Below are 57,015 nucleotides of genomic sequence, written 5' to 3'. Positions count from 1 at the left end.
GCGGCCCGATCAGGATGCCCAGCTGGTAGAAGGCGTTGAAGGCGGCGAAGGCCTCGACCTTGCGGGGCCCGGCCTCGGCGGCGAGGTAGGTGCGCACCGCCGGGTTGAACAACGCGCCCGCCAGCCCGACCAACCCCGAGGCGACCAGCAGCACCGGCAGGGAGTCGGCGACCCCCAGCAGGGCGAAGGCCACGGTGCGCAGGGCGCAACCGGCGACGATCAGGGGTTTGCAGCCCAGCCGGTCGGCCAGCGTTCCGCCGAGGAGGAACAGGCCCTGCTGGCTGAGGTTGCGCACACCCAGGATCAGACCGACCAGCGCGGTGGGCAGGGCCAGGGTGGTCGACAGGTGCCCGGCGAGGTACGGCATCAGCATGTAGAAGCCGATGTTGATGGTGAGCTGGTTGACCAGCAGCAGCCGTATGGGACGCTCGAAGGAGCGGGTCAGGGCCAGGGTGCTCTTCACCTGCGGCCTCCCGAAACGGAACCTCCCGGCGCGGGGTCCCCCAGCGTGGGACTTCCCGGCTCAGGACCTTCCGGTGTGGGGCTTCCCGGCGGAAGGCCGCCCGGCGCGGGACCTCCCGGGACGGGGGCTTCCTGCGTGACGCCTCCCCGCGCGGAGTTCCCCCGCGCGGCGTCTCCCTGTACGGCGGGCACGACGCTCCCCTGTACGGCGGGCAGGCCCACGGGGTCGAGCACGTTCGCGCACCGGGTCCAGCGCGTCACCTCCCGCTCGGTCGGATGGCCGATCCGGTCGGGGTCGGCCGCCGGGGTACCGCACAGGCCGTGGGCCGCGCAGTAGTCGTCGTTGAAGACGGTCTCGGCGTAGCGGTGGGGACCGTCGGGGAAGACGGCCGCGATCCGGGTGTGGCCGGGTGAGGTACGCGCCAGCCAGGAGGCCACCAGGGCCACCGCGCCGACGCTCCAGCCTCCGGTCGCGTACCGCATCGCGGCCAGGCGACGGCAGGCCCACACCGCCTCGGCCGGGGCGACCCAGTGGACCTCGCTGAAGGCCGCGTAGTCGACGTTGCGTGGATGGATGCTGCTGCCCAGGCCGCGCATGAAGCGGTGGCGGGCGGGCTGGCCGAAGATGGTCGAGCCGACGGAGTCGACGCCGACCAGGCGCAGGTCAGGGTGGAAACGCCGCAGCGCGCGGAAGGTTCCCGCGCTGTGGCCGCCGGTGCCGACCGCGCAGACCAGGACGTCGATCCGGCCAAGCTGCCCGGCCAGTTCGGTGGCCAGCGAGGTGTAGGCGGCGACGTTGTCGGGGTTGGCGTACTGGTCGGGACAGTAGGCGCCGGGAGACTCGGCCAGCAGTTCCCCGACCCGCAGGCGGCGGGCCTGCTGCCAGCCGCCCACCGGGTGGGGCTCGGTGACGGTGACCACGCGGGCGCCGTAGGCGGCCAGCAGGTGCCGCATCGGCGCCTCCAGGCCCGGGTCGCTGACCAGGGTGACCGGGTGGCCGTGGACGATGCCCGCCAGGGCGAGTCCCAGCCCGAAGGTTCCGCTGGTGGATTCGACGATGGGCGCGCCGGGAGCCAGGTGCCCGCGCTCGCGGGCGCGCTCGACGATGTACAGGGCGGAGCGGTCCTTGATGCCGCCGGGGTTGCCTCCCTCCAGCTTGGCCCAGAATCCGCGGTCGGTGCCCGCGGCGATGTCCGGGATCCACAGGGTCGGCGTGTTACCGACCACGTGTTCGAGGGTGTGGCAGGTGCCGCCGGTGACCAACCGGCTGAGGACGGGGGTGATGGTCCGCGCTTCGCTGAGTGTGTCTGTCATGATCCGTTTCCCGTGGACGTGAGATGGTCGGCTGGTTCTCGGGCACGCCGAAGCCACGGCTCGGACCGGAAGGTGAGTCGTCGAAGGGCGCGCCCGCACGGGACGGCCTATATGCGGAAGACGGATTTGGAGATCAGCACGGTGGTTCCGGGCAGGGCGTGGACCGGTCGTGCGCGCCGCGTCGTCGGCGCCGGTGCGGCCTGCGGCGACGCCATGACCGGCAGGCCGGTGAAGGGACCGGACGACAGCGGGCGCGCCTCGGTGGCGGGCGCCACCGTCGCCGCCCCGCACAGGCTGTGGTCGTGCTCCGGCGGATCGGGGGCGGGGCAGCGCTCCGGCACCCGTTCCCGCGGCGAACCGGCCACGGTGACGGAAATGCCCGACTGCCCCGGGCCGGGTCCGTGATGGTGATGCGCCACCTGGGTGTGGGCGGCGGAGAGGATCAGATGCGCGAGCAGGGCCGCCGCGAGCGCGGCCAGGCACAGCACGAGGGAGAGGCCCGCGCGCTGTACGGCTCGTCGCATCGGTGCGATCACCCCACAACCGTACATCACCCTTCGTCATCGATTTATGACAGAGAGTAGCCAGTCGGGCCTGGGGTCAGCGTGGCGGTTGCCAATGCGACATCGGACGGCAAGATGGGACATGTGCCGCCCTTACCGATGACGTTGCGCCTGCTACGGGCGTTGGCGTTCACCACCGCCTGCCTGGCGGTCTCGGCGGGCGGGCACGCCTTCAGCGCGGGGGCCTCGCTTTCCGTCGCGGCCCTCGCGGCCGGCGCGGCGGGCCTCCTGGTCGTGGTGTTGCCGCTCGTCGGCCGTGAGCACCCACCGGCGGCGGTGGTCGGCACCACGATCGGCGCCCAGGTGCTGCTGCACGAGCTGTTCGCCCGCACCTCCGGCGGGTTCGCCGCCCAGGACGGGCACGGGCACCAGGCGGTCGGCATGGCGCTGGTCCACCTCGCGGTCGGGGCGATGAGCGGCTGGTGGCTACACCGGGGCGAGAGCGCCTTCTGGCTCATGCTGCGCCTGCTGCGGCCCTCGTGGCCCCTACTGCTCCGGCCGCCGTCCGCCGCCTCCGACGACCCGCCGACGCCTCGGCCCGTCGCCCCCGCGTCGTGGCCCTCCTCCGGCCTCGCCCGGCGGTGGCCCACCTCCACGATCCACCGCCGTGGACCTCCCGCGGACGACGCCGCCCCCTCCGGGGAGCGGCGCACCCGTGTCATCGACGCCCGCACGCTCGGGCGTCGCCTTCGCCCCGGCCATCGCCGGGCCGTCTTCGGGAGTCCCCACCTTGTCATTCCTGACCTCGGCGGCATCGCCGCGCCGAACCGTCGGCACCGTCCTGGCAGCCGCCGTCGGCTGCCTGCTGGTGCTGATCGGCACCGCCTCACCGGCGTTCGCCCATGACCGTCTCAAGAGCAGTTCACCGGCCGCCAACGCCAAGGTGACCAGCCCCGAGACCGTCACCCTGGAGTTCTCCTCCCGTATGCGCTTCGCCAAGGTCGTCCTGACCGGCCCCGGCGACGAGACGACCAAGCTCGACGCGCCGGACGAGGGGAGCACGATCCGCGCCAAGGTGCCCGACCAGCTGGCCCCGGGTCGTTACCAGATCGCCTGGCACGTGGCCTCCTCCGACGGTCACCCCATCAGCGGTCAGATCCCCTTCACCGTGATCGCCGACCCCGACAGCCCCTCTCCCACCCCGGAGTCCCCGTCGCCGTCGGTCTCCACACCGGCGAGTACGGCGGAGGCCTCCGCCGACCCCTCCGAGGCCGTCCCTCCCCCGGCCGCCACCGCATCCTCCGCCGCCGCGTCCGAGCCGAGCGGCACCTCCGGCCTGCCCGGGTGGGTGTGGCCGGTCGGCGCGGTCGTCGTACTCGCCGGGGCGGGCGCGTGGCTGATCACGCGCCGCAAGGGGACCCAGGGGTAGGTCCCCCGCGCCCTCGGACACCCCGGCGTCATCGTGGGCATGGCGGCGAGGCCGGGTGATCCCGGGTGAGAGAGCGGCGGTGGCGCACCACGGCGTGCGCCACCGTCCGCGGCGTGCGCCGTACCGACCGGGCGGACCAGCCGTACCGACCAACAGGGACCAGCCGTACCGGCCAACGCGGACCGGCCGTACCGACCAGCACGGGTCAGCCGACCCGGCCGCCGCGGACCCGCCGGACCGGCCCGGCCGACGCGGGCCGGTTGACAGCCCGGTGACCCCACTCGCTAATCTGCTCATATGAATACCTATTCAGATGTTCCATCGATTGACGGATGTGTCGTCAGGAAGGTCGATCCCGACCGGGTCGCCGACGTGCGGGAGCGCATGCCCGCCCCCCGTGATCTCTCCGACGTGGCCGACGTCTTCGGCCTGTTGTCGGACGCCAACCGGTTGAGACTGCTGGTCGCCCTGCTTGAGGGGGAGATGTGCGTGTGCGACCTGGCCGCGGTGACCGGGCAGAGCGAGTCGGCCGCCTCGCACGCGTTGCGGCTGCTGCGCGCCCACCGTGTCGTGACCAGCCGCCGCGCGGGCCGGATGGTCTACTACCGGCTGGCGGACCCGCACGTGCGGATGCTCCTCGACGTGGCGTTGGTCCACATCGAGCACACCGAGCTTCTGCACCCCGAGCGCGACGGAGAGAGCTGAGATGGGAACCGGACACGGCCACGGGCACGTCCAGGGACACGCGGGAGGCCGTCACCGCAGGCGGCTGGCCCTGTCCTTCGTGCTGATCGGCGCCTTCTTCGTCGTCGAACTCGGCTACGGACTGGTCTCCGGCTCGCTGGCGCTGCTCTCCGACGCCGGGCACATGGCCGCCGACGTGGTCACCCTCGGCGCGGCGCTGGTGGCCACGAAGATCGCCACCCGGCCCGACACCACCGGCAGGCGCAGCTACGGCTCCTACCGGGCCGAGGTGTTCGCCTCCCTGCTGGCCGTGATGCTGATGCTGGGCGTCGCGGTGTACGTGGTGGTCGAGGCCGTCGGCCGTATCGGTCAGACCGCCGAGGTCTCCTCCGGCCCGATGCTCGTCGTCGGCGCCATCGGCCTGCTCGTCAACCTGGTCGCGTTGCTGCTGCTGCGTTCCGGCGCCGGTGAGAGCCTCAACGTCAGGGGCGCCTACCTGGAGGTCGTCGCGGACACCGCGGGATCGGTCGGCGTCATCATCGCCGGTTGGCTGGTCGCGGCCACCGGCCAGGTGCTGTGGGACACCGTCGTGGCGCTGGCCATCGGCGTCTTCGTCGCGGTGCGTGCCCTGTCGCTGGGCCGCCAGGTCTTCGCCGTCCTGGGCCAGCACGTGCCCGAGGGCATGGACGCCGCCGCGGTGGCCGCGGACCTGGCCGCCATCGACGGGGTACGCGACGTGCACGACCTGCACCTGTGGACGCTGACCTCCGGCATGAACGTGGCCACCGCCCACCTGGTCGCCACCGACTTCGCCGACGGCCACGCCGTACTGGACCGCGCGCGTCACCTGCTGCGCACCCGCCACGGCGTCGAGCACGCCACCCTGCAGATCGAGCCGGCCGACCACCGGGGCTGCGACGAACTCGGCTGGTAGCCGCGCCGGGACCATCGGCGCCGGTCGCGGGACCAATGGCCCTCTTTCGTACGGACTCGGCGGAGGAAGGCTGAAGGTACCTCTCGGGAAGGGGACCGACGATGATGTGGGGTTACGGAATCGGCTCCTGGCTGGTCATGGGCATAACGACGATCCTGCTGTGGGTGTTGATCATCGCCGGGATCGTCGCGCTGCTCCACTACGTCAGCGGCGGGCGGCGGACAGGCTGGCTCGCGGCGGGCGGGCGGGTCCCTCCGGAAGAGGTGCTGGCCGAACGGCTGGCCCGGGGAGAGGTCGACGCCGAGGAGTACCGGCAACGCCTTGAGGTGCTGCGAAACCGACGGTGACCGCCCGCTAAATCCCGTTGCGGGGCTTACACACGGCTCACCATGCTCGGGGACATGACCATCCCCTATCGCCAGATCCGCGCGGCCTTCACCGAGGAGGCCATCACCGTCTACCAGGCCTACGACCCCGCCATCGCGGACCCGGCCGTCGCCGCCCAGCGGTTCGTGCCGCCCTTCAAGCGCGAACGGATGACCTGGATCAAACCCTCCTTTCTCTGGATGATGTACCGCTGCGGCTATGCCACCAAGCCCGGTCAGACCAGGGTCCTGGCCGTCGACATCAGCCGGGAGGGCTTCGAGTGGGCACTCCGGCACTCCTGCCTCAGCCACCCCGGCGACGGCGTCGATCCCGAAGTCTGGCGTCGGCGCCTGCGGGAGAGCCCGGTGCGTGTCCAGTGGGACCCGGAACGCGGCCCGCGCCACAATCCCCTGTCATACCGGTCGATCCAGATCGGCCTCTCCGGCGACGCCGTGACCCGCTATCTCGACCGGTGGACACTGCGGATCACCGACCTGACCGGCCGGGTCCACGACATCCGTCAGGCACTGCGCGACGGCCATGACATCACGGACATGCTGCCCGTGGAACGCCCCTATCCCCTGCCGGACGAACTCGCCCGGATCACGGGGGCCTCCGAGCGTGCCGTCCCGGCAGGCCGGTGACGCCGACCATGCCGCCTACGGGCGGCCCTCGCCGTACTCGGGGACCGGCACCCGCGTCTTCCTGTGCGCCCGGTTGCGCACCTGCTGCGGGAGCCGTATCCGGGGGGAGCGCGGTGCGCCGTCGCCGCCGGGGTGCGCCGGAAGGCGGATGGTGAACGTGGCACCGGCGCCCGGCCGTCCGTCCACGCCGACCGTGCCGCCGTGGGCGTCCACCACCTCGCTCACGAGGGCGAGACCGATGCCCAGGCCTCCCTGGTGGGGCTTGCCGACATGTCTGGCGAACAGGTGCTCACCGTCACGCGGGTCCAGTCCGACGCCGTCGTCCCGCACGCTGAGCTGGACCCATTCGGGACCCGAGCGGAGGGTCATCCAGATGTCGCCGCCCTCGCGGGCGTGCCGCAGCGCGTTGTCGAGCAGCGCCGAGATCACCCGGCGCAGCGCGGACCGCGCTCCGCGCACGACGTGCTCGCCGGGACCCTTCCTCACCTCGATCGTCACCCCGCGCTGCTCGGCGCGGCCCGCCTCCGCCGTGGCGAGTTCCTCGGTCAGCGCGGCCAGGTCGACCGGGCCGAACGGCTGGAGCCGCCGTCGGAGCTGGGTGGACAGCAGCAGGTCCTCGATCACCTCGCCGAGTTGCCCGATGCCCGCGGCCAGCTGGTCGACGTCGCCGACGGCCAGGAGCGGTTCCGACCCCCGGCGCAGGTGCCGGGCGGTGAGCTGGGCGCGGACGTGCAGCCGGGTCAGCGGGGTGCGCAGTTCGTGGCTGACGTCGGCGGTGAAGCGCCGCTGCCGGTCGAGGGCCTCGCCCAGCGGCGCGATCGCCCGGCCCGCGAGGACCTGGCCGATCAGCAGCGCCGCCAGCAGCCCGGCGAGTTCGGCGGCGCCGAGGGTGCTCAGCAGCCGTTCCCGGTCGGCTATCCGGAAGCGCAGGTCCATCACCGCCTGCACCACGACGTCGTCACGTCGCTGGGTCCTGATCAGGTAGGTCAGCCCGCCGACCTCGGCGACCTCGACCCGGGGCCGCCCGTCCGCGGCGACCAGGTCCATGAACGCGCGCACCGGCAGCCGGTCCGGGGACCCGGGAGACCTCCGTACGGTGCCTCCGCCCAGCTCGAACAGCCACATGCAGGGCGGGGGCTGGGTGATCGAGGCCGACCGTGCCGCCACGAACAGGTCACGCCGCGCGGCGACGTCCTGGCCGTTGACCGTGACGTAGTAGACCATCGCGCCCATGAGCGCGAGCACGAGGGTGAATCCGCCCGCGATCTGCACGGTGATCCGGCGGCGGGTCCGGATCAGCAGCCGCCGTTCCGGGTCGAAGCGCCGCCGCCCGTTCACAGCTCACCCAGGCGGTACCCCACGCCCCGTACGGTGCGTACGACGCCGTGCCCCAGTTTGTTGCGCAGGTAGTAGACGTAGGTGTCCACGATCGACTCGGTCTGGGCCCCGTCGAAGACCCGCTGCCGCAACGAGTCGCGGGTGTGCACCTGCCTCGGGCGGACCGCCAGCGCGTGGAGCAGGCGGCACTCCTGACCGGACAGGGTCACCTGCTCGCCGGAGGGCAACCGTACGAGGTGGGAGTCGGAGTCGAGCCAGGCCGCGCCGAGCGGCAGCAGTCTGGCCTGGTCCAGGTTCCTGCGCCGCAGGGCGCGCACCCTGGCCAGCAGCTCGTCGATCTCGAAGGGCTTGACCAGGTAGTCCTCGGCGCCTGCGTCGAGTCCGCTGACGCGGTCGGCGGTCGTGCCGAAGGCCGTGAGCACCAGCACCGGCACGGTGACGGCCTGCCTGCGCAGCCGTCGCAGCAGGTCGAGCCCGTCGATCGCGGGCAGTCCCCGATCGATGATCATGATGTCGTAACCGCGGCTCAAACCCAGGTGCAGGCCACGTTGCCCCTCCGGTGCCAGGTCTACGGTGTATCCCTGGTCGGCGAACACTTCGGCCAGCATGTCCGCCAGATCACGGTCGTCTTCGACGAGCAGCAGCCGGGAAGAGCGCGGTTCGGATGTCGCCGGTATCCGTGCCACTGGTCAACAATTGCACTGATATTGGTAAATTTCTAGTCAACTCTGGCGCAAAGGCAGGCGTGGCGCAGGCGTGGCGCGTGCGTCGCGCCCGCGCCACAGCCCGTCACGGTCCCGGTGACCAGGCATGATCATCCGCTCACCGGCGCCGCCTCCCGTCCGTGTTCCGCCTCACCGATCCCGGCGGGCTCTTGGATGCTCGCCCGCTCGTGGCGCTCGGGCATGGCCAGTTTGTACAGCGGCAGCGCCCCCGCCGTGGTGAGCACCGCCACCAGGACGAGCATCGCGAAGACCTCCTGGGTGATCAGGCCCTGGGCCAGGCCGATGTTGATGAAGATGAGGATCATCAGCCCCCGGGCGTTCATGATGGCGCCGATCGCCCACGACTCACGCCAGCCGAACCCCAGCGCCCTCGTGGACAGCGCGCAGCCGAAGTACTTCCCGCAGAAACCCGTGAACAGGATCGCGACGAGCACCAGCAGCATCGAACCGCCGGTGATGCCGCCGAGATGGGTGTTCAACCCGGAGAAGGCGAAGAAGACCGGCAGCAGCAGCGTCGAGACGACGTCCATCATGCGGCCGTGCAGCGCCTGACGGAACGCCGCCTCGCGGGGCATGGCCAGCCCGGCGACGAAGCCGCCGAACACCGAGTAGACGCCGATCCAGTCGGTGAGCCAACCGGCCGTGAGCGGCACCAGGACGATCACGTAGACGGCGCCGGCGCCGAGACGGCCGGTGCGCTCGACCTCACGGCCCAGGGGGCGCAGCAGCGGGGCGACCACCCCGAGCATCACCGCCGTGAACACCACCGCCAGACCTATGGTGCGCAGCGCGTCACCGCCGCCCGTGCCCAGGTGGACCGCCGAGAGCACCGCGAGCAGGCACCACGCCACGGCGTCGTCGATGGAGGCCGCGACCAGGGTGATCCTGCCGATGCGGGTGTTCTCAAGGCCGCGTTCGTACAGGATCCTGGCGAGCATGGGGAAGGCGGTCAGCGACAGCGCGCCGCCGAGGAAAAGGGCGAACTCCACACGGCCGACGTCGGGCCGGGAGAGACGATCCCACAGCAGGAACCCGAGGGCGCTGCCGAGAACCAGGGACGGAAGAATCCCCGAGGCGGCCAGCGCCGTGGCCCTGCGCGTCTCCCCCGGCATCCGGACGCTGTGGTCCATCCCCGCCCCGACCAGGAACATGTACAGCGTCAGCCCGATGGTGCTGAGCACGTACAGGATCGGCCGGACGTCGGCGGGGAAGAGGGCCTCCTGCGCGCCGGGGAACACGGCGCCCAGCAGCGTCGGCCCGAGCAGGACCCCGGCGACCATCTCACCGACGACCCGTGGCTGCATCACCATGGTCGCCAGCCGGCCGCACACCGCCGCCGCCAGCAGGATCACGACCAGGGCGGGCAGCACCCTGAGGACCAGCCCCAGGTTGGGATCGACCGGGGAGGCCTGGGTGAAGGCCAGGAAACCGCTCATGACTCGTGCCTCCGTACGCCGACCGGATGGGGTTCCTGCGCGAAGTGGCGCTCGCACAGCCGCAGCCTGCGGGCGTCCCACACCATGTAGGTGCCGAGGACGAGCTGCACGAGGCTGCGCCACACGTCCTCCCAGCGGTCCCTGAACCGCATGAACAGCAACTTCACCCGGACCTCCGGGCCGCGCCCGGCTCCCAGGGGGGTCAGCAGACACGGCCCCCTGTTGGGCAGGGACCGGGTGTGGGAGGCGGTCGAGTCGAGTTCGCAGGCGTGCAGGGTCTCCCGTACGGCCACCCGCAGGGCGATCGGCGCCAGCCGCCACGCGGGGCAGGGCCGGTTCGCGGCCATGCCGAAGGGGATGTGGTTGATCTCCCTGGCCGGACGCGCCGCGAAACGGGCCGGGTCGAAGCGGTCCGGGTCGGGCAGGCCCGCGCGGTGGAACTCGGGGTAGTTGAAGCACAGCACGGAACCGGCCGGGATCGCGGCGCCCTCGCCGAGGGGGATCTCCCCGGTGGTGACGCGGTGGGCGATGCCGAACAGCGGGTAGAGCCGCAGCGTCTCCGAGATCACCTGGTCCAGATACCGGTCGTCGCCGCCCCGCGCCGCCTTCTGCACCCGGGGGTGCTGGGCCAGGACCATCAGCACGTGGGCCGTCGCCTCCGACATCTGGACGACCGCCGTGTTGAAGAAGGCCCCCTGCAGGTACAGCGCCTGTTCCCTGGCCGACAGGTCCTGGGGAAGCTCGTGCCGCACCTCGGGCAGCCGTTCGACGAGGTATCCGGTCAGCCGGTCACGCCGGTCCATGTGCCGCAGGCCGCAGCACTTGAGTGAGGTGACGACGTCGTCCGCGTTGCCGACGATCAGGTCACGGGCCTTCGGCGGACACGGTTCGCCGAAGACGAGTTCGTAGGAGAACTCCGCCCAGACCGGCATCATCAGGTCGCGCAGCCGTACCATCCCCCGCCTGTCCCGCAGCGCCCGGTTGACGCAGCGGCGAGTGAGCTCCTCGACCCTCGTCCGGGGCACGGCCAGGATCCGCCGGGTGGCCAGGGCGACGGCGTCGTAGCGCTCCCCCGCCTCCAGGTGTTCCTGGTGCATCTCGGGTCCCGGTGCCAGCCAGTACCAGAACAGGTCGGACAGGACGGCTCCCCTGCTCCGGCCCGAGGCGGCCGGGTGGGAGTAGACCTCCCTGAACCGGTCGATGCCGACCAGGTCACCGGGGACCGGGATGCTCTCCTCGCCGTTGATCCTGGTGAGGACGCGCACCCGCAGCGCGACGATCCGTGCGGGAAGCCACCAGGGCAGGCTGATCAGGACGGCTGCGAACGACACGGTCAGCGCGGTCAGCATGGCCGTACCAGCTCTGGGTCGAGGTCGTGCGCCGACGCGGCGCCGCACAGGACGAGGGCCCGCTCGACCTCCTCGCGCAGCAGCCCGAGCACCCGGGCCACGCCGCGCTCGCCCTCGGCCGCGAGACCCCAGAGCACCGGGCGGCCGACCGCGACCGCCGAGGCTCCGAGCGCCATCGCCTTGACCACGTCCACCCCGCGCCGGACCCCGCCGTCGAGCAGCACCGGTACGGCCCCGCCGACGGCGGCCACGATCCCCGGCAGCAGGTCGGCGGTCGCCGGGAGGGTGTCGAGCTGCCTGCCTCCGTGGTTGGAGACGAACAGCGCGGAGACGCCGTGGTCGAGCGCGCGGCAGGCGTCGGCGGGACGCACGACGCCCTTGAGCACGATGGGCAGCTCCGTCATCCGCCTGAGCAGGTCGATGTGCCGCCAGGAGATGTCCGGCGACATGACGATCGGCCGCACCCGGTCGCCGTCGCGCAGGTTCTCGCAGCACATGCCCTCCGGCAGGTCGTCGAAGCCGTTGCGCAGGTCCCGCTCCCGCCGTCCCCTGCCGGGAGAGTCGACCGTGACGACCAGCGCCGTGCATCCGGCCGCCTCGGCGCGCCGGACGATCCTCTCGGTGAAGGCCATGTCCGGCTGGACGTAGAGCTGGAACCACAGGGTGGCCTCCGGAGCCGCCGCCGCGACGTCCTCGACGGCGACGGTCGAGGCCATGCTCACGATCATGATCGTCCCGGCGGCGGCCGCCGCGCGGGCCGTGGCCTTCTCACCCTCGGGGTCGGCGAGCCGGTGGAACGCGGTCGGCGCGACCAGCACCGGCATGGCGGCCCGGTCGCCCAGCAGGGTGACCCCGGTCCTCGGTTCGCCCGCGCCGCGCAGCACACGTGGCAGCAGGGCGAGCCGCGCGAACGCCGCCTCGTTGGCCCGGACGGTCGTCTCGTCACCGGCTCCACCGGCGAAGTAGTCGTAGTGCGCGGGATGCAGGCGGTCGCGGGCGGCCTCCTCGAACTCCCTGACGTTCAGTGGGGGGCGCATGGCCGTCACGCCGGGACCGGAAGGCTCTGACGCTGGAAGAACTCCCGCAACGGCCGCAGGTGGACCTCCTCGGAGGTCCAGTCGTTCTCCAGGTTCTCGGTGACGTGGTGTACGGCCACGACCACCCCCGCCCGGTAGTGGCGCACCACCGGGTGCAGGTAGTGGCCCTCGTGGGCCCGGGAGGCGTCGCCCTGCCTGATCCGCGACACGGAGATGTCGAACGGGTCGACCTTGTCGTGGTCGGGGCCGTACTCCAGGGTGATCGCGAAGTGGCCGCCGTCGCCGATCGGCGGGCCCTGAAAGTCGACCGGCAGCTCCTCCAGGTAGCGCGCGCCGCCGTCGCCGTCCGGGACGATGACGTCGGCCAGCACCCCGAACTGCTGGAACAGCCCGGAGCTGCGGTTGACCCGTTCGAGTACGGCGTCCGCGAACGCGCCGGGGTCGGCGGGCAGGTCCCGGCCGGGCCAGGGGGCGTCGTGGTGCCTGGTCTCCAGGATGCGGTGCAGGGCGCGGGCGCCGTACCGGAAACCGTGGATGAAGGCGTTGGTGCCGCGCTTGAAGTCGCGGGACTGCGTGATGGTCCCGGCGAAGTACAGGCCGGGCACGTTGACCGACTCGTAGGCGGGGGTCAGCGCGGGGAAGCGGTTCCTGATCGTCAGCTCGGGACGGCACTCGGGGGAGAAGATCGAGGCGTCGAACCGGAACCCGGTGGAGACGATCACCCGGTCGTACGGGATGTCCTTGGTGACCTCGTCGGCCCTGGCGAAGCTCACGGTCACCAGGTACGTGCCGTCCGCGCGGCGCTCGATGCGCCTGACGTCGCCGTCCAGCACCGCGTTTCCCAGTTTGAGCTGGTAGGTGTCGAGGAAGTTGCTGTTGACCGCGCGCAGGTGCCCGACGAAGTGGGTCCGCCAGGCCAGCCGTACAGAGTGGGGGCCCGCGACGTGGATCACCGCGGCGGTCTCGATGAGGTTGTCGGCCGTCTCGAAGGCCGAGTTGCCCTTGCCGATGACGAGCACCCGCTTGGCCGTGTAGTCCGCCGGGTCGACGGAGGCGGTGTCGTAGCCCTCGGCCGTCTCGATGCCGGGGATCTCCGGGACGTTGGTCCTGGAGACCCCGGTGGCGACGACCACGTGCTCGGCCTGGTGGGTCCGGCCCTGCCCGTCGATCACCCGGAACGGCCCCTTCGCGTCCGGGCGGGAGACGTCGACGACCCGGGCGCCGTAGGTGATCCGCAGGTCGAGGGCGGCGGCGAAGTCACCGAGGTAACGCACGAGGTCGTCGGCGCCGGGGAAGAAACGGTCGCTGTAGCGGGTGAACACCAGATCAGGGTCGTCCGAGAGCAGCGAGTTCCAGTCCACCCGGAAGTTGAGCTCCGGGTCGTGGTGTCCGGTGTGCTTCTTGTTGATGGAGATGAGCATCCGGTGGCGGGGGAAGGTCCGGAAGAACTGGCCGGGCTCGGGGCCCGCCTCCAGGATCCGGTACCTCCGCCCCGCCCGGTGCAGGAAGTGGCCCAGTTGCAGGCCTGCGGGCCCGGCGCCGATCACCAGATAGTCAAGGGTGTTGTCAGACACTGATGCCTCCGTCACTGCGTACGGTCGAACGGGACGACATCAGTGTTGGCGCGTGATTCTCAGAGATTGATCAGAGTCGTCCTGCCTCCTCGGCACGGCCGGAGCCGTACCGTTCGAGCAGGGCGCGCTTGTCCGGTTTCCCGCTGGCCGCGACCAGCGGGGCGGGGATCGACATGATCGTCCGGGGGACGCTGTCGGCGCCGAGTTCGGTGCCGACCAGCGCGGTCAGCTCGCCGAGGTCCGGGACACGGCCGGGGGCGGGCACGACGAAGGCGTGTACGGCCTCCCCGGTCCGCTCGTCCATGGCGCCGGTCACGTACGCCTCGGCCACGTCGGGGTGACCGGCCAGCACACGCTCGATCGGCCCGGCGTAGACCACCATCGCGTTGACCATGATGACGTCCCTGGTCCTGCCGACCAGGTAGAGCAGGCCGTCCTCGTCGAGGTAGCCGAGGTCGCGGGTGCGCAGCCAGCCGTTCCGCAGCACCGCGCGGGTCTCCTCCGGCTGCCCCCAGTAGCCCGCGATGAGGTAGTCGTTGCGGACGTGGATCTCCCCGGTCCGTCCCGTGGCGACCGGACGGCCCTCCTCGTCGAGCACCCTGATCTCGACCCTGGGCTGCGGGCGGCCGACCGAGGCGAGGGCTCGGTCGGGGAACCTCGCGAAGTCCCCGGGGGTGAGCATGGAGATCATCCCGGCCTCACTCGACCCGTACGCCTGGTAGACGACGGGCCCGATCCGTTCGACCGCCTCCGCCAGCCGGTGCGGGCTGATCGGCGACCCGGCGACCATCAGCGCCCGCAGGCTGCTGACGTCGACCTGTTCCGTGCGGAGCAGGTCGAGCATGCGGCACAGCCTGGGCACCGGGAGGATGGCCCCGGTGATGCGGTGGCGCTCGATCGCGTACGGGAACGGCGGCCGTCCGTCGTCCTCGGGGATGACCGCGACACCGCCGCCGAGCAGGCACAACGCCAGGAACTCCTGGACCACCAGGCTGGACAGGGTGCCGAGCAGCAGATAGCGCCGGAACGCCCCGGCCAGCTCGGTCGCCAGCGGCGACCAGAGCCTGGGCTGCCACGACCAGCTCTCCCCCAGCGCGCGGTAGGTGAGCGCGCACCCCTTGGGCTGCCCGGTGCTGCCGCTGGTGAAGGCCATCAGGGCCACGTCGTCGGGGTGCCCCAGGAGAGCGGGCAGCCGCACACCGCCCTGGTGGGCCAGCAGGTCGACCGCGCCGGGAACGTCCCCGGGGAGGGGGCCGAGGGTCAGTATTGTGGCCGCCCCCGCGGCGGCGAACACCTCGGGATCCGCCGTCGAGGCGTCCACGACCACGGCGTCCACCCCCGTGTCGAGCATGTGGGCGAGCTGGCCCGGCGTCTGTCCCGGGCGTACGAACACGACACGGCAGCCCAGCACGTGCGCGGCCGTCTGCGCGGCGAACGCCTCCGGCGAGACGCCCGTGTGGACGGCGACGCCCCGGGCGGGGTCGAGTCCGGCGTCGAGCATCGCACCGGCCATGCGCCCGACGAGGTCCAGCAGCTCACCCCGTGAGACGACCCGCGTCCCCTGCTCGAAGATCGGACTGTCGGGCGAACTCCGCAGCGCGTCAAGGAGCGCGTAGGGGAACGGCGGTTCGGGGGACCCCGCGGGCCGGACGGACTCGGTGAACGACGGGAACTCGTACATGACTGGCTCCTCTTGTCTTCTGCCTTCTGCTTTCGTGGACCTGTCCGGTCACCGGGCCGTCGGTGCGGAACCGGTGCGTTGTCCGCGACAGTAGGCAGCGCAGATCAGAGCCAGATCAGAACGACCGGTCGCCGGAGGGGACCTCGCCCAGGTCCAGCACCCCGACCGTCTCGCCCCCGGACGTCTCGCCCGTCAGCTCGAACCCGAGCCTCCGGTAGAAGCCCTCGGGGCCGTCCTCCCCCGGCTCCCAGGTGACGTACATCCGCCTCTCGCCCCGGCGCCGCACCTCGGCGGCCACCACCTCGACGGCGAAACGGCCGACCCCACGTCCCTGCGCCTCGGGAACCACGTTGAGCCGCCACAGCCCGGAACGGAAGTCGACCCCCTTTCCGTCCCAGTCGATGTTCAGGAACGCCATGAGGAAACCCACCGGACGATCACCGTCGAGGATGAGACGCGGCCAGGCCGCCTCCCCGTGCGCGTAGGCCTCGGCCAGCGAGGTCGCCACCGGCGAGACGAACCGCTCCTGCTCAGGACGGACGTTCACCTTCATGGCCGCCTCGACGTTGGCGGGCGTGATGAGCTCAACCCGAAAAGTCACAGAACGACCATAACGGCCGTCACGCAAGCACCTCCGGCAATAATCTGAACGCCGACGCATGTCGAGGGCGAATCAGACTGAAGTCCCTCCGGTCGATCGTCGCGACCTGGGTGATGCCCAGACGTTCCGCGATGGCGACCACGGACACGTCGGCCGGGTCAAGTCGGGCGCTCCTGTAAAGCCGGACCGGTTCAGCCATGCGTCGTACATCTGCGGGAAGCAGGTCGACCAGCTCGAATTCTTCGACAACGAGATCGAGGAACTGCGCATGCACGGCAGGACCCATATGCCGGTTGATCGTCCATCCGGCCTCGATCAGGATCGTTGACGGCAGAAGTAGTGGCCCCTCCAACTCCTCAAGGAGTCGTACGCACGAAGCATGGTGTTTGTCGTCTCGATCGACAACAGCGATCAAAGGGCCGGTATCCAGGAGTGTGGCGCTCACACTGAGCGATTGAACCGCTCCACCAGCAGATCTTCGACCCGTTCCGACAGATCGCCCTCACCGGACGCGCCGATTCCGGCAATCGACAGCCGACGACGCCGAACCGGGCCGGACCGCTCCTCTTCTGTCGCTTCAGCCAGCTCCGGATCTGTCTTCACCAAGCGCAGGAGCCGACGCGCCTGGTCCGGCGACAGCCGATCCACCAGGTGGTGAAGCTCCTCATACGCATGCCCGGCGCTCATGACCACAAGTCTACGCTTACGGATCCAGCAGGCGGATGCTCAGCTCAAGTCGTGCCCGAACAGCGCGATCGGTGAGTTTTCAGTCGGCTCCTGTCACTTGCCCCACTGCTTCGTCTTCGGCTCGGTCTTACACGCGCCTCCCGGTCAGCGGCTGCGCGACGACCTGCATCGCTCCCGCGGTTCCGAATTCTCCGTCACCTCCCGAGAGCGGGGGCCGGGTAGGCGGGGCGGCGGTCGATGCGCAGGAGGACCTCCTGGGAGCCGAAGTGGCGGTCGATACGGCGGGTGGCCTCGGCCCAGTCGCCCATCGACCGGGCCGACGACAGGGCTTCGGCCACGAACGGGTCGCTCCAGCGTGCGACGGCGCGCCGCCACAGTACGGCGGGCTCCTCCGTCAGGAGGCTGCCCACGGTCCCCTCGTAGATGGGCATCGCGCGCACCTCCCCGTCGGGCTCGACCTGCATCAGGGGAATCACGAAACCCTGCTCGACGAAGGCCGGACGCATCTGGAGGATGACGTTGTCCGAGGCCGACACCCGCACCGACGGCGGCGCCGCCGACACCAGGCGCTCGACGTGCTCGGCGCCGGTCAGCGCGCGGATCTGGTCGTTCGTGAGCAGCTCGTGCTCGGCGAAATCGGCCCTGCTGGCCAGACCGGACGGTACGGCGGCGCCGAAGTTCAGGAACCGGACGTGCGGGAAGCGAGGCAGGACGGCCGTGCAGAACTCCTCCGTCTGGTGGAGGTTGCTCCGCACGACCGCGCAGTCGATCCCGAACTCCACGGGGTCGGCGCCCTCCGCGACACGCCTGCCGGAGACGTCGTCGAGGAGGGCCAGGGCGTTCATCGCCCGGTCGAAGGAGCCCACCCTCCCCCGGATCCGGTCGTGGACGGCGGCGTCGGCCCCGTCGACGCTCACGGTGATCCGGGAGAACACCCGGGTGGCCTGCTCGGCCATCTGTGCGGTGAGCGTCCACCCGCCGGTGTAGAGGTTCACCTGAACGCCTGCCCGCCTGATGTGTTCGGCGACGTCGAAGATCTCCCTGACCAGCAGCGGTTCGCCCCCGCCGAACTCCACCGCCTCCGGGCGCAGGGAGACGATCGCGTCGGCGACCCGGAGCATCTCACCGTGGCTCAGCTGCCGGGCCGGACGCCTGCCCGACTCCGAGTAGCAGTGCGCGCACCGCAGAGGGCAGGCGTAGGTGACGTCCCAGATGACGTCGGTGGGTCCGGAGAGGATGTCGTCCATGTCAGAGGTTCCTTTCGTCGTTGCGGGCACGGCTCCGCCCTGCCGCCGTCGGCGGCGGGCGGAGCGGAAGGTCAGCGGGAGCCCTCAGGCGGCCGGTGCCCCGACGGGTCACCGCCGTGCCAGTGGCCGACCAGGTCGGCGTAGAGGGGCGATCGGGCCGCCAGCTCCCGATGCGATCCGGTGAGCGCGGCGGTGCCGTCCATCAGCAGGACCCGCCCGGCCCGGCCCGCTGAGCTCATGCGGTGCGCGATCACGATGAGTGTGCCCTCGCGGGCGGCGAAGGCCGCCTCGGCGCGCTGCTCGGCGGCCGGGTCGAGATGGCAGGTGGCCTCGTCCAGGACGACGATCCTGGCCGGGGAGACGTGGACGCGGGCCAGGGCGATGAGCTGCCGTTCTCCGGCGGAGAGCGCGGCGGGTTCCTCGATCGTGGCCCGGAGCCCGCCGAGCCGTTCGACGAGCGCTCCGGCTCCCACGGCCTCGGCCGCGGCCTCCAGCCTCTCGCCGGCGACCCTCGTGCCCTCGGGGCGGAGGTAGGCGAGGTTCTCCGCCACGGTGCCGGTGAAGACGTACGCCTCCTGCGGCACCAGCGCCATCAACGACCGCAGCCGGTGTTCGGGGACCGCCTCGATCGGCAGGCCGCCGAGCAGAATCCGGCCCTCGGTGGGGCGGCGAATCCCGGTCAGCAGCATGGACAGGGTGGATTTGCCGATGCCGCTGGGGCCGACGACGGCCAGGTGCTCGCCCTCGGCGATCGTGAGGTCCAGGTGACGCACCACAGGTGTGGCCTCGGGCGCGTAGGCGAAGCCCACGTTCTCCAGGCGCAGCCCGTGGCCGACCGGCTCCACGTCCGCGACGGCCGCCAGGGCGGTGCCGTACGGCGAGGGCGGGACGGGCGCGGGGACGGACGGTCCCGGCTGCGGTGCGGTGCCGTACGGAGCGGGGGGAACAGGTGCGGGGGCGGACGGTTCCGGCGGCGGGGCGATGGTCTCGCCGAGTCTGCGCAGGGTGACGGCGAGGGTCACGCCCCAGCCGCCGACGACGCCGGTGAGGGCGCGCAGCGCCGGGTCGAGGCCGGTGGCCAGGTAGGTCGCCGCTCCGACGACCTCTCCCGCGCTCAGGTGACCGTCCCCGATCAGGGGCCGGGCGGCGAGCAGCAGGGCGAGCAGCGGCAGGTGCGCGCCGAGCGCGACGACCAGGCGACGGCTCAGGCCGGCCCAGGCCAGGGCGTGGGTGGCCGCCACCTGGGTGTCGACGGCCGCCCTTACGGTCGCGTAGGCCTGCCGGCGCGCCCCGCAGGCGGCGACGTCGCGCAGGCCCGCCAGGATCGGGGTGACCTGTCCGGTGAGCTCCTCGTCGGCGAGGATGAGCGCGCGCTGGCGGGCCACGAGCACGCGGAGCAGCCGGACGAAGACGACCAGCGCCACGGTGACGGGCACGGCCACGACGGCGGCGAGCAGGGGCGACAGGAGCAGCAGGCCGCCCAGCGCGGCGACGAGCGAGACACCCAGCGCACGGGTGCTCCGCAACAGCGCGGAGACCAGGTTGCGCACCGTCTCGACCTGTTCGGTGAGGCGGGTCACGGCGGCGGCGTCCGGTGGCCGCGCGCTCTTCGCGGCGCGGGTGACGGCGGCGGTGACGACGGCGGTGACCAGGTCGTCGCGGAGCGGTTCGACCACCGCCGCCAGGGCGGGGAACATCATCCGGACGGCCGCCGCCTGGACGAGCATCGTGAGCCCGAGAAGGCCGAGCCAGGCCAGACCGGTCCCCGGGCTCCCGGCCAGGAAGCCGCGGTCGACGGCGGTGGCGATGAGAAGGCCGGACAGCAGCGTCGGCAGCGCCTCGACGACGGACCAGAGCGCGGCCACCGCCAGGGGACGCGGGCGCGGACGCAGCAGCGACACCAGCAGCCGGAGCCCGCCGTCCCCCGTGAGACGACCGCCGTACGGCGGGGCCTGCGCGGGGGCGGCCCCGGACGGCGGGATGTCCCGCCCGGGCCGTGGGCGGGTCAGGGACGGACCGGGCACGGTTCCTCCTCGTGGAGCGGGTCGCCGCCGGTCGGCTCCCGACCGGCGCCGGACACCGGGACGCCGGACGCCGGAGCGGCGGACGCTGAGGCGCCGGGCACCGGGGCGGCGGCGGTGAACAGGGCGCGGTAGGCCGGGTCCCGCCACAGCTCCCGGTGGGGACCGCGGGCCCGCACCCGTCCGTCGTCCAGCCACACGACCAGGTCGGCGCGGGCGGCGGTCGTGGCGCGGTGGGCGACGACCAGCCGGGTACGCCCGCGCATCTCCTCCGTCAGGGTCCGGATCACCTGGGCCTCGGTCGCCGTGTCGAGACTGGAGGTCGCGTCGTCGAGAACGGTCAGGCGGGCTCGCCTGACCAGCGCGCGGGCCAGCCCGAGCCGCTGGAGCTCACCGCCGGACAGCGGGGCCGTGTCGGCGGGCGTGCCGTACCCCTGGGGAAGGCGGCTGACGACGCCGTCGACGTGCGCCGCGCGCGCCGCCTCGCGGACGTCGGAAGCGTCGGCGGGCAGGCCGTAGGCGACGGCCGACAGGAGGTCGCCGCCCAGCAGCACGGGGCGTTCGAAGGCGTAGGCGACGGCGTTCCTGAGCGCGTCGGGGTCGGCCTCCGTGAGAGGCAGGCCGTCGAGCAGCACCTGGCCGTGGTCGGGGTCCATCAGCCGTCCCGCCAGCAGGGCGAGGGTGCTCTTGCCCGCGCCGGAACGCCCGACGACGGCGGTCAGCGCCCCGGCGGGGATCTCCAGGTCGACACCGTCCAGGAGCGGCGGGCCGTCGCCGGCCACCGTGACGGCACGGAACGAGAGCGCTCCGGCGCCCTCGGGCAGCGGGCGGGAGCCGGGAACCTGGGCGGGCAGGGCGAGCACCTCCCCGACCCGCCGGGCCGCGGAACGGGCGTGGGCGAGATCCATCAGCGAGTCGATCCTCTCGACGACGGCCAGGGCCAGCGCGGTGTAACCGGCCGCGGCCAGCAGTCGGCCCGGCTCAAGACGCCCGTCGGCGATGCCGAGCCCGGCCACCGCGAGCACGAGCACCTCGACGAGCAGCAGGAACAGCGAGAGCTGCCACACACTGCGGGCCTGGGCGCGCCACAGGGCGTGCCCGCTGGCGGACAGCTCCGCCAGCGGGGCGAGCACCCGGGAGATCTCGCGGTCGGCGGTGCCCGAGGCCCGCACGGTACGGATGCCGGCCAGGGCGTCGGTGAGGCGCGCGGCCAGGTGGCCCTGCGCGTCCTGGTAGCGGTCGTACAACCCCGAGACCCGGGCGACGAACACGCGGATGACGACGATCGCGACGGGCACACCGGCCAGGAAGGTCAGACCGACCCGCCAGTCGATCAGGAACAGCCCGACGGCGCCGCCGATGGAGGTGAGAAGCCCGGTGACCGTGTACAGCAGTGTCAGCGGGACGTATCCGGAGATCGCGGTGTTGCTCACCAGGCGGTTGGCCAGTTCCCCGGTGGGGAACCGACGCGCCTGGACGGTGTCGAGTCCCAGGACGTGGGCGGTGAGGCGGGAGCGCAGGGCCGACGTGGCGGACGCGGTGGCCGTCACCCCGGCCAGCGCGCCGGTGACCTCGGCTCCCGTGGCGACGGCGATGACGAGGGCGAGCCATGTCACGGCGTCCGCCGTTCCCCGTCCGGTCAGGACCGCGTCGACCGCGGCGGCGAGTGCGGCGGGCAGGGCCAGTGCGGCGGCGGAGGAGGTGAGGACGGACACCGTGGCCACCGCCAGCGGCGCCCACGCGCCACGCGTCAGCGACCAGAGGAGCCGGTCGCCGTGCTTGTGCGTCACTCGCTCTTCCGGCGCGTCCGACGCATGGTCTGACATCGTTGTCCTCTCTCGGTTCTCCGGCGGCGTCACAGCTGGGGAGCCACCCGGCCGGGAAGGGCCGCGCCCGGTTCGGTGACCGGGCGCGGCGCCGTCATGGCCGTCCTCCCGGGGAGACGCCGGGCTCCGGCGCCTCCCACGAGGCGGACGTGCTCAGGTGGTGGTCATGCTGCAGGTGCGGCCCTTGCAGGTGATGCCGCAGGTGGGGCCGCTGCACTGCTGCAGCTGGGACTCCTCCGCGGCGGCGGGGAGCAGGTCCAGGGCGACGATGTCGAGTTCCATGACTTCTGCCTTTCTGTGATGGGAGTCGCCGCGGGCGTTGGCCGCCTCGCGGGCGATGTTCAGGTGTGCCTCCTGCGGGGCGCGTATCGCCCCGCAGGAGGTCCGGGCCACCGTGGTCGTGACGGCCCCGAGCGGGGCCGTCGTCCCCCGGGACCCTCCCGACGCGGGAGGCGTCAGAAGGGGTTGGTCCAGTCGCAGGTGGGACCGGTGCAGGTGTGCTCGCAGGACTTGCCGCTGCAGGTGACCTGGCACGGGTACAGGGGGCTCTCCTCCTCGGTGGGGAGCAGGTCCAGAGCGGTGATGTCGAGTTCCATGGCTTCTTCCTTTCCGTGGTCGGAATCACCGCGGGCGTGGACACGCCCGCGGTGTCCTTCTGGAGGTGCGGACTCCGGGGATGGTCCGTGACGTTCCTTCGCCTCGGAGATCCGCGATCTCCTCGCGTTCCTCCCGCTGGGGAGGAGGTGTCACCGGTTGGTGCCCTCGCAGCTGAGCTGGCAGTGGTAGGTGTACTCACAGGAGTGGTTGCACGGGTACAGCCGGGACTCCTCCCTCTCGGGGAGCATGTCCAGGGCCGTGACGTCGAGGTCCATCGCCTTCTCCTCCTTTCTCTCCGGTCGCCGTCAAGGTCCGCGGGTGCCCGCCTCTTTCCCGCTCTCTCGGAGCGAGGAGAGGCGTCAGCTGCTGGTGACCCGGCAGGTGCCGCCGATGCTGCAGGTCCTGGCGCAGGTCACCGTGCACACGTAGAGGGGGGACTCCTCGGCGGGGAGCAGGTCCAGAGCGGTGATGTCGAGTTCCATGGCTTCTGCCTTTCTTGCTGTTCTCTGGGAGATGTCCGGCGCGAAGGCGCACCTTCTCCGGCGGCGTCGCGTGAACACCACCGCGCCGGAAGGGGCCGCGCCCAGGCCGGTGCCCGGGCACGGCACCGTCAGGACCGTCCTCGGAACACGCCGGACACCCGGCGGCCACACGAGGACGGACGGCCTCAGGCGGAGGTGACCATGCAGGTGCGGCCGTGGCAGGTGACGCTGCAGGAGATCTCGCACAGCTGCAGCGAGGACTCCTCGGCGGGGAGCAGGTCCAGGGCGGTGATGTCGAGTTCCATGACTTCTGCCTTTCTTGCTGTTCTCTGGGAGATGTCCGGCGCGAAGGCGCACCTTCTCCGGCGGCGTCGCGTGAACACCACCGCGCCGGAAGGGGCCGCGCCCGGGCCGACACCCGGGCACGGCACCGTCAGGACCGTCCTCGGAACACGCCGGACACCCGGCGACCACACGAGGACGAACGGCCTCAGAAGGAGGTTTCCCAGCAGGTGTGGCCGGCGCAGGTGTTCGGGCAGGTCCCCTTGCACGGGTAGAGCTGGGACTCCTCCGCGGCGGCGGGGAGCAGGTCCAGGGCGGTGATGTCGAGTTCCATGGCGATGCCTCTCTACTGATTCGGTGGTTCCGGTGCCGATTAGTGCGAGGGAGGCCTTACCCGAAGGTGTACTCGCAGGTGTAGCTACAGGTGCGCGGGTAGCAGGTGTTCCTGCACGGGTAGAGCTGGGACTCCTCCTCGGCGGAGAGCAGGTCCAGAGCGGTGATGTCGAGTTCCATCGTTTTCCCTTCTTTGTTGTTGGTCGTCAGGGCCGGCCGCCTTCGACGGCGGCGGCCCTCCGTACCGGCCGGTCCCGGGTTCCTCCACCGGGCGAGCCCGTGGGAGCACCCGAGCCGGCCGGGGCTGTGGCCCCGTCCACGCCGGCTAGGCGGACGGGGGCGTCCCGGTGCGCAGGAAGCCGACGAGGCCGTCGCGGACGACCTTCCCGTCGCTCTCGGAGAGCGGGTCGTGGCCCGCACCGGGGATCTCCAGGTAGGCCGGGCCCACACCGTGGTGGCGGCTCCGGAGCAGCCGGTCGCGCAGGCGCCGGGAGTGGGAGACGGGGATGATCGGGTCCCGTTCGCCGTGGACGATGAGCAGGGGCGTTCGCAGGCGGTCGGCCAGCCGCAGCAGGTCGCGGGGCCCGAGGTCGTCGTGGATCTCCTCGCGGCCGCCGAGCCGGTCGAGCATCGTACGCACCGTGGGGGGCCCGTCCTCGTACAGCTCCCGCCCGGACAGGAACGGGGCGACGACCGCGGCACGGGCCCACAGCTCCGGCCGCGCGGCGGCGGCCAGCAGCGCCAGGTAGGCCCCGTAGCTGGCGCCGTACAGCGCCGGTCGCTCCAGGAGCGGCCCTCGGGCGGCGCCCAGGGCGCGCCCCAGGTGGAGGACGTCGGCCAGGTCGGGGCCGCCCCACACGCCCTGGATCGCGTCGCGGTGGGCGGCGCCGTATCCGGTGCTGCCGCGCTGGTTGGGGGCGACCACCGCGACCCCTTCGGCGGCCAGGCTCTGGAACAACGGGTCGAAGCCGAGCTGCCAGGCCGCCTCGGGGCCGCCGTGCAGGGCGATCACGACCTGCGCGGCGGTGGCCGGCTCGCCGTACACGACGGCCTCGATGGCTCCGGCGGGACCGTCATAGGTGTGGACGCGGGCACCGGCCCAGCGGTGCCGGGACGGTTCGGGGACGGACGGGATCCGGTGTGCCCGCCGGGACACGGTGATCGGGCCGGGGGGCCGGTCGGGCGTGGTGTGGATCAGGTGCAGGTGGGTGTCGCCCCAGTGCGCCAGGGGGAACAGCGTCCCGCCCGGCAGGCCGCTCTCCTCCGTGACGTCCCCGACCAGGTCGTGCAGCAGGAGGTGGGAGCGGGCGCGGCGGGTGACCGCCAGGGCCAGCCGTCGCCCGTCAGGAGACAGGGCGAGTGGTGTCACGCCGCCCTCGATCGCGTTCAGCCGGTCGGGGAAGACGGTGGGCCCCTCGTCGTGCAGGAGACGCACGCCGAGCCGGTACACGCCGTCGCGCCGGGCGGCGGTGAGCAGCACACCCGTACGGGGCGCGGCCAGCAGCAGGTGCTCGTCGCCGGACAATCCGGTCAGGGGTTCGAGGGCGCCGCGCGCCAGGTCCAGGACCGCCGTGCTCGCCCCCGTCCTGGAGCGAACGGCCAGGCGTGTGCCGTTCTCGTCGAGCCAGACCCCTCCGCCGACCAGGTCCGGCAGTACGGTGACCAGCTCGGGCGGTTCGGGCCTGCCGGACAGGCGCAGCACCCTGCTCTGCTCGACGCCGGTCGCGAAGGCCACGGCCGCCGTTCCCCCACCTGGCCCCGCGACGACCCCGAGGCCGTTGCCGAGGACGGTGCCCAGTTCGTGCTCCTCGGGCCGCCCGCCGTCCCGGGAGGGGACGGCGAGCAGGACGCGGTGCACGCCCTCGGTGCCGATGTGGCAGAGCAGGAGGTGCCCGTCGTCGGTGGCGACCGGCACCGTCATCGGCGTCTGCTCGTCGCGGACGCGCAGCTCCCGGGATTCCCGCCCGGTGTCGGTCAGGTCCCACATCTCGGGGGCGAGGCGGCCGTGACCGTGGTCGGCCAGGCAGGCGAGGTACCGGCCGCGCCCGGAGAAGCGGAAGTTGATCCGGCGGACGTCGGGAAGGCGGTCGGCTCCGGTCGCGAGGCCTGCCGCCGTACGGCCGGCGTCCGCCGTGCCGAGTTTCATCGCGCCCGGCCCGTGGCCGCCACGGGCACCGGAACGCCCTTCGGCTCGTCCGCCATCCAGGGGCGTGGCCCACCGTGGCGCAGTCTCAGCAGGAAGTCCAGCACACCCGCCATGCCGGTGTTCCAGCCGAGGCTCACCTCGTGCCCGCTCTCGTCGGCCACGACCAGCAGCCCGTCGCGGAGCATGGCGCGTGCCCACAGGCACGCGGCCAGTTCCTCGGCCCGCTCGCGGTAGGCGGGCTCGTCGAGCAGGTCGGCCATGTCCAGGAGGAACTGCCCGTCACCGGCCAGCCCGTGGCAGGCGGCCGTACCCATGTGCAGGCGGCCGGAGTGCACGGCCACCGCGGCGGCCTCGGCCGCGTCACGGAAGCGCGGTTCGCCGGTGGCCGCGTACAACCGGACCAGGAACGTTCCCACCCCGGAGGAGCCGCTGCACCAGTGGGTTTTGCGGGCCACGCCGCCGGGGCTCTCGGCCCACCAGGCGGCGTCGTCCTGGCGGATGGCCGCGGCCAGCAGGGTCTCCCCCGCCGCCACGGCGGTCTCCAGGCAGTCGTCCCGGCCGAGCGCGGTTCCCGCCGCCAGCAGGTAGGCCCCGATCCCGGCCACGCCGTGGCCGAAGCCGTAGTGCAGCACTCCCGCCAGTGCGGAGTCGAAGTCCGGGGGAATGCGCCACAGCACGGCCTCCGGGGTGCGCTGGGCCACCTTCAGCAGGGCGTCGGCGCATCTGTCCGCCTTGTCGCGGAACTCGGTGTCACCGGTGGCGTGCCAGAAGTGCAGCAGGGCCAGTCCCGTTCCGGCGAGGCCGTGACAGATGTCCGGGTTCGGCCAGTCGTCCGGCAGGCCCCGGGCCATGTCGAGCCCCCGGGCTCGCAGGGAGGCGTCGTCGAGCGCGCGGCCCGCCTCGTACAGGCTCCACGCGATGCCCGCCCGGCCGAAGTACAGCCCCGGCGAGGGCCGCGGCTCACCGGCCAGGCGGCGCACGGTCCAGTCCGCCACCTGCCGCAGCCCCGCCGTCAGGTCCTCGCGTGAGCCCGCCAGTAGGTCACCGCCCGTACCCGGTTCGGAGGACGACGGAAGCTCGGGATCCACCACGGCGGCGAGCAGGGTGAGCACCCCGGCCGAGCCGTACTGCAGGGCGCACGGGTCGGCGGTCGTGCCGAACCCGGTGACGGGCCACAGGGAACCGCGCCGCGTCACACCGCCCCCGGGTCCGGACGGCGATATCGTCCGCAGGACGTGGGCGAGCCCGTCCCCGAGCAGACGATCCTGGTCGGCCACGCTCAGGCGGTAGGCGCCCCCCGCGGAGAGAGACGGCCCGGCCCCGTCGGCCATCTCGTCCAGGAACGCCCGCACCCGGGTCAGGTCCCAGCGCAGGGAGGGCTCCTCCCTCATCAGTCCCAGGATCATCGGCGCCAGCGCGGTCGCCGTCGCGTCGTCGGCGGTCACCACGCTCAGCAGCGTGCGCAGCCGGGACTCCCACGGCCTGACCTCGGGGGACAGGTCCTCGGGAACCGACGGCTGGCAGCCGGTGGCCAGGAAGAACAGGGTCGTTCCCAGCGCGAACAGGTCGACCGTGGCATCGGGCGCGGGGCCGTAGTGGGCGGCCCGCACCTGCTCGGGCGGGGCGTAACCGGGTGTGTAGGCCCGGCCGACCGGCGTGCCGGGCACAGCGGCCATCTCCAGGTCGATCAGCAGGCACTCGTCGTCGGGGAGGACCATGACGTTGTTCGGCGTCAGGTCGCGCAGCACGTATCCCTGTTCGTGGACCGTCGAGACCAGCGCCGTCATCCTCCGCGCCAGGCCGACCACCGTCTTACGCCACTCCGCGCCGGGCAGGGAAGGGCGCCGCTCGTTGACCCAGGCGCTGAGCGGGGTCCCGGTGAGGTGCTCCTGCGCGAGGAACAGGTTGCCGCCGGTCTCGAACAGCGCCACCTCGCGTGCGGTGACCCCCAGCGGCCCGAACAGTTCCAGCATGCGGGCCTCGTGACGCAGCAGATCGCGTTCGTCGCGTCCGTCGATCGAGGCGCCGAGGTGGGGGCGGGCCTGCTTGATCACGACCATGCCGCCGTCGGTGCGGTCCTCCGCCAGGAACACCCCGCCCTTGGCGCTGTGCCGGAGGGCCTGGCGCACCACGAACCGGTCCGCCAGCAGGACCGCCTCGGGCGCGGTGGTCCTGACCGTCGCCTGTCCCGACTCGAAGGGGCAGGGCGCCCACGCGGGCGGGGAGTACCAGGCGTTGCGTTCGTCGGTCACCGGGGTGCCGTCGGGGGCGGTCAGCCGGGAGGCGTAGGTGCCGTCGTTGTCGAGCTCGCTGAGGGCGGAGAACACCCCGAAGCGGTAGTGCACCAGGCTGCCGGGCCGGTAGGCGCGGTCGGACAGGATCGGCGGGCCCGGCAGACCGTACGTGGCGGTGTGCAGTTCCTCGGCGATCGCCACGGCGGCCTCGTCGTCGGGCGGGTAGACCGTGACGAACTTGCCCATCGACCCGCGGTTCTGGTCACGGGAGACGAGTCCGCTCAGTTCCGTGAGCGTGGCGGCGAACTTGAACGAGCAGCGGTGACGGGCCAGCACCTCCACCACCCGCGCCAGCACCAGCGGCGCCGACAGCGGCGTCGCCGAGACGTGGAGTTTCCAGCCCTGCGGGCGGGTCACCGCGCTCTGCGGTGTCACGTAGGTCCAGGGCTCGCCCTGCTGGATCTCCCAGCCGGGGACGGCCCCTCCCTCCGCCCGTGGTTCCGCCTCGCCCGGTCCGCTCACGGCCCTCGCCAGCGTCGCCGTGGCGACGTCCCGCAGGACGTGACGATCCTCATCGAACCGGTTTCCCCCGTTGACAGCCTGCATGTCCACGTTTCCCCATCGTCTTCGCTCGATCTTGGTCCGCGTCGTCCACGACGGACGCGAACGGCTCACCGTCCGGGTTCGGCTCCGGGTGAGCGGCGTCGGCACCGGTCCGCTCACCGGTCTGTCGAGACCACCGTTTGAGCAGGCCGGCCCCCGGCCGAGGCCGTCGTGGGATCCGCCGGCACCACCCCTGCCGGCCGGCCCCCCGATGCCGAACTTGACATCGACAAGATACGACGCGGATTCAATCTTGGCAACGGCAAGATTGAGGTGGGTCATTCCGGGGCCGATGTCCGCCCGGCCCCGAGCCCGTACGGCGAGCCGTCCGGCACGGCGGGCCACGCGGCCCTCGTCCCGGTTCTTCTCCGGCCGCCGAAGGGAGCCGAACGGGACCGGCGAAGCCGTGATCCCGGAGGCGGCCCGCGTCGTGGGGTTCCCGCGAGAACCGGGACCCGGGGCGGCCGCCCGGCCGATGATTGAGCAGGTCCGCAGCCCTGAGGGGGGCATTACGGCGTTCAGGCGGCCCCGGTAGGCTGATCGCCGTGAGTAAGCAGTCCTATCATCACGGGGACCTGCGGCGGGCCCTGCTGGACGCCGCGCTGGAGGCCGTCACGAAGGACGGGCCGGTCGCGCTGAGCCTTCGCGAGATCGCCCGCCGGGCGGACGTCTCCCATGCCGCTCCCACTCACCATTTCCGCAACAAGGCCGGCCTGCTCACCGCGATCGCAGTCGAGGGTTACCACCTGCTGGCCGACGAGCTGGAACGGGTCCGGGTCACCGGCGGACTCGTCGAGCAGGGCGTCGCCTACGTCCTCTTCGCCACCGCCCACCCCGCCCACTTCGCGGTCATGCGCGTCCCCGACCTGCTCAACAGCCGTGACCCCGACTTCGTGGCCGCCCGCGACCGGGCCTGGCACCAGTGGCTGAGCGGCACCACCATGCCGGACGGCTCGACCGACTGGACCGCCGCCGTCGCCACATGGGCGATGATGCACGGCCTGGCCAGCCTGCTCGTCGAGGGAAACGTGCAGCCCGAGCCCGACGGTGACGTCGAGACACTGGCCCGTGCCGTCGGCCGCCACCTCGCCCCTCTGAAACCGCGGGCACCACACCGCGACTGAGATCCGGCGCCCCGACCGGCGACTTCCGTGACACCAGCGGCTTCCAAGTGGCTCGCAAGAATGTCCTCCAGCGGGTTCCAAGTGGCTCGCAAGAATGTTCGGTGACCCTGACGGCATCGGAACAACGCAGGTTTCCCCTCCGGACCGAGCCGCTCGAAGAAGAGCGCCGGCACGCTTCGTGTTTCGCCCGGCTCCTTCGACCCGGCGAACGCGTCCGGAGGCGGCCGACGAGAAGTCCGGACCGGCGGTGTCACCGATCGTCCTGAGCGACTCTCCGAGATGGATGACCGACTGCAGATGAGCGGCACACCCCTGCCCCCCTTCGAGGGCGTCCTCACCGCCGAGCACGAGACCCTCGTCGCCGGTATCCGTGACCAGTGGATGCGCGACGGCCTGTCCACCCGCCCCGTCGACAGGGGCGAGGCGGAGCGGGCGGTGCGCGAGATGTACGCGCTGGTCGGCCTGGAGCCGCCCCTTCTCAAGGTGTGGGTGGACTCGCCACCCGGTTGTTTCCCGATGGTCTCCGCCCTTGGCGGCTCCATCGTCCGCTGTGGGCACTTCGAGAACCGGCTCAAGGAGTGCCTGGAGGGCCGGCTCAGGGACCGGCTCGGGCAGCGGCTCTTGGACCGGCTCCGATGTCAGCTCCGCGCCCGGCTCTGGGAGCCGCTGTGGGGGCAGCTCCGCGCCCAGTTACGGGGGCAGCTCCTGAGCCAGTTGGGTGACCGGGCCGGATCCGATCCGTCCAGGTACGTGTGGGGGGCCAAGGACATCTGGAGGGACGCCTACTGGATCGCGTTCTACACCTCCGCCCTGCGTGTGGCCGGGGCGGGATCCGACGAACGCCTGGACGCGCTGGCGGAGGTGACCCGCAGGCTCGGCTGGTGGATCCCCCTGGCCGGCGCGGTCGTCATGTCTGGACGTCCCGTCGCGATCCGGCGTGACGGCGACCTGCGGCTCCACTGCGAGAACGGGCCCGCGCTCTCCTGGCCCGACGGGCACACGCTCTACGCCTGGCACGGCACCCGCGTTCCGAAGTGGGTGATCGAGGCCCCGAACTGCGAGGCCATCGCGGCGGAGAAGGACGCCGAGGTCCGCAGGTGCGCCATCGAGTCCCTCGGCTGGGACCGCTACGTCGCCGAGACCGGACTGCCGCTGGTCGCCTCGGCGGAGGACCCCCGCGACCCGGCCCTGACCCTCGCCCTGTACGAGGTGCCCGAGGAGGTTCTGGGGGAGCCCGCCAGGGTCCTGCTGCGCGTCGGCGACCCCACGGGCCCCGGCGGGTCACGCGGGAGGGCCGGGCTGGTCGTCCCCGTGGAGACGGCCACCCCGCTGGAGGCCTCCGAGTGGGATCACCCCCGGCTCTCCTGACGGGACCACGACCTCGTCAGACGGGAGAGGCCGCCCTGCCGTACGCCCGCCCTCCTAGACCACGGCGCACCCGTAGGCCGTGGTGAAAGGCGTGAGATCGGGAACGCCGAAGGTTTCACACATCGCCTTGAACACGACGACCTTGTCCTCGCCGAAGCGCCGGACCCGGGTGGCGTAGGACGCGGCGGAGACGAATGTGGGCGGGGTGGACTTGCTGTGGAACTTGTCGGCGTACATCACCAGTCTCTCCTCACCCGACTCGGCGACATAGTCGGCGACGGGGATGGGAAGCCCCTGGTTCCGCACGTCGTCCCGGCTGATCCCCACTCCGGTGTGGCAGGAGCAGAAGCGGCAGATCTCCTCAGGGAATCCCTCCTCACGGAGGAGTTCGTGACCGAGCACGCCATGCCGTACGTAACGTGTGTGATCGAGTTCTCCGTCGGCGCCGTAAAGCCGGTAGACCCCGATGTCGTGAAGCAGGCTTCCCGCCCGCACAAGGTCCCTGTCGAGGTCGGATCCGGTACGCGCGAGAATCTGCTCGGCGATGCCGCACACGATTTCGCAGTGGGTGAAGACGAGCTCGAACGCCTCCCGCGTGGGCGCGTACTTCTCGTGGAGCGCGCGAATCTGTTCGTCTCCAGGAATCCGCATTCCGGGAGTCTAACAACGGGTGAGAACGGCGTTCGAGTGGCTCAGCCGAGGGTGCTCGCGTAGGCGAGCAGGCCGACGACCGCCGTGCCGAGCAGGGTGAGCAGGACGGAGCGGCGGCTCGGCCTCGGCCCCTCACGCACGAGCCTGAACCCCAGCGGCAGGAACGCCACGCACAACCCCAGGGTCCCGGCGATCGTGAACGCGTCCGTCCCCTTGAGCACGCCGAGCGGCACCGTCCCCATCGAGGCGAGCGCGATCGAGCCGGTCAGGCCGAGGACCCGGCTGCGGTAGGCGCCGAAGGCCAGGACGTACCAGCCGAACATGATCGTGAACGACAGGTAGCTGAACAGATGGGTGTCCTGGTAGGAGTCCTGGACGAAGGCCGTCGCGGAGTCCAGGCCGCGCCGCAGCACCAGCCGGAACGCGGTCTGGTTGATCCCGGCGTGGAAGGTGCGCTCGAACAGCCCGAAGATGACGAACGCCCCGCCCCACGCGGCCCACATGGGATGGGTCCGCCCGATCCCGCGGGCCAGCGTGACGACGGCGGGCCACATCAGCACGTTGCCCGCCAGGAACGCGGTGTAGCCGCCGATCACCAGGCCGGGAGCCCGCTGTACGGCCGCCAGCTGCTCGGTGAAGGAGAAGGGGAACGGCACCCGCGTCAACGCCCCCGCCAGCAGGAGCAGGGGTCCGACGATCATGGAGACCGCGCTGATCCGGCGGCCGGGGAAGCTGTGGTCGGTTGGCATGGCCCGACGATCGCACCGCGTCCCCCCGGGGCGGATCAGCCCTCCGTGGACACTTCCCGGTCAGCCCCAGGGCTGTCGTTCATCCCCAGGGATGATCCTCCCTGGGTGGATGTGTCCTGGTTCGGCGGCGCGTTACCGTACCGGTCATGCCCGCAGAGAAGCCCACCCGCCGTCAGGTCGCCGCCGATGTCATGACGGCCGTCGCGCTCCTGACCGTGGACATCGGTCTCGCGGGCAACCTGCTCATGGACCAGACCGGGTCCCCGTGGCGGCTCCCGGTCTCACTGGCCGTCGCCGCCGCGATCGCCGTACCGCTCGCGCTCAGGCGGTACCGGCCGTTCGGGGCGTTCATCGTGATCGTGGCGCTTTCGGCCCCCGCCGCCGCGCTCGGCCTGCTGTGGGACCCGTTCGTCGCCACGGCCTGCGCCCTGTACACGCTGACACTCGGCGCCCGCAGGGAACTCGCGGCACGGGCCATGGCCTGCGCCGCCGCCGCGACGGTGGTCGCCGCCGCCGTCGGTGACCTGCCGCTCCCCGGCGGCGCGTGGTGGTACGTCCTGGCCCTGCCGCTGCTCGGGGGTGCCTGGCGGTGGGCGCTCAACGTGCGTGAACGCCGTGACCAGGAGGCACGCCTGGAACGGCAGCGTGAGCACCAGGTGCTGGTCGACGAGCGGCTGCGGATCGCCCGTGAGCTGCACGACGTGATGACCCACGGGATGGGGCTGATCGCGGTCAAGGCGAGCGTCGCCAACCACCTGGCGCGGAACCGGCCGGAGGAGGCTCTCGACGCGCTGCGGGTCATCGAGGCGACGAGCAGGCAGGCGCTCACCGAGACGCGCAGGCTGCTCGGGGTGCTCCGGGAGGACACCGGACCGGCCCCCGTGCCGACCCTCGGCGGCCTCACCGAACTCGCCGAGCGGGCCGCCATGGCCGGGGTGGACGTCGAACTGTCGGTCGAGGGCGGGGACGACCTCCCGGAACCCGTCGAGCTCGCCGCCTACCGGATCGTCCAGGAGGCCGTGACGAACGTCGTCAAGCACGCGGCCCCGGCCCGCTGCCGGGTGAACGTCCTGGCCGGGCGGGGGGTCGTGACGATCGAGGTGACGGACGACGGCCACGGCGCCCCGTCTCCCGCGACCTCCCCGGGACACGGCATCATCGGCATGCGGGAGCGGGTCACGATGTACGGCGGGCGGTTCGCCGCGGGGCCGCTGCCGGATGGGGGATTCCAGGTGAACGCGACCCTGCGCTACGAAGAGGCGCTGTGACCGAGCCGATCCGGGTGCTCGTCGCCGACGACCAGGCCCTGCTGCGGGGCAGTTTCCGGGCGCTGATCGAGAACGAGCCCGAGATGACCGTCGTCGCGGAGGCGGGCACCGGCGCGGAGGCCGTCGAACTCGCCCTCGCCCACCTGCCCGACATCGTGCTCATGGACGTGCGCATGCCGACGATGGACGGCATCGAGGCCACCAGGCGGATCTGCGGGACGCCGGAGACCCAGGGGGTGCGGGTCCTGATCCTGACCATGTTCGACCTGGACTCCCACGTGTACGCCGCGTTGCGCGCCGGGGCGGGCGGGTTCCTGCTCAAGGACACCCGGCCCGCGGAACTGTGCGACGCGATCCGCCTCGTCGCCCGGGGAGAGGGGCTCCTCGCCCCGACCGTCACCCGCCGGTTGATCGCCGAGTTCGCCCGCTCCCCCGAGCGGCCCCCGGTGCTGACCCGCGAACTCCAGCTCCTGACCGAAAGGGAGCGGGAGGTCCTGACCCTGGTGGCGCGCGGCATGTCCAACACCGAACTCGCCGAGCGGCTACAGCTGTCACCGGCCACGGTGAAGACCTACATCGGACGGCTGCTGGCGAAACTCCACGCCCGAGACAGAGCCCAACTCGTGATCATCGCCTACGAGTCGGGCCTGATCAGCCCGAACCGCTGACCCCCCTCCCCGAAAACGGCGTTCCGCGCCCTGACCGGACGCCGGTCAACGCCGCTCCTCGTCACCGGCCAGGAGATGGACGATGTCGAGGTCGCGGAGCCGGTCCGGATCGGTTTCGACGGCGATGCGGGTGATCTTCCCGTCGTGGACGGTGAACGTGATGACGGCCTTCGGCCGGCCCCGGTGTGACCAGACGGCCGCCGGGACGCCGTCGACCAGGGCGAGCCTGGCGGCCTGGGCCCGTCCGGCGAAGAACGCCGCCACCGCTTCGGCGCCGCGGATCTCTATGGCCACGGCCTCCGGATCGAGCAACTCGACCAGGGCGGTGAAGTCCCCTCCTCTGGCCGCGGCGAGGAACGCCTCGACGATCTCCCGCTTCGCCGATCGCGCGGCGTCGGAGGCGTCGGCCGTTCCCCGCACCTGGCGCCGGGCCCGGCTCGCGAGTTGCCGGGCCGCCGCCGGGGAGCGGTCGAGGATGGCGCCGATCTCGGTGAACGACACGGCGAAGACGTCGTGCAGGACGAACGCGAGCCGCTCGGCGGGAGTCAGCGTGTCCAGCACCACCATCAGCGCGACACCGACCGAATCGGCCAGAAGCGTCTCCTCCTCGGGGGTGGCCTGGCCGACCGGGTGGGTGCTCGGTCGCGGTTCGGCCGGTTCTGGCGGCAGCGCCCCGGCCGACTCCTCACGCCGGGCCCGGCGCGTCTCCAGCATGTTCAGGCAGACCCGGGCGACGACGGTGGTCAGCCAACCGGCCGGGTTCTCCACCTGGCCGGTTTCGGCGCGGCCGACCCGCAGCCAGGCCTCCTGCACCGCGTCCTCGGCCTCGGTCGAGGAGCCGAGCATCCGATAGGCCACCGCGTACAGGCGGTTCTGGTGCTCGGCGAACCGCTCGCTCAGCCAGTCCTGCTCAGCCATCTGTCACATTCCTCCGTCCGTGCCTGTCATACCAATTGACCGGTGAACGCACGCCGATGTGACATCCGGGCCCCGGCCCGGATGTCCGGCCCGCCGGCGCACACCACCCCACGCACAGGGAGCAAGGCATGAAAGCGCACGTCAGCTCGATCCTTCTCGGAGTCCGGGACATGGACCGGGCCAAGCGGTTCTACACGGAGGGACTCGGCTGGAAGATCAAGAACGACTACGGCATCTCGGTGTTCTTCGAGTCGGACGGCGCCTCGCCCGTCGGTTTCTACGGTCGCGAGGGCCTGGCCGACCAGGTGGGCACAAGCCCTGAGGGCAGCGGCTTCAGCGGACTGGTCCTGACCTACGTCGTCCGTGGTGAGGCGCGGGTCGACGAGATCATGGCGGAGGCCGAGAAGGCCGGCGCCACAGTCCTCAAGCCCGCCGGTGCCCTGCCGTGGGGCGGGTACGGCGGCACCTTCGCCGACCCGGACGGCTACGTCTGGAGTCTCGGCTACAGCCCCCGGGGAACGGACCAGCCCTACGCGGAGTGACCGCGACCTTCTGCGCCAAGCCCGGGACGGTGGACCACGCGCCGCCGTCCCGGACGGCTGCACCCCGGCGCGGGGCGTGTCGCGATCCCAGCGAAGAGAAAAGACGCCTCCGGCAACGCGGAGGTCTGACCTGCCCCCGAAAGGGGAGAGCACATGTCGAAACACCCGAAGACTGGCCTGTACTGGTTCATAGCCCTTCAGTTCATGCTGGGCGCCGTGACCAAGTACTGGCCGGGAGACACGATATTCAGCACGGCGTACTCCGTGAAGTTCGCCGACTGGGGCTACCCCTCCTGGATGCGCTTCGTGGTCGGCGCCCTGGAAGGTGCCGCCGCCGTCCTGCTCGTGATCCCCAACCGGCGAACGCGCTTCCTGGGCGCCACAACGCTGATGTTCGTGCTCACCGGCGCGGTCACCACCCACATCGTCAACCACGACCCGGCGGTGGAAAGCTGGGCCGCGCCCACCCACCTCCTCATCATGGGCGTTCTCGCACTGGCCAACTGGCCCGCCGACTGGCGGGACCTTCTGCGGGCTCCTGTCGCCTCACCGAACGGATCACGGTCCTGAGCGTCCTGGTGGCGCGCGACCTGTCCGGCGCCGAACTCGCCGAGCGGCCACGGTGAGGACCCATGACCGCGACGGAGCCCAACTCCTGGTCACCGCCTACGGGTCAGGCCCGATCAGCCCGCGCCGCTGAAAACACGCGAACCATACCCAGCGGCAAGAAGCATCCGAGTGGATACCTTGGGCCATCTGGGGAGGGGGGATCCCGGTAGGGCGCACCTCGCCTACGAGAAGGGCCATCCCCTATTCGCACCGCACCCGTCACCACCGAGTGCTCGGGCGTCGGCCGTACCTGAAGGTCATTCGGCCGAGCGCCAGTCGCTGTAGGTCGTGGTGAAGTTCGACCTGTAGATGCCGGCGCTTCCGGTGGGGAAACACCAAACGAGGTCGAACACCTTCGGCCTGTTGTGCGAGTCGGTGGTCAGCCGGTAGGTGATGTACGAACGAGGGCTTTTCTCAGCGACATCCCCGTCCACCCAGAAGCTGAAGAGCTCTCGCAGGCGCCCACTCGTTCTGTCGATGGCCAGAGTTCCCGAGTAAGTGTGTCCTTTACGCTCCATCCGAGTGGAATTGGCCACCACCTCGCCGATGACGGACGGCCCGGCGGTTCCCGCGACCATGAGCGCGGTCCACTTGGGAGTGGCCGCCTCCAGGTCCGACAGTTCCTCCTTGCCTGGATAGAGGTCACCGCCGCGGACGACGATGTGACGGACTTCCGAGCCTCCGCCACCTGCGGTCTGGAGGTCGAAATCGTCGCGGCCGGTGTGGACGGTATGGTTCACCACCCGACCGGTCGCCTTCGCAACAGTGTCGCTCTGGGTGAATCCTCCTTCGAAGGAGAAGCTCGCCGCCGGGGTCATGGTCAACGCCAGGTCGAGGGCGGCGGCGAGTTCGGCGGTCGTCTTCGGCACTTCCGGCCGCGCCGGGGTGGCCGGGGTCGTCGAGGGTGACATCGAAGACGACACCGGGGCCGTCGAGGGCGGTATCGAAAGAGGCGTCGAGGCGGACGGAGTGGACGGAGGGGTGGATCGCGGCGGGGTGGCGACGAAAGTGGGCGAGGCGAACAGGCCGGCCCCGTCCGGCAGAGACCAGAGGACCACAGCCCCCACCCCCAGAACGGCGACGGCCGCGACACCGGCCATCACGCCCCGGCGGCGGCCGCTGTCCCGCTCCCGCCAGGGGACGTCCTCGACGGGAAGCACCCAGGTGTGGTCGAGCCGTGTCGTCAGTTCGTCGGCCCCGTCGATCCGCCACGCCTGCGACGCCTCCGCCAGGATCTCCCGCGCGGAGGGCCGCGACGCCGGGTCCTTGGCCAGTGCTCTGCCGACCAGCTCGCGCAGGGGTTCGGGGACTTCGGAGGTGTCCACCGGGTCGTTGAGGACCCTGAGCGCGAGGACCTCGGGACGGGCCGTGCCGTAGGGCGGTCTGCCGGTCGCCGCGTACACGGCGAGCAGTCCCCAGCCGTAGACGTCGGCGGCCGGTCCTGCCGACGTGCTGCGGTACTCCTCCGGGCTCAACCAGCCGGGGGTGCCGACCAGAGCCCCGGTGCGGGTCACGGACGTCCCGTCGAGGGCCCGCGCGATCCCGAAGTCCACGAGCTTGGGGCCGTTCGGCGCGAGGATCACGTTGGAGGGCTTGATGTCACGGTGCACGACGTCCACGGCGTGGACCGCGACCAGCGCCTCGGCCAGTCCCACCATGAGGCCGAACCACTGATCTCCCGTCAGGGGGCCGTCGGCCCGGACGTGGTCGCCCAGCGTCCGCCCCGGCACGTACTCGGCGGCCAGCCAGGGGCGTACCGCGTCCGCGTCGGATTCGAGGATCCGCGCGGTGCACAGGCCCCGTACCCGGGTGAGGACGGAGATCTCCCGCGCGAACCTCATCCGGAACTCCGGGTCTCCGGCGAGGGAGTCGTGGACGAGCTTGACCGCGACACGAGCACCGTCCGGGGCAAGACCGGCGTACACGACCCCCATGCCGCCCGCTCCCAATCTGCCCATGATGTGGTACGGACCGATTCGCCGAGGATCAGTGCCATCGATCGGGATCACTGAGAGTTTGTATCTCATTCCCGTCGTCGTGTGAACGAGCTGGCGGTCATCAGTGTGAAATCCGGCGCTTCCATTGATAACGCCCCTGCCACAATGGTGGTGAATCGTGACCTTTGTACCGCCCCAAAGGCACACTAGGGTCAGGCGAAAACAGGCGCCGGAAAGCGGGAGTGGGATGGCGTGGGCAGCCAGGGCGGTCACCGTCGTCCTGGCCGTGGTGTCTCCGTTGCTCGTGACCGCGGCCATATGGATCTACGCGACCCTCCCCGAGGAGTGGAAGTCGCCCGAGACCGTCACGCCGCTGACGGCGGCGGGGGTGACCTTCCCCGCGGTCGGCGCGTTCCTCATCGCGCACCGGCCCAGGCTCAAGCTGGCGTGGCTGATGTGCCTGGGCGGGCTCGGCGGCGCCGTACACGACTTCTGCCAGGCGATGATGCTGCTGACCGCCTCGCACGGGAACCTCACGCTCGCGGGGTTCCTGAGGTTCGCGGTGTATCTGGGCTGGGGGGTCTCCGGGCTCGCGCTGGAGATGCTGCTGCCGCTGTACTCCCCGGACGGCAGGCTGCCCTCGCGGCGCTGGCGGGCGGTGGTGCTGCTCGGCGTGGTGTCCACCGTCGCCGAGACCACCCGCCAGTTCATCCGGCCCGACCCGCCACTTGAGGGTTACCTGTTCCCTGCGGTCATCCACAACCCGCTGCAGATTCCCGAGCTGGCGCCGTACCACCAGACGATGCTGGTGGTGAACTGGACGGGGATCCTGGCGACGCTGCCGCTGGCGGCGCTGTCCATGCTGCTGCGTTTCCGCGGGGCGGACCCGGAGGTCAGGCGGCAGATCGGCTGGCCGCTGCTGGCGTTCGCCGGGTACATCGTGTTCATGTTCGTCGGCGTCGCCGCGCCTGAGCTGACCTGGCTGTCGATCCTGTGGGCGATGCTCATCCCGGTCGCGCTGCTGTTCTCGGTGATGCGCTACCGGCTGTACGGCATCGACACCATCGTCAGCCGGACCTTCGTCGCGGCGGGGCTGCTGGCCGTGGTCGGTGGGGTCTACTTCGGCGTGGCCGCGCTGTCGAGCCTGCTGGTCTCCGGCCTCGACCAGATCGCCGGGCTCGCCGCGGCCCTGTTCACCGGCGCGTTCTTCCAGCCGTTGCGCCGGGCGCTGCAACGGTCCATCGACCGCCTGCTCTACGGTCCGGTCGGCGACCCGCGTGTGCTCGCGGAACGGCTGGTCCAGGAGGTACGCCGGGGGGATCCGGCGCAGGCGCTGGCGTCGGTGATCGGCGTGCTGCGTGAGGGCCTGGCCGTACAGGGGGTCACGGTCGAGGTGACCGGCGGCGAGCCGGGACAGCGGGTCGGCGTGGCGAGCGCGACCAGCGGGCAGATCGGTGAGGCTCCCCGTGAGGTGCCGCTGGTCTGGCACGGCGAGCGGGTGGGGCGGCTGCTGGTCGGACCGCCGACCCCGCGCCGCTTCCCCGCCGCGCACGACGAGCGGGTGCTGGCCACGCTGGTCCCCTACGCGGCCGACGTGGCGCACGCGCTGCGGATGTCGGCCGACCTGCAACGTTCCCGGGAGCGCATCCTGAGCACCAGGGAGGAGGAACGGCGGCGGTTGCGCCGTGACCTGCACGACGGCCTCGGGCAGACGCTCAGCGGGCTGGCCATGACCATCAACATGGCCCGCCTCAGCCTGAAGACCTCCCCCGACGCCGCCGACGGGCTGCTGCGTGAGCTGCGCTCCGGCATGGACTCGGTCACCGGCGACATCAGGCAGCTCGTCTACGGCCTGCGCCCGCCCGCCCTCGACGACCTCGGGCTCGCCGCCGCCGTACGGGCGCTCGCCGGACCCGCCACCCCCGAGGGGCCCGTCACCGAAGTGAGCGTCGAGGGCGAGCTGGACGACCTGCCCGCCGCCGTCGAGGTGGCCGTCTACCGGATCGCGCAGGAGGCGCTGACCAACGTCCGGCGGCACGCGAACGCCACCCACGTCCGGGTCGAACTACGCCGCGAACCCGAGGCGCTGCGCCTGCTGATCGTCGACGACGGCGCCGGGCTGGCGCCGGATCGCCGCGCGGGTGTCGGCCTGACCTCCATGCGCGAGCGCACCGCGGAGCTGGGCGGGCTCTGCTTCGTCAGCGGCGGCCCCGGGGAGGGCACCACGGTCGAGGTGACGCTCCCCCTTCCCGCGGTCCCCTTCGCCGACACGCGGCCGGTGCCCCAGCACGGGTAGCCGGTCCCGCGACCCGGGGTCCGGGCGTGGCGCCAGCCGAGGGCCTCACAGGGAGGGCACGTGGCCCTGGTCGTTCGTGGAGCGCTCCCGGGCCTCGTCGAGCGCCTGGGCGAGGCTGTCGCGGATCATCAGGATCCGCGACAGGCCGGTCAGGTCAAGGACGTGGCGCATGAAGGGCTGCGGGGCGACCAGCAGCAGCGTCACCCCCCGCTGCTGGGAACCGGTGAAGGCGGCGACGAGGCGGCTCAGGCCGACCGAGTCGCAGAAGGTGGTTCGTTCCAGGTTCAGCAGCAGGTGGTCGCCGTCCAGCTCCTCCCACAGCCTGTCGATCACGGCGCCCAGCACGGGAGAGGTGTCGTAGTCCAGCGCACCGGACACGTGCACGATCGTCGGATAGCCGTCTGCGCCGGCCTCCACGGTGAAGGCCTGCTGCGCCTGCCCCGTCTGGTCGTTCTGGTCGGCGTGGTGCGACATGGCTTCCCTTCCACTGACAGGCGCCCCCTGCCGGTACACGGCTCTGGGACCACGGTAAGGCACATCCGGGCGTCCTGTGCGCCGCGCCGGCCCCGGGTGCCCGCCGGGCTCAGACATGCGGACGGAGCGGGACGCGTACGGCGAGCATGGCGACGTCGTCGTCGGCCTTCGGCCCGGCCATCTCGTCGGCCAGTGTCTCCAGCAACTCGGGCAGCGGCCGCTCCCCGTGGGCGGCCAGCAACGCGCGGGTGGTGCCGATGGCCTGCTCGACGTCCCGGCCGGGCCGGTCGACGAGACCGTCGGTGTACAGCAGCAGCGTCGAGCCGGGCACCAGGTCCATGCGGTGGTCGGTACGCGGTGGATGGCCGAGACCCGGATAGAACAGCACGTCGTGCTGGTCGAGCCGCCGGGTGCTCCGGTCGGGCAGGAGCAGCAGCGGAGGCGGGTGACCGGCGTTCGACCAGGTCAACGCCCATCCGGCGGCGCCGTGCTCCAGACGGGCGTGCAGGATGCTGCCGGTCGCGGGCAGTCGCAGGCTCAGGCAGGCGTGTTCGAGAGCGGTCAGCGCGGCCGCGGGCCCGAGCGCGGGGTGGTCGAGTACGGCCTGGCGAAGCATGCTGCGCACCTGTCCCATCAGGGCGGCGGCCCGTATGTCGTGGCCGGTGATGTCGCCCACGGTGATCGCCAGGGAGGACGTCACCGGCCCGTCGACGCCAGGCAGCGGGAAGCTGTCGTACCAGTCGCCTCCGACCATGTCGTCGGTGGCGGCGGGCCGGTACAGGGCGGCGCTGTCCAGTCCGGGCGTGGCGGGCAGGTCGGTCAGCATGGCGCTCTGCAGCTGACGGGCGACGGTGATGCGTTCGCCGAGGAACAGCGCGCGTGCCACGGTGTGCGCGGTGTAGCTGGCCAGCGCGTTCAGTGTCGCCTGTTCCACCAGGTCCGGCTGGTGGTGCCGATTCCAGCCGACCATGAGCACGCCGACCGGGCCGCGGCTGGCGATCAGCGGCAGGCACACCGCCGAGGTCAGGCCCAGGGAGTCGAACGCGGCCACCGCCTCGGGGCTGTACCGGGCCGCCAGGTCCTCCCGGCTGGGGATGGCGATCATCCGGCGATCGCGCAGCGCCCGTGCCGAGGGGAAGGGCGCCTCGGTGTCGTACTGGCCGAGGACCTCCTCGACCTCGTGCGGGCCGTCCGTGTCGGGCACCCGCGTCAGCCTGCCGTCCCGCAGCAGGCTCAGTCCGATGTAGTGCGGCGCCAGGGCGCCGATCACCAGGTGGCGCAGTCGCTGCCGCACGTCCTGGACGCTGGTGGCCTCGGCCATCTCCTGGGAGGCGCGCAGCAGCATCGCGGCGTTGGCCTGGGCGGTCGCGCGTGCCTCCTCCGCGGCCGCGCGGGCGTCCTCCGCGGCGCGGGAGGCCAGGCGTAGCCGCAACTCACTCGAACACGCCGCGGCCAGGTCGGCCAGGTCGGTCAGTTCCGCGTCGGTCCACCGGCGGGCGGTGGTGTCGACCGCGCACAGCGACCCCAGCACCCGCCCGTCCTCGTCGGTCAGCGGCATCCCCGCGTAGGCGACCATCCCCAGCTCGGCGACGGCCGGGACGGCACGCACCCGCTCGTCGAGGCGGGCGTCGGTCAGGACCAGCGGTTCGCCGTCCGTCACGACGTACCGGCACAGCGAGTGCGACAGCGGACTCTGCCGGCTCTCGGCCCATGGTCCTGTCAGGCCTGCCAGGCCGGGGAAGACCTGACGGTCTCCCTCGACCAGGGACACCAGCGCCACCGGTGCCCGCAACGTCCGGGCCACCAGAGCGGCGAAGCGCTCCATGTTCGTGTCCGCCCTGGCCGACAGGCCGGTCCGTCCTCGCTCTTCGCACCGCCTGTCCTCGGCGCCCTTGGTCGACATCGGTGTTCACCTGTCTTGTGTGATGCTTACTGGTCGTGGCGACGAGCGCCGAACCGGTTACTGCCCATGGACGGCCGATATGTGCCTGCGCTCCGGGGTGGATTCTCCTGCCCCGGGCCCTCAGGCCCTGGCCACCGTACTCCCGAGGGGTGCTTTTCGTACCTCGTCGGCCCGGCCACACGCACCGGAAAAAGACCGAATTGTCCTACAATGGGTGAAAAAATAATACAGCGGCCAAGGTAGCGGGGCGATGCCGGTGTTTTCTTCCCCACATCGGCAAGAGAACGGGACGTGCATCATGGGCCGTGGACGCGACCGGGACGAGTGGCGGCTTCGGGATCCGGTCAGGTGGGTGAAAGGGCGTTCGGTGACGCGTTCTGAAGACGCTGGGCGTGAACCGTCGGTGACGGCGGGAGCCGACGTGTTCGCCGTCGACGGCGAGATCGGCGGTGATCTCGCCCTGGTTGACTGGGAGGCGACCCCCCTCGGGTCACCGGCTCGCTGGCCGCAGAGCCTGCGGACGGCGGTGAGCATCCTGCTTTCGTCCCGGTTCCCGATGTGGATGGCCTGGGGGCCGGACCTGACGTTCTTCTGCAACGCCGCCTACCGGCGCGACACGCTGGGCCGCAAGTACCCGTGGGCGCTCGGCCGCCCGGCGAACGAGGTGTGGGCGGAGATCTGGGACGACATCGGTCCCCGGATCGACACCGTGCTGACCACCGGCAGGGCGACCTGGGACGAGGCCCTGCTGCTGTTCCTTGAGCGGTCGGGGTACCCGGAGGAGACCTACCACACCTTCTCCTACAGCCCCCTGCGTGACGACGACGGCCAGGTGGTCGGCATGTTGTGCGTGGTCAGCGAGGACACCGAGCGGGTCGTCGGCGGACGGCGGATGACGACGCTGCGGCACCTGGGCTCCGACCTCAGCGTGGTGCGCACCGAGCAGGAGATGCTCGCCTTCACCGGCAGGCAGCTCGGCCGCAACCTGCGGGATCTTCCCTTCACGCTGACCTACCTGTTCCAGGACGACGGCTCCGCCCGGCTGGCCAACGCGACCGGCGTCGCCCCCGGGCACCCCGCCGCCCCTGCGGCCCTGCCCGCCGGGGACACGGACGGAGTGTGGCCCGCCGCGACACTCGCCCAGGGAGAACCGGCGCTCGTGGACCTCGGGAGGGCTCCGTTCACCGCCCTGCCCACCGGGGACTGGCCGCAGCCGCCCACGCAGGCGCTGGTCCTGCCGCTGCTGCGACAGGGCGGCGGGCCGTACGGGTTCCTGGTGACCGCGCTGAACCGGTACCGGCCGCTGGACGACGGTTACCGCGGATTCGCCGAGCTGGTCGCCGGGCACATCGCGGCGGGGGTCGCCAGCGCCCGCAACTACCAGGCCCAGCAGCGGCGGGCCGAGGAACTGGCCGAGCTCGACCGGGCCAAGACCACGTTCTTCTCCAACATCAGTCACGAGTTCCGCACCCCGCTCACATTGATCATGGGGCCGCTGGAGGAGCTGCGCGGGCAGCTCGCCGAGGCGGATCCCCGGATACGCGAGGAGCTGGAGACCGTCCACCGCAACGGGCTGCGGCTGGGCAAGCTCGTCAACACCCTGCTGGACTTCTCCCGCATCGAGGCCGGCCGTATGCGGGCCCGCTACCAGCCGGTCGACCTGGCCGCCGTCACCTCCGACCTGGCCAGCGTGTTCCGCTCGGCCGTCGAGAAGGCCGGTCTGTCCTTCGACGTCGACTGTCCCCCGCTGGACGATCCGGTCCACATCGACTACGGCCTGTGGGAGAAGGTGATCCTCAACCTCCTCAGCAACGCGCTGAAGTTCACCTTCGACGGCTCCATCCGGGTCCGCGTGCGCGCCTGCGACGGCCACGCCGTGGTCACCGTCGAGGACACCGGCATCGGCGTGCCCGCCGGGGAACTGCCCAGGCTGTTCGAGCGCTTCCACCGCATCGAGAACACCCGGTCCCGCTCCAACGAGGGAAGCGGAATCGGGCTGGCCCTGGTGTGGGAGCTCGTCGGTCTGCACGGCGGCACCATCACCGCCGACAGCGTCGAAGGGGAGGGCACCACCTTCACCATCCGTCTGCCCTTCGGGCACGCCCACCTGCCCCCCGAGGCGCTGGCCCCGGCCACCGGTACGGCCCCGTCCCTCGCCGGGTCCCTCTCCGTGACCTCCGCCGCGGCCGACCCCTACCTGCAGGAGGCGCTGCGCTGGCTGCCCGACGATCCGACCGCCGAGACGACGGAGGCGGCGGGGACGGCTCCGGCCTCCGACCCCCCGGCACGGGTGCTGATCGCCGACGACAACGCCGACATGCGCGAGTACCTCGCCCGCATCCTGCGGGGGGCCGGTTACCTGGTCGACGCGGTCGGCGACGGACGGCAGGCCCTGCGGGCCGTCCGCACGACCACTCCCGACCTGGTGGTCAGCGACGTGATGATGCCCCACCTGGACGGCCTGGGGCTGGTCGCGGCGCTCCGGGCCGACTCACGCACCGCCTCGGTTCCCATCCTGCTGTTGTCCGCCAGGGCCGGGCAGGAGGCCTCCATCGAGGGCCTGCGGGCCGGTGCCGACGACTACCTCGTCAAGCCGTTCACCGCGGCCGAACTGCTGGCACGTGTACGGGCGAGCGTGGAACTGGCCCGGTTGCGCGGCCACCACGCCCGCTGGCGCACCGCGCTGATCGACTCCCTTCGGGAGGCGTTCTTCGTCTGTGACGAGAACGGCGCGGTCATCGAGATCAACGCCTCCTTCGCCGACATCCTCGGCTACGGGGCCGACGGCCTGCCGTACGCGCCCGCCCATCCCTGGTGGCCCGACGCCGAGACCGATCCCGAGGCGCACCGGCAGGTCGCCGAGTCCTTCGCGGACCTGCTCGGCCAGGGCCGGGGCAGCCACACCCTGCCCGTCACCCACCGCGACGGGCACCGGCTGTGGATCAGCGCCACCTTCAACCAGGCCCAGGACCCGGAAACCGGCCGCAGGGTGACCGTCGGCACCTTCCGCGACGTCACCGCGGAGCACTACGCCGTCCAGCGGGAGATCGCCCTGGCGTCGCTGAGCACGTGCCTGTCCCGGGCCACCAGCCTGGACGACGCGCTGCGCGGCGCGCTGACCGAACTGAAGAACCTCTGGCGCGCCCGGTCGGTGCTGGCCGCCGTCTTCGACGGCGACGACGAGCCGGCCCTGACCGCAACCGACGGCTCACCCGTCTGGCGGCTGCTGCCCGAGCGGCGCCGTGACGCCCTCACCGAACTGCGCGGACGGCCTCCGCTCTCCTCGGTGACCGACCGCACCGGGGCCGGCGTCCTCCTGGAGCACCCCGAGGGCCCGCTGGCCCTGTGGATCGACCTGGGTGACCACCGGCCCTTCACCGGTGAGGACCAGCTGCTGCTGTCGTTGCTGGCCGGGCATCTCGCCCAGGGCCTGGTCCGCGCCCACCAGATCGACCAGCAGCGCGAGACCGCCCTCGCCCTGCAGCGCGCCATCCTCGGCCCCTCCAGCCTTCCCGACGGTTTCGCCGTCCGCTACGAACCGGCCACCCCTCCCCTGGAGGTCGGCGGCGACTGGTACGACACGGTCACCCTGCCTGACGGCCGCATCGGCATCGTGGTCGGCGACTGTGTCGGCCGCGGGCTGGAGGCGGCGGCCGTCATGGGGCAGCTGCGCAGCGCCTGCCGCGCCCTGCTGCTGCAGGACGCCCGGCCGGGCCGGACCCTCATGGCCCTGGACCACTTCGCCGCCGACCTCCCCGGCGCGAGGTGCACCACGGTCTTCTGCAGCGTCCTGGATCCGCGCACCGGGCACCTGACCTACTCCAGCGCCGGGCATCCACCGGCCATCCTCGCCCACCCCGACGGCACCGTCCGCCTCCTGTCAGAGGGCCGCTCCGCCCCGCTGGCCGTCCTCCCCGGCAGGGCGCGTCCCGAAGGCCAGTGCGACATCCCCGCGCGCGCCACCCTGCTGCTGTACACCGACGGCCTCGTCGAGCGCCGCCGCCGCCCCCTGACCGCGGGCATCGACCAGGCGGGCGCGGCGGTCCAGGCGGGCCGGAACATCGCCGTCGACGATCTCGCCACCCAGGTCATGACCCGCCTGGCCCCGGAGGGGGGCTACGACGACGACGTCGCCCTGCTGCTGTACCGGCACCCCGCTCCCCTGGACGTGGTCTTCCCCGCTGAGTCGTCCCAGCTCGCGCCCATCCGTACGGCCCTGCGTGGCTGGCTCACCCAGTGCAGGCTCTCCCCACCGGTCCTGCAGGGCATCCTGCTCGCCGCCGGTGAGGCGTGCGCCAACGCCATCGAGCACGGGCACCGCGACGCCCCCGGCGGCACGATCCGCCTGCGTGCCGAGGCCTCCGTCGACGATCTGCGGCTCACCGTGACCGACAGCGGCCACTGGAAGCCTCCCCGTCCCGAGATCAACGCCCATCGCGGCCGTGGCATGGCCCTGATGCGCGCCATGATGCAGCACGTCACCGTCACCCCGGGTTCCACCGGAACCACCGTCGACATGCACACGAGGATCACCTGATGGCCACACCGCTCACCCTGGTCCCCGATCTCCGCCCGGACGGCGTCGCCCTGCTGACGGCCGTCGGTGAGATCGACATGAGCAACACCGACGTCCTCGCCGCCGCCCTCGAACGCACGACGGGCGCGGTCGTCCTCGACCTGACCTCCGTCGGTTACCTCGACAGCGCCGGCCTGTCGGTCCTGTTCGCCCATGTCGACCGGATCGAACTGATCGCCCCTCCTCTCCTGCTCCCCGTCCTGAACATCTCCGGGTTCACCGACCTGGCCCCCGTCCACGCCTCGCCGGGCGTCTGACCCCCGCCCTCGGGGCGCGGGGTGCTCCGGCGGCGTGGCGCCCAGGGCCCCCTCAGGGCTTGAGGACGACCTTCTCGCAGTCCTCCCGCTTGTTCTTGAAGATGTCGAAGCCGTACGGCGCCTGTTCGAGCGGCAGGGTGTGGGTGATGATCCGGGTCGGGTCGAGCTCGCCCCGTTCGACCAGCCTCAGCAGCGGCTCCATGTACCGCTGCACATGGCACTGCCCGGTGCGCAGGGTGAGCGACCGGTTCATCCACGCCCCCGCGGGGAACTTGTCGACCAGCCCGCCGTACGCGCCGATGACCGAGACCACTCCGCCGCTGCGGCACGACAGGATGGCCTGCCGCAGGGCGTGCGGACGGTCGGTCTCGGAGCGGACGGCCTGCTTGACGCGGTCGTAGGCGCCGATGTGGGCGCTGCCGTGCGTGGCCTCAAGGCCGACGGCGTCCACGCACTTGTCCGGGCCGCGCCCGCCGGTCAGCTCCAGCAGCCGGGAACGGACATCGGTCTCCTCGAAGTCGACCGTGGTGTGGCCCGCCTCCTCGGCCATGCGCAGCCGGTACGGTTCCCTGTCGATCGCGATGACCTCGGCCGCGCCGAGCAGTCTCGCGCTGTCCATGGCGAGCTGCCCGACCGGGCCCGCGCCCCACACGGCGACGACGTCGCCGGGCTGGATGTCGCACATCTCGGCGCCCATGTAACCGGTGGGCAGGATGTCGGACAGGAACAGCACCTGCTCGTCGCTCAGCTCCGACTCGATCCGCAGCGGCCCGACGTCGGCGAACGGCACGCGTGCGTACTCCGCCTGCCCTCCGGCGAACCCCCCGGTCAGGTGCGAGTATCCGAAGATCCCGGCGACCGGGTGGCCGAACATCTTCTCCGCGATCCCGGCGTTGGGGTTGCTGTTCTCACAGCACGAGTACAGCCGCGCCGCGCACGCCGCGCAGGCGCCGCAGGCGATCGGGAACGGCACCACGACGCGGTCGCCGACACGCAGCCGCGACGGGTCGACGCCGTTCCCGACCTCGACCACCTCGCCCATGAACTCGTGGCCCATGACGTCGCCGTCCTGCATCGTCGGCACGTACCCGTCGAGGAGGTGCAGGTCGGAACCGCAGATCGCGGTCGAGGTGATCCGGACGATCGCGTCACGGCCGTTGAGGATCGTCGGGTCCGGCACGTCGCGGACCTCGACCTTGTTGCGTCCGGCCCAGGTGTTGGCCCTCATGCCCCCGCCCCCTTCGCGAGTTCCTCCGCCGACAGGGGCCGCGCCGGACGCTGCGGGAACTCCCGGCGGGCGCGTTTGCCCCAGGGCGCCCCGTCGGATCGCATCACCTCACCGGTCTCCAGAACCTGCTTCAGCCTGCGCAGGTCGTCGTCGAGCTGCTGGTGCGGCTCCTCGCCGAAGTATCTGGCGACCGCCTTGCCGAGCGGGCCGCCCGGGATGTCGTAGACGAGCAGTACGTACACCTCCGTGCTCACGCCGTCCGGGGCCGGCGCGAACCGGACCCTTCCCGCGTTCGGCACGTCGGCGTCGCCGGTCGAGCGCCAGCCGATCAGCTCTCCCGGCACCTCGTCGGTGATCTCGGCGTCCCATCCGACCGTCCGGTCGAACGGGGCGCTCGCCGTCCAGTGACTCGTCCGTTCGCCCGTGACACGTACCTCGTCAAGGTGGCACATGAACGTCGGGAGGTTCTCCAGGTGACGCCAGAACGCGTAAACGTCCCGCGCCGGTTTGCGGATTGTCGTCGTGGCCGTCAATTCCATGGCTCCTCCTCTCCTGACTTCAGGTGCTACCGACCTCAGGGAGAGTTACACCTGTTGAGTGAGGAATAGTCGGATATATCCATATATTTCCGGTGCAGGCGAGCCACGAGGGCGCCACGCGGGGCGAGAACGGCGGAAGTCCCTGATCGGCGGCCCACCCGGCGAGAGCGGGCGACGACAGGGGCCGTCCCCGGCGAACGGCCATACCCCGCCCGCCGAGAGAGCGTGCAGAAACCATCAACAACCAATACAGAAACCGTCAATGACATTCCCGTCATAAAACGACAAACTGGCCTCGCACCTCCCCAGAACCTCCTGCTCTCCCGAGAGGCGCGTCTGGAGAACAGGCGTATCGGCCCCGTCGAGCTCAGCGCGTCGACGCCTCCCGGTTCGTGACCCCGGCCAGGTCGCCGTCAAACGGCTGTGGGCTCTCTCCCGCCCACGCTCCGCCGGGCGGCGCCCCACCGATCCCGACGCACTCATCCCCGTACTGGAGGGCGTATGTACCGTGACCGACTGACACGCCGGGCGTTCGTGAACCTGGTCGGACGCGCCGGTGGCGTGGGAGCCGCGTACGGGACGCTGACGGCGATGGGCCTGCTGGCCGTACCCGAGGCCTACGCCGGACGGCCGGACCTGACACGACACGGCGGCGGGCGGGGCGTCAAGGTCGCGGTGATCGGCGCCGGCGTCTCCGGCATGGTCGCCGCGCTCGAACTGTCGGCCGCGCAGTACGACGTGCGGGTCTTCGAGGCGCAGGAGCGGGTCGGCGGCCGGATCAGGACCTACCGCGGCGGGGACACCGTCGTCGAGAACGGCTCGGTCCAGCGCGTCGGCTGGGACCGCGACCCGGGCCTCTACTTCAACGCGGGGCCCGCCAGGATCCCCCACCACCACGAGGCGCTCCTCGGGTACTGCCGCGACTTCGACGTCCCCCTGCAGGTGTTCGTCAACGACAACCGCGCCGCCTACCTGCACGACGCCGCCGCGTTCGGCGGACGGCCGCAGCGCGCCCGCCGGGTGATCACCGACACGCGGGGAGCCGTCGCGGAGCTGGCGGCGCGCGCGCTCAAGCAGGACCTGGACCGTCCCATGTCGGAGGAGGACCTCGCCCGGGTGCGTGACTTCATCCAGGGGTTCGGCGGGCTCGACGGGAACTACCGCTACACCGGGTCGCCTGACGCCGGATACTCTGAGCCGCCGGGGGGACCGGAACCGGGCCAGGTCCTCGAACCCCTCGACCTCGTCGAGATCTCCAAGGGCTCGTCGCTGCGCTGGCGCGCGCTGTTCAGCGAGCAGTATCCGCAGCAGTCGACCGTCGTGGAGCCGACCGGCGGCATGGACGCCGTCGCGCGGGCCTTCTACCAGCGGACCCGGCGGTTCATCACGCTCAACGCGCAGGTGACGAAGCTCAGGCGCGCCGGGTCCGGCGCCCAGGTCACCTGGCGTGACCGCGTCACCGGGCGCGTGCAGGTCTGGGACGCCGACCACGTGATCGTGACGGTCCCCCTCACGGTCGTCAACGCCATCGACAGCGACTTCTCGCCGCCCGTGAAACGGGCCGTCGAGGCGGCGGTCCCCTACTACATCCCGGCCGTCAAGATCGCGTTCCAGGCGGACCGGTGGTGGGAGAAGGACCACCAGATCTACGGCGGCATCTCGTGGAGCAGCCGGGACATCACCCAGATGTGGTACCCCAGCTCGAACCTCCACGCCCGCGAGGGCATCCTCGTCGGCGCCTACATCTGGACACACGACATCGGGAACTCCTTCTCGGCGATGACGCCCGCGCAACGCGCCGCCGCGGCCGTCGCCGACGGCGAACACCTCCACCCCGGTTACCGGAACCTGGTCCGGCGTCCCGTCTCCGTCGCGTGGCCGAACGTGCCCTTCCAGGGAGGTGCCTGGATCGACTGGGGGGACGATCCGGCCACCCGCCGCGACGTCTACTCCGTACTGCTGCCGCCGGACGGGCCGTACTGGTTCGCGGGCGAGCACATGAGCCACATCAACGGCTGGCAGGAGGGCTCCATCCGCGCGACCCACAACGTGCTCCACGGCATCCAGGCCCGCGTCACGCACGGGTAGCGCAGGCTGTACCCCGCCCCGGCAGCGGGCGGGATCGATCACGGCGTGCCCCCGCCGCCATGCTTGCCCCATGACGGCCGGCCCACGAGGGCCGCGACCAAGGACCGCCTGACAGGCGTGTCCTCCCCCACCAGTGCTCCGCGGCCGAGGAAGGTCCCTCCTCGGCCGCGGGAAAGTCACGTGGACCTCCCCGGGGGAGGTCCGGTGTCCCGAACTCCGGCGGACGCTAGGAGAACACATGTCCCATGCCCTACGACGTACTTCCTTATCCCGGGCACTCGTCGGCGTGCTCGCCCTGCTGTGCCTGCTCCTCCCCCAGAACGTGGCGAACGCCAAGCCGTACGAGCCCGGCAAGATCACGGCGAAGGCCCGCGCGAGCCTGAAGGACGGCAAGGCCGCCCTCTGGGTCCGGCTGAAGGGCGAGGCCGACCTCAGCCCCGCGTCCAGAGCCACGACGAAGGCCGCCAAGGGCAAGGCGGTCTACGACGCCAAGACCGCCTACGCCGACCGGTCCCAGGCCGGGCTCCGCGCGCTGCTGACCAGGCGGCACGCGGAGTTCACCCCGTTCTGGATCGTCAACGCGGTGAAGGTGACCGCCGACGAGAAGCTGGCCGAGGAGATCGCCGCCCTGCCCGAGGTGACCGCCGTCGAGCCGGTGGCCAAGATCGATATTCCGAAGGAGCCCGGACCGAAGCCGGACAAGGCTCGTTCGAAGGCGGCGGCCGGGGTCGAGTGGAACATCGACATGGTGAAGGCCCCGCAGGTGTGGAACGACCTGCACAACCGGGGCGAGGGCATCGTCATCGGTGTGATCGACAGCGGGATGGACTTCACGCACCCGGCGCTGATCGGGTCCTACCGCGGCACACGGGCCGACGGGTCCGTTGACCACAACTACAACTGGTTCGACGCCTACGGGGCGTGCCCCTCCGCCGCTCCGTGTGACTCGATGGGGCACGGCACACACGTGACCGGCATCGCGGCCGGAGCGAACGGCATCGGGGTCGCGCCGGGTGCCAGGTGGATCGGCTCCAACGGCTGCGGCAGCGACTGTACGGAACCCGGGCTGCTGGCGACCGCCCAGTGGATGATCAGGCCCACCGACCTGAACGGCGAGAACCCCCGCGAAGATCTCGCTCCGGACGTCGTCAACAGCTCCTGGGGCTGGGCTCCGAACCAGGTCGGGATCGACTTCCGGGCCTCCGTCAACGCCTGGATCGCCGCGGGGATCTTCCCGGTCTTCGCCAACGGCAACGAGGGGAAGGAAAAGCCGTGCGACACGAGCCGTCACCCCGGAAGCTACCTTGAGACCTACAGCGTGGGAAACCTCGACTCCACCGGGAACGTCTTCGACGAGTCCAGCCGAGGGCCGGGTGAGAACGGGGACATCAAGCCCAACATCTCCGCCCCCGGGACGGAGATACGCTCCTCGACCCCCGACGGGGGTTACGGGCACATGACCGGAACCTCCCAGGCGGCTCCACACGTGGCGGGCGCGGTCGCGCTCGTCCTGTCCGCCGCCCCCTCCCTGCGGAAAAACGTCAGCGCCATCCGGGCGCTGTTCGACGACACCGCCGTCGACATCCCCGACACGAGCTGCGGCGGGACGGCCGACGACAACAACGTCGCCGGTGAGGGCTCCATGGACGTCCACGCCGCCGTGCTGGCCGCGCCGGACGATCCGCTCGGCGACCTCCACGGCACCGTCACGTCGAACGGGCAGCCCGTGCCGGACACCGAGGTGAGGGTCACCGGTCCGTCCGGCCGTACGGCGGTCAGCGGCCAGGACGGCGTCTACTCCATGCCGCGTCTGTCTCCCGGCGTCTACCAGGTCACCGTCTCCAGGTTCGGCTACCAGGACTTCACCGGGACGGCGACCGTCACGGACGGCCAGACGGCGACCGCCGACGTCGCACTGACCCAGAAGCCGGGCGGCGTCGTCTCGGGGACGGTCACCGTGGCGGGCGCCCCCGCCGCGGACGCCACGGTCGTCGTGACCGGCACGGGGGCCAGGACGGTCACCGACGCCACGGGCCACTACCAGATCAGGCTGCCGTCCGGCTCCTACCACCTGCTGGTCGGCGCCTCACGGTGCGACACCTCCGCCGACGAGCAGATCACCGTGGCCGGGAACATGACCAGGAACGTCAGCCTTCAGCGGCGCACCGACGACTTCGGCTACACCTGCGAGGTCGGCACCGAACCGTACGTGGCGGGCACCCAGCGCCTCGCACTGCCCCCGGAGACCACGACCGAACGGGTGGCGCTGCCGTTCCCCGTGCCGTTCTACGGCGCTTTGAAAAACGAGATCTGGGTCGCCCCCGTCGGCCTCGCGACCTTCACCGAAGTCTTGATCGTCGGCGGCGAAAACGATTCCCTGCCGTACGCCGATGTTCCCGATCTGGCGATCTATCCGTTCTGGGACAGCCTCATGCTAAGCGGCAACGCGGGCGTCTACACCGCCACGGTGGGTACGGCCCCGCACCGGTCCTTCGTGATCGAATGGCGCGATGTCGCGATCGTGGGTTCGGATGATCACGTCTCGTTCTCCGCGCTCCTCGGTGAGGACGGCACGATCAGCTACCGCTACAAGGGCATCGGCACCGAACGGAGCGGGGGCAGAGGCGCCACGATCGGCATCGAGAACGCCGACGGCACCGACGCGCTGCTCTACTCCTACAACACGGCCTCCCTCACCGACGGGCAGAGCCTGACGTTCGTCGCCGCCGACCACGGCGTGGTGCGCGGTACGGTCACCGACGCCAACGACGGCCGGCCGGTGGCCGGGGCGACGGTGACCTTCCCCTACGTGGCCACGTTCACCACCGGCCAGGACGGCACCTTCTCCGGTCAGATCCGGGCCGGGAACCACACCGCGCAGGTCTCCGGGGAGAACTACGGCACGACCACCCGGCAGGTGACCGTCGTCGCGGGCGACAGCACCACCATGGACACCGAGCTGATCACCGGAAAGGTCGTCGCCGCCCCCACCCAGGTGAGCCTGACCGCCCCGCCCGGCACCACCAGGACCGCGACGGTCACCCTCACCAACCAGGGCTGGCCGACCCCCTACGACGTCACCGCCGAATCCACCCAGTCCGGCTGGCTGAGCGTCTCGCCCCTGACGGGCGGACTCCTCAAGAACCAGTCGGCGACCCTGACCGTCACCGTCTCGACCGCCGGTCTCGCCCTCGGCGACACGCGGGAGGGGGAACTCGTCATCCACTCGACCAGCGCGCGCCAGCCGGTCATCAAGGTCCCGGTGACCCTGACGGTGCCCGAGTAACCGGGTCGTCCGGGATTCCCGGTCGTGCGAAGCTCGTCTCCCCACTCATCCAGATAACCGGGAACCAGGGCTTCCTCCCGAAACAGCCGTCATGAAGATGACGGTGAACACCGCGGGCCTTGAGTTGTCCCAATCGATCGCCAGGTGGCTCCTCTCCATGATGAGGAGCCACCTGAATCCTGTTCCGCATGGATACGGTCGCCGGCAGCCCTAGGGTTCGATCTCATGAGACGAAGCACGTGGACCGTGTGGACGAGGTCGGCGCTCGTGCTGGTGCCGGCCGTCCTTGGGGCCGCCTTGGTCATCGCTCCCATCTGGCGGGACACGGTTCGTCTCGAAGCCTTCCGCGAACGCGTTCTCGACCTTCCTCTCCCGCCACGGACGCGGAGCGTCTATTCGACGGACCGTGACGTGGTCTTCGGACCGAACCTGGTCGGCGGTAGCGGGTCCTCCTGCGACTACCGCGTCAGGCTCACGCTCCGGACGGCGCTGACGCCGCAGGAGATCCAACGCTTCTACAGAAACGTGTCGGTCGCGGGAGCCGAGACGAGGGCGGAGATCTCCCTCTTCTTCGAAGACGAGGAAGTCGCCGGTGGCCACCGGTTCGTCCTTGAGGCGTACGACTCCCACGACTGGGACGGGGACTGGCGCTGCGCCTGACCGCCCCTCGCGTACGGCCCCGGCGAACGTACAGGAGTCCATCCAAGGCATTACGGAAATTTCCTGAAATACGCAGACGATCCCCCCGGGGCCGCACCCGGAGGGGATCGTTCGGCGTTCAGAGGGTGCAGTTCTTCTGGGTGTCGGTGCGGACGCTTCTGCCGGTGAACTCCTCCAGGATCGCGATGTTCGCCGGGGAGTAGTTGGTCGCGGTGATCCGGTCGGCGTCGGCGCTGCCCAGCTTGCCGGTGTACGGCGCCGACTTCTCCAGCCAGTAGGCCGTGCGCAGGAACTGCGTCAGGACCAGCTCACGCAGCTTCGGCTCGTTCTTGATCCTCGTCCAGTAGTCGGGGTGCCTGCTCTTGGCCACCCGGAGGTAGAGCAGCAGGTAGCGCAGGTTGGTCGCGGCGATGTCGCGGGCGTTGCTGGCGCCGATGCCCCTGATGTACTCCTGGAGGACCGTCACCGCGGGCAGGCCCGTCAGTCCGGCGTTCAGCTCGGCCAGCACACCCTGGAGGTGATACTCCCCCTGGGTCCGGTCACGCAGGTAGATGCCGTCCATGGAGTCGCTGAGCCGGTCCTGGATCAGCGGCAGGATCTCCTTGCGGGGGAACCCGTCGTACAGCGGCACGACCGTGTCCTGCCGGGAGGCGTTGATCCAGGCCGCGGTGTGCACGTTCCACCTGGTCCGCGCCGGGTCGAGGTCCCACATGTGGGTCTCCTCGTGGATCGCCACCATCATCGACTCGGCGAAGGCCTCGAAGCTGCTCGTCTGGACGAACTGGGTCCAGTACTTGTCCCTGGCCTGGGCGACGGCCAGTGCCTGGCCGCTCGGCCACCGCCTGCCGTACACCGCCTGGAGCGTCTGCATCCAGTTGGACGAGGTGAACCTCGCCCTGAGGTCGCTCACGTCCGCGGTCGGCTGTGAGGGTTCCTCGTAACAGTAGGGGGCGGCAGTGGCGGTGGCGGAGGCGGTGGTGGTCACCGCCAGCGGGGGAAGCGCGAGAAGCGCGGTCACGAGAGACAGAATGCGTTTTCGACTCACCGGGCCCTCATTCCTGAGTGGACGCGCCGCCGGGCAGGCAGGGCACGGACGGCCGCCGCTCTTTCGTCGTCACGGTGGATCGTATGAACCCGGTTTTCCTAGGGAAAATCCCATTTCGGGATAACATCATCGAGTGCCCACCCGGCCCTGACCGCCGTCCGCGCAGGTCAGAACCGGTGTTCAGGGCAGGTCGGTGAACCGCTCGATCTGCTTGGTCTTGCCGGAGACGATGATGACGTCGCCGTAGGCCAGCACGGTCTCGGCGGTGGCGTAGGTGAACTCCTCCCCCGGAGG

Annotated in this window: 52 protein-coding genes (1 of these 52 only partly in view); 18 read left to right on the top strand and 34 right to left on the bottom strand. The window is 71.4% G+C overall.

What is annotated here, in order from left to right; translation table 11 throughout:
- The 3 genes from ABT340_RS37520 to ABT340_RS37510 form a co-directional block, all read right to left on the bottom strand.
- A protein-coding gene (locus tag ABT340_RS37520) for an MFS transporter (protein WP_352015671.1) crosses the window boundary here: on the bottom strand, nt 1-463 show its beginning. The gene continues 815 nt to the left of window position 1, outside the view; only the first 463 of its 1,278 coding nucleotides appear in the window; it begins with the start codon at nt 461-463; its stop codon lies beyond the left edge, outside the window.
- Complete coding sequence (locus ABT340_RS37515) at nt 460-1,776, bottom strand: PLP-dependent cysteine synthase family protein (protein WP_352015670.1); 1,317 nt, start codon at nt 1,774-1,776, stop codon at nt 460-462. Before ABT340_RS37515 ends, ABT340_RS37520 begins: the two co-directional genes overlap by 4 nt.
- A 107-nt stretch (nt 1,777-1,883) precedes the next feature.
- Entirely contained in the window at nt 1,884-2,312 is a 429-nt protein-coding gene (locus ABT340_RS37510) for a hypothetical protein (protein WP_352015669.1), read from the bottom strand.
- 111 nt (nt 2,313-2,423) lie between these two features.
- Between ABT340_RS37510 and ABT340_RS37505 the strand changes: the two genes are divergently transcribed.
- From ABT340_RS37505 to ABT340_RS37480, 6 genes are all read left to right on the top strand, one after another.
- Nucleotides 2,424-3,185, top strand: a complete 762-nt coding sequence (locus tag ABT340_RS37505) for a hypothetical protein (protein WP_352015668.1) — start codon at nt 2,424-2,426, stop codon at nt 3,183-3,185.
- Entirely contained in the window at nt 3,148-3,708 is a 561-nt protein-coding gene (locus ABT340_RS37500; protein ID WP_352015667.1) for a copper resistance CopC family protein, read from the top strand. Before ABT340_RS37505 ends, ABT340_RS37500 begins: the two co-directional genes overlap by 38 nt.
- A gap of 297 nt (nt 3,709-4,005) precedes the next feature.
- Nucleotides 4,006-4,413, top strand: coding sequence for an ArsR/SmtB family transcription factor (locus tag ABT340_RS37495; RefSeq protein WP_352015666.1), 408 nt, complete (start codon nt 4,006-4,008; stop codon nt 4,411-4,413).
- Nucleotide 4,414: 1 nt separating this feature from the next.
- Complete coding sequence (locus ABT340_RS37490; protein WP_352015665.1) at nt 4,415-5,326, top strand: cation diffusion facilitator family transporter; 912 nt, start codon at nt 4,415-4,417, stop codon at nt 5,324-5,326.
- Between the two features lie 101 nt (nt 5,327-5,427).
- Nucleotides 5,428-5,673, top strand: coding sequence for an SHOCT domain-containing protein (locus ABT340_RS37485; protein ID WP_352015664.1), 246 nt, complete (start codon nt 5,428-5,430; stop codon nt 5,671-5,673).
- A gap of 54 nt (nt 5,674-5,727) precedes the next feature.
- Entirely contained in the window at nt 5,728-6,336 is a 609-nt protein-coding gene (locus ABT340_RS37480) for a DUF4291 domain-containing protein (protein WP_352015663.1), read from the top strand.
- Between the two features lie 15 nt (nt 6,337-6,351).
- Here the strand turns inward: ABT340_RS37480 and ABT340_RS37475 are convergent, their stop codons facing one another.
- The 22 genes from ABT340_RS37475 to lanL all read right to left on the bottom strand — a co-directional run bounded on the left by ABT340_RS37475 (nt 6,352) and on the right by lanL (nt 28,538).
- Nucleotides 6,352-7,674, bottom strand: coding sequence for a sensor histidine kinase (locus ABT340_RS37475; RefSeq protein ID WP_352015662.1), 1,323 nt, complete (start codon nt 7,672-7,674; stop codon nt 6,352-6,354).
- Nucleotides 7,671-8,360 (bottom strand): response regulator transcription factor, encoded by a 690-nt coding sequence (locus ABT340_RS37470; protein ID WP_352015661.1) that lies wholly within the window; start codon nt 8,358-8,360, stop codon nt 7,671-7,673. Before ABT340_RS37470 ends, ABT340_RS37475 begins: the two co-directional genes overlap by 4 nt.
- A gap of 128 nt (nt 8,361-8,488) precedes the next feature.
- Nucleotides 8,489-9,835, bottom strand: coding sequence for a cation:proton antiporter (locus ABT340_RS37465; RefSeq protein ID WP_352015660.1), 1,347 nt, complete (start codon nt 9,833-9,835; stop codon nt 8,489-8,491).
- On the bottom strand, nt 9,832-11,184 hold the full coding sequence (locus tag ABT340_RS37460) for a cytochrome P450 (protein WP_352015659.1): 1,353 nt from the start codon (nt 11,182-11,184) through the stop codon (nt 9,832-9,834). Before ABT340_RS37460 ends, ABT340_RS37465 begins: the two co-directional genes overlap by 4 nt.
- On the bottom strand, nt 11,178-12,221 hold the full coding sequence (locus ABT340_RS37455; protein WP_352015658.1) for an alpha-hydroxy acid oxidase: 1,044 nt from the start codon (nt 12,219-12,221) through the stop codon (nt 11,178-11,180). The genes ABT340_RS37460 and ABT340_RS37455 overlap by 7 nt, the downstream gene beginning before the upstream one ends.
- 5 nt (nt 12,222-12,226) lie before the next feature.
- Nucleotides 12,227-13,795 (bottom strand): NAD(P)-binding domain-containing protein, encoded by a 1,569-nt coding sequence (locus ABT340_RS37450; protein WP_352015657.1) that lies wholly within the window; start codon nt 13,793-13,795, stop codon nt 12,227-12,229.
- A gap of 70 nt (nt 13,796-13,865) precedes the next feature.
- Nucleotides 13,866-15,476: an AMP-binding protein gene (locus ABT340_RS37445; RefSeq protein ID WP_352015656.1), complete on the bottom strand. Its 1,611-nt coding sequence runs from the start codon at nt 15,474-15,476 to the stop codon at nt 13,866-13,868.
- Nucleotides 15,477-15,591: 115 nt separating this feature from the next.
- A complete protein-coding gene (locus ABT340_RS37440; RefSeq protein ID WP_352015655.1) occupies nt 15,592-16,077 on the bottom strand; it encodes a GNAT family N-acetyltransferase in 486 nt (161 codons plus the stop codon).
- Between the two features lie 19 nt (nt 16,078-16,096).
- Nucleotides 16,097-16,522, bottom strand: a complete 426-nt coding sequence (locus ABT340_RS37435; protein ID WP_352015654.1) for a type II toxin-antitoxin system VapC family toxin — start codon at nt 16,520-16,522, stop codon at nt 16,097-16,099.
- Nucleotides 16,519-16,764 carry a hypothetical protein gene (locus ABT340_RS37430; RefSeq protein ID WP_352015653.1) on the bottom strand — a complete coding sequence of 82 codons (246 nt, stop codon included), beginning with the start codon at nt 16,762-16,764 and terminating at the stop codon, nt 16,519-16,521. The genes ABT340_RS37435 and ABT340_RS37430 overlap by 4 nt, the downstream gene beginning before the upstream one ends.
- A gap of 194 nt (nt 16,765-16,958) precedes the next feature.
- A complete protein-coding gene (locus ABT340_RS37425; RefSeq protein ID WP_352015652.1) occupies nt 16,959-18,011 on the bottom strand; it encodes a radical SAM protein in 1,053 nt (350 codons plus the stop codon).
- A gap of 71 nt (nt 18,012-18,082) precedes the next feature.
- Nucleotides 18,083-20,035, bottom strand: coding sequence for an ATP-binding cassette domain-containing protein (locus tag ABT340_RS37420; protein ID WP_352015651.1), 1,953 nt, complete (start codon nt 20,033-20,035; stop codon nt 18,083-18,085).
- Nucleotides 20,017-21,822 (bottom strand): ABC transporter ATP-binding protein, encoded by a 1,806-nt coding sequence (locus ABT340_RS37415; protein ID WP_352015650.1) that lies wholly within the window; start codon nt 21,820-21,822, stop codon nt 20,017-20,019. Before ABT340_RS37415 ends, ABT340_RS37420 begins: the two co-directional genes overlap by 19 nt.
- A gap of 189 nt (nt 21,823-22,011) precedes the next feature.
- Entirely contained in the window at nt 22,012-22,140 is a 129-nt protein-coding gene (locus tag ABT340_RS37410) for a hypothetical protein (RefSeq protein ID WP_352015649.1), read from the bottom strand.
- Nucleotides 22,141-22,313: 173 nt separating this feature from the next.
- Nucleotides 22,314-22,454, bottom strand: coding sequence for an ALQxL family class IV lanthipeptide (locus ABT340_RS37405; protein ID WP_352015648.1), 141 nt, complete (start codon nt 22,452-22,454; stop codon nt 22,314-22,316).
- Nucleotides 22,455-22,604: 150 nt separating this feature from the next.
- Nucleotides 22,605-22,730 carry an ALQxL family class IV lanthipeptide gene (locus ABT340_RS37400; RefSeq protein WP_352015647.1) on the bottom strand — a complete coding sequence of 42 codons (126 nt, stop codon included), beginning with the start codon at nt 22,728-22,730 and terminating at the stop codon, nt 22,605-22,607.
- Between the two features lie 84 nt (nt 22,731-22,814).
- A complete protein-coding gene (locus ABT340_RS37395; protein ID WP_352015646.1) occupies nt 22,815-22,937 on the bottom strand; it encodes an ALQxL family class IV lanthipeptide in 123 nt (40 codons plus the stop codon).
- A gap of 185 nt (nt 22,938-23,122) precedes the next feature.
- On the bottom strand, nt 23,123-23,242 hold the full coding sequence (locus ABT340_RS37390) for an ALQxL family class IV lanthipeptide (RefSeq protein WP_352015645.1): 120 nt from the start codon (nt 23,240-23,242) through the stop codon (nt 23,123-23,125).
- Nucleotides 23,243-23,427: 185 nt separating this feature from the next.
- Complete coding sequence (locus ABT340_RS37385; RefSeq protein ID WP_352015644.1) at nt 23,428-23,553, bottom strand: hypothetical protein; 126 nt, start codon at nt 23,551-23,553, stop codon at nt 23,428-23,430.
- A gap of 56 nt (nt 23,554-23,609) precedes the next feature.
- Nucleotides 23,610-23,732 carry an ALQxL family class IV lanthipeptide gene (locus ABT340_RS37380; RefSeq protein WP_352015643.1) on the bottom strand — a complete coding sequence of 41 codons (123 nt, stop codon included), beginning with the start codon at nt 23,730-23,732 and terminating at the stop codon, nt 23,610-23,612.
- Between the two features lie 145 nt (nt 23,733-23,877).
- Nucleotides 23,878-25,698: an alpha/beta hydrolase family protein gene (locus ABT340_RS37375; protein WP_352015642.1), complete on the bottom strand. Its 1,821-nt coding sequence runs from the start codon at nt 25,696-25,698 to the stop codon at nt 23,878-23,880.
- Complete coding sequence (lanL, locus tag ABT340_RS37370; RefSeq protein ID WP_352015641.1) at nt 25,695-28,538, bottom strand: class IV lanthionine synthetase LanL; 2,844 nt, start codon at nt 28,536-28,538, stop codon at nt 25,695-25,697. The genes ABT340_RS37375 and lanL overlap by 4 nt, the downstream gene beginning before the upstream one ends.
- Nucleotides 28,539-29,080: 542 nt before the next feature.
- On the opposite strand from lanL, the gene ABT340_RS37365 reads away from it, so the two are divergent.
- Both ABT340_RS37365 and ABT340_RS37360 read left to right on the top strand, forming a co-directional pair.
- Nucleotides 29,081-29,659 (top strand): TetR/AcrR family transcriptional regulator, encoded by a 579-nt coding sequence (locus tag ABT340_RS37365; protein WP_352015640.1) that lies wholly within the window; start codon nt 29,081-29,083, stop codon nt 29,657-29,659.
- A gap of 279 nt (nt 29,660-29,938) precedes the next feature.
- Nucleotides 29,939-31,027 (top strand): DUF6745 domain-containing protein, encoded by a 1,089-nt coding sequence (locus tag ABT340_RS37360; protein ID WP_352015639.1) that lies wholly within the window; start codon nt 29,939-29,941, stop codon nt 31,025-31,027.
- 54 nt (nt 31,028-31,081) lie between these two features.
- Here the strand turns inward: ABT340_RS37360 and ABT340_RS37355 are convergent, their stop codons facing one another.
- Nucleotides 31,082-31,678 (bottom strand): HD domain-containing protein, encoded by a 597-nt coding sequence (locus ABT340_RS37355; protein ID WP_352015638.1) that lies wholly within the window; start codon nt 31,676-31,678, stop codon nt 31,082-31,084.
- A 41-nt stretch (nt 31,679-31,719) separates the two neighbouring features.
- The gene (locus tag ABT340_RS37350; RefSeq protein ID WP_352015637.1) at nt 31,720-32,427 is read right to left on the bottom strand and encodes a hypothetical protein; all 708 of its coding nucleotides are present in this window, start codon (nt 32,425-32,427) and stop codon (nt 31,720-31,722) included.
- Nucleotides 32,428-32,573: 146 nt separating this feature from the next.
- On the opposite strand from ABT340_RS37350, the gene ABT340_RS37345 reads away from it, so the two are divergent.
- On the top strand, nt 32,574-33,695 hold the full coding sequence (locus ABT340_RS37345) for a sensor histidine kinase (protein WP_352015636.1): 1,122 nt from the start codon (nt 32,574-32,576) through the stop codon (nt 33,693-33,695).
- Nucleotides 33,692-34,363 (top strand): response regulator, encoded by a 672-nt coding sequence (locus ABT340_RS37340; RefSeq protein WP_352015635.1) that lies wholly within the window; start codon nt 33,692-33,694, stop codon nt 34,361-34,363. The genes ABT340_RS37345 and ABT340_RS37340 overlap by 4 nt, the downstream gene beginning before the upstream one ends.
- Nucleotides 34,364-34,408: 45 nt before the next feature.
- On the opposite strand, the gene ABT340_RS37335 is transcribed toward ABT340_RS37340, so the two are convergent.
- Nucleotides 34,409-35,281, bottom strand: coding sequence for a sigma-70 family RNA polymerase sigma factor (locus ABT340_RS37335; protein WP_352015634.1), 873 nt, complete (start codon nt 35,279-35,281; stop codon nt 34,409-34,411).
- Nucleotides 35,282-35,409: 128 nt separating this feature from the next.
- Between ABT340_RS37335 and ABT340_RS37330 the strand changes: the two genes are divergently transcribed.
- Both ABT340_RS37330 and ABT340_RS37325 read left to right on the top strand, forming a co-directional pair.
- Nucleotides 35,410-35,823, top strand: coding sequence for a VOC family protein (locus tag ABT340_RS37330; protein WP_352015633.1), 414 nt, complete (start codon nt 35,410-35,412; stop codon nt 35,821-35,823).
- Between the two features lie 153 nt (nt 35,824-35,976).
- Nucleotides 35,977-36,393 (top strand): DoxX family protein, encoded by a 417-nt coding sequence (locus tag ABT340_RS37325; RefSeq protein WP_352015632.1) that lies wholly within the window; start codon nt 35,977-35,979, stop codon nt 36,391-36,393.
- A 296-nt stretch (nt 36,394-36,689) separates the two neighbouring features.
- Here ABT340_RS37325 and ABT340_RS37320 read toward each other — a convergent pair whose 3' ends face one another.
- Nucleotides 36,690-38,390, bottom strand: a complete 1,701-nt coding sequence (locus tag ABT340_RS37320) for a serine/threonine-protein kinase (RefSeq protein ID WP_352015631.1) — start codon at nt 38,388-38,390, stop codon at nt 36,690-36,692.
- A gap of 226 nt (nt 38,391-38,616) precedes the next feature.
- Between ABT340_RS37320 and ABT340_RS37315 the strand changes: the two genes are divergently transcribed.
- Entirely contained in the window at nt 38,617-40,665 is a 2,049-nt protein-coding gene (locus tag ABT340_RS37315) for a sensor histidine kinase (RefSeq protein WP_352015630.1), read from the top strand.
- 45 nt (nt 40,666-40,710) lie between these two features.
- On the opposite strand, the gene ABT340_RS37310 is transcribed toward ABT340_RS37315, so the two are convergent.
- Together ABT340_RS37310 and ABT340_RS37305 are read right to left on the bottom strand one after the other, a co-directional pair.
- Nucleotides 40,711-41,139, bottom strand: a complete 429-nt coding sequence (locus ABT340_RS37310) for an STAS domain-containing protein (RefSeq protein WP_352015629.1) — start codon at nt 41,137-41,139, stop codon at nt 40,711-40,713.
- A 109-nt stretch (nt 41,140-41,248) separates the two neighbouring features.
- A complete protein-coding gene (locus tag ABT340_RS37305) occupies nt 41,249-43,042 on the bottom strand; it encodes a SpoIIE family protein phosphatase (RefSeq protein WP_352015628.1) in 1,794 nt (597 codons plus the stop codon).
- A 367-nt stretch (nt 43,043-43,409) separates the two neighbouring features.
- On the opposite strand from ABT340_RS37305, the gene ABT340_RS37300 reads away from it, so the two are divergent.
- Nucleotides 43,410-47,579 (top strand): SpoIIE family protein phosphatase, encoded by a 4,170-nt coding sequence (locus tag ABT340_RS37300; RefSeq protein ID WP_352015627.1) that lies wholly within the window; start codon nt 43,410-43,412, stop codon nt 47,577-47,579.
- Nucleotides 47,579-47,875 carry an STAS domain-containing protein gene (locus tag ABT340_RS37295; RefSeq protein ID WP_352015626.1) on the top strand — a complete coding sequence of 99 codons (297 nt, stop codon included), beginning with the start codon at nt 47,579-47,581 and terminating at the stop codon, nt 47,873-47,875. The genes ABT340_RS37300 and ABT340_RS37295 overlap by 1 nt, the downstream gene beginning before the upstream one ends.
- A gap of 52 nt (nt 47,876-47,927) precedes the next feature.
- On the opposite strand, the gene ABT340_RS37290 is transcribed toward ABT340_RS37295, so the two are convergent.
- The gene (locus ABT340_RS37290) at nt 47,928-49,103 is read right to left on the bottom strand and encodes a zinc-dependent alcohol dehydrogenase (protein ID WP_352015625.1); all 1,176 of its coding nucleotides are present in this window, start codon (nt 49,101-49,103) and stop codon (nt 47,928-47,930) included.
- Nucleotides 49,100-49,642, bottom strand: a complete 543-nt coding sequence (locus ABT340_RS37285; protein ID WP_352015624.1) for an SRPBCC family protein — start codon at nt 49,640-49,642, stop codon at nt 49,100-49,102. Before ABT340_RS37285 ends, ABT340_RS37290 begins: the two co-directional genes overlap by 4 nt.
- A 501-nt stretch (nt 49,643-50,143) precedes the next feature.
- Between ABT340_RS37285 and ABT340_RS37280 the strand changes: the two genes are divergently transcribed.
- The 3 genes from ABT340_RS37280 (at nt 50,144) to ABT340_RS37270 (ending at nt 55,676) form a co-directional block, all read left to right on the top strand.
- The gene (locus ABT340_RS37280) at nt 50,144-51,730 is read left to right on the top strand and encodes a flavin monoamine oxidase family protein (protein WP_352015623.1); all 1,587 of its coding nucleotides are present in this window, start codon (nt 50,144-50,146) and stop codon (nt 51,728-51,730) included.
- A gap of 238 nt (nt 51,731-51,968) precedes the next feature.
- Nucleotides 51,969-55,016 carry a S8 family serine peptidase gene (locus tag ABT340_RS37275; protein ID WP_352015622.1) on the top strand — a complete coding sequence of 1,016 codons (3,048 nt, stop codon included), beginning with the start codon at nt 51,969-51,971 and terminating at the stop codon, nt 55,014-55,016.
- A gap of 225 nt (nt 55,017-55,241) precedes the next feature.
- Nucleotides 55,242-55,676: a hypothetical protein gene (locus ABT340_RS37270; RefSeq protein ID WP_352015621.1), complete on the top strand. Its 435-nt coding sequence runs from the start codon at nt 55,242-55,244 to the stop codon at nt 55,674-55,676.
- A 118-nt stretch (nt 55,677-55,794) separates the two neighbouring features.
- On the opposite strand, the gene ABT340_RS37265 is transcribed toward ABT340_RS37270, so the two are convergent.
- Nucleotides 55,795-56,694 (bottom strand): hypothetical protein, encoded by a 900-nt coding sequence (locus tag ABT340_RS37265; protein ID WP_352015620.1) that lies wholly within the window; start codon nt 56,692-56,694, stop codon nt 55,795-55,797.
- Between the last annotated feature and the right edge of the window lie 321 nt (nt 56,695-57,015).

Origin of the sequence: Streptosporangium sp. NPDC000239 (assembly GCF_040300765.1) — a bacterium.
Classification (GTDB): Bacteria; Actinomycetota; Actinomycetes; order Streptosporangiales; family Streptosporangiaceae; genus Streptosporangium.
This window is presented reverse-complemented; position numbering and strand designations above follow the sequence as displayed.

Excerpts from the sequence above, each read along its gene's own strand:
- ABT340_RS37515 (WP_352015670.1), bottom strand. The coding sequence starts at position 1,776 with ATGACAGACACACTCAGCGAAGCGCGGACCATCACCCCCGTCCTCAGC.
- ABT340_RS37495 (WP_352015666.1), top strand. The coding sequence starts at position 4,006 with ATGAATACCTATTCAGATGTTCCATCGATTGACGGATGTGTCGTCAGG.
- ABT340_RS37490 (WP_352015665.1), top strand. The coding sequence starts at position 4,415 with ATGGGAACCGGACACGGCCACGGGCACGTCCAGGGACACGCGGGAGGC.
- ABT340_RS37485 (WP_352015664.1), top strand. The coding sequence starts at position 5,428 with ATGATGTGGGGTTACGGAATCGGCTCCTGGCTGGTCATGGGCATAACG.
- ABT340_RS37480 (WP_352015663.1), top strand. The coding sequence starts at position 5,728 with ATGACCATCCCCTATCGCCAGATCCGCGCGGCCTTCACCGAGGAGGCC.
- ABT340_RS37465 (WP_352015660.1), bottom strand. The coding sequence starts at position 9,835 with ATGAGCGGTTTCCTGGCCTTCACCCAGGCCTCCCCGGTCGATCCCAAC.
- ABT340_RS37460 (WP_352015659.1), bottom strand. The coding sequence starts at position 11,184 with ATGCTGACCGCGCTGACCGTGTCGTTCGCAGCCGTCCTGATCAGCCTG.
- ABT340_RS37455 (WP_352015658.1), bottom strand. The coding sequence starts at position 12,221 with ATGCGCCCCCCACTGAACGTCAGGGAGTTCGAGGAGGCCGCCCGCGAC.
- ABT340_RS37445 (WP_352015656.1), bottom strand. The coding sequence starts at position 15,476 with ATGTACGAGTTCCCGTCGTTCACCGAGTCCGTCCGGCCCGCGGGGTCC.
- ABT340_RS37430 (WP_352015653.1), bottom strand. The coding sequence starts at position 16,764 with ATGAGCGCCGGGCATGCGTATGAGGAGCTTCACCACCTGGTGGATCGG.
- ABT340_RS37425 (WP_352015652.1), bottom strand. The coding sequence starts at position 18,011 with ATGGACGACATCCTCTCCGGACCCACCGACGTCATCTGGGACGTCACC.
- ABT340_RS37410 (WP_352015649.1), bottom strand. The coding sequence starts at position 22,140 with ATGGAACTCGACATCGTCGCCCTGGACCTGCTCCCCGCCGCCGCGGAG.
- ABT340_RS37405 (WP_352015648.1), bottom strand. The coding sequence starts at position 22,454 with ATGGAACTCGACATCACCGCTCTGGACCTGCTCCCCACCGAGGAGGAG.
- ABT340_RS37400 (WP_352015647.1), bottom strand. The coding sequence starts at position 22,730 with ATGGACCTCGACGTCACGGCCCTGGACATGCTCCCCGAGAGGGAGGAG.
- ABT340_RS37395 (WP_352015646.1), bottom strand. The coding sequence starts at position 22,937 with ATGGAACTCGACATCACCGCTCTGGACCTGCTCCCCGCCGAGGAGTCC.
- ABT340_RS37390 (WP_352015645.1), bottom strand. The coding sequence starts at position 23,242 with ATGGAACTCGACATCACCGCCCTGGACCTGCTCCCCGCCGAGGAGTCC.
- ABT340_RS37385 (WP_352015644.1), bottom strand. The coding sequence starts at position 23,553 with ATGGAACTCGACATCACCGCCCTGGACCTGCTCCCCGCCGCCGCGGAG.
- ABT340_RS37380 (WP_352015643.1), bottom strand. The coding sequence starts at position 23,732 with ATGGAACTCGACATCACCGCTCTGGACCTGCTCTCCGCCGAGGAGGAG.
- ABT340_RS37375 (WP_352015642.1), bottom strand. The coding sequence starts at position 25,698 with ATGAAACTCGGCACGGCGGACGCCGGCCGTACGGCGGCAGGCCTCGCG.
- lanL (WP_352015641.1), bottom strand. The coding sequence starts at position 28,538 with ATGCAGGCTGTCAACGGGGGAAACCGGTTCGATGAGGATCGTCACGTC.
- ABT340_RS37360 (WP_352015639.1), top strand. The coding sequence starts at position 29,939 with ATGGATGACCGACTGCAGATGAGCGGCACACCCCTGCCCCCCTTCGAG.
- ABT340_RS37355 (WP_352015638.1), bottom strand. The coding sequence starts at position 31,678 with ATGCGGATTCCTGGAGACGAACAGATTCGCGCGCTCCACGAGAAGTAC.
- ABT340_RS37350 (WP_352015637.1), bottom strand. The coding sequence starts at position 32,427 with ATGCCAACCGACCACAGCTTCCCCGGCCGCCGGATCAGCGCGGTCTCC.
- ABT340_RS37345 (WP_352015636.1), top strand. The coding sequence starts at position 32,574 with ATGCCCGCAGAGAAGCCCACCCGCCGTCAGGTCGCCGCCGATGTCATG.
- ABT340_RS37335 (WP_352015634.1), bottom strand. The coding sequence starts at position 35,281 with ATGGCTGAGCAGGACTGGCTGAGCGAGCGGTTCGCCGAGCACCAGAAC.
- ABT340_RS37330 (WP_352015633.1), top strand. The coding sequence starts at position 35,410 with ATGAAAGCGCACGTCAGCTCGATCCTTCTCGGAGTCCGGGACATGGAC.
- ABT340_RS37325 (WP_352015632.1), top strand. The coding sequence starts at position 35,977 with ATGTCGAAACACCCGAAGACTGGCCTGTACTGGTTCATAGCCCTTCAG.
- ABT340_RS37320 (WP_352015631.1), bottom strand. The coding sequence starts at position 38,390 with ATGGGCAGATTGGGAGCGGGCGGCATGGGGGTCGTGTACGCCGGTCTT.
- ABT340_RS37315 (WP_352015630.1), top strand. The coding sequence starts at position 38,617 with ATGGCGTGGGCAGCCAGGGCGGTCACCGTCGTCCTGGCCGTGGTGTCT.
- ABT340_RS37310 (WP_352015629.1), bottom strand. The coding sequence starts at position 41,139 with ATGTCGCACCACGCCGACCAGAACGACCAGACGGGGCAGGCGCAGCAG.
- ABT340_RS37305 (WP_352015628.1), bottom strand. The coding sequence starts at position 43,042 with ATGTCGACCAAGGGCGCCGAGGACAGGCGGTGCGAAGAGCGAGGACGG.
- ABT340_RS37295 (WP_352015626.1), top strand. The coding sequence starts at position 47,579 with ATGGCCACACCGCTCACCCTGGTCCCCGATCTCCGCCCGGACGGCGTC.
- ABT340_RS37290 (WP_352015625.1), bottom strand. The coding sequence starts at position 49,103 with ATGAGGGCCAACACCTGGGCCGGACGCAACAAGGTCGAGGTCCGCGAC.
- ABT340_RS37285 (WP_352015624.1), bottom strand. The coding sequence starts at position 49,642 with ATGGAATTGACGGCCACGACGACAATCCGCAAACCGGCGCGGGACGTT.
- ABT340_RS37280 (WP_352015623.1), top strand. The coding sequence starts at position 50,144 with ATGTACCGTGACCGACTGACACGCCGGGCGTTCGTGAACCTGGTCGGA.
- ABT340_RS37275 (WP_352015622.1), top strand. The coding sequence starts at position 51,969 with ATGTCCCATGCCCTACGACGTACTTCCTTATCCCGGGCACTCGTCGGC.
- ABT340_RS37270 (WP_352015621.1), top strand. The coding sequence starts at position 55,242 with ATGAGACGAAGCACGTGGACCGTGTGGACGAGGTCGGCGCTCGTGCTG.